Source organism: Sphingobium sp. C100 (genome assembly GCF_000508185.1).
GTDB lineage: Bacteria > Pseudomonadota > Alphaproteobacteria > Sphingomonadales > Sphingomonadaceae > Sphingobium.
In genome coordinates this window covers 1-50,115 of record NZ_AYOY01000145.1, presented here as the reverse complement: position 1 = coordinate 50,115, position 50,115 = coordinate 1, and the positions used below count along the sequence as shown (strand labels likewise).

General features: G+C 64.7%; 46 protein-coding genes and 1 tRNA gene. 21 read left to right on the top strand and 26 right to left on the bottom strand.

The window, feature by feature from the left end:
* The 6 genes from C100_RS36475 to C100_RS36450 all read left to right on the top strand — a co-directional run.
* The coding region (locus C100_RS36475; RefSeq protein ID WP_024020014.1) for a DnaJ C-terminal domain-containing protein at positions 1 to 498 on the top strand (498 nt) is incomplete at its 5' end.
* Positions 499 to 513: 15 nt separating this feature from the next.
* Positions 514 to 1,479 carry a YihY/virulence factor BrkB family protein gene (locus C100_RS36470; protein WP_024020013.1) on the top strand — a complete coding sequence of 322 codons (966 nt, stop codon included), beginning with the start codon at positions 514 to 516 and terminating at the stop codon, positions 1,477 to 1,479.
* Positions 1,476 to 2,285, top strand: a complete 810-nt coding sequence (fabI, locus tag C100_RS36465) for an enoyl-ACP reductase FabI (protein WP_031309489.1) — start codon at positions 1,476 to 1,478, stop codon at positions 2,283 to 2,285. Before C100_RS36470 ends, fabI begins: the two co-directional genes overlap by 4 nt.
* Before the next feature lie 30 nt (positions 2,286 to 2,315).
* Positions 2,316 to 3,395 (top strand): chorismate synthase, encoded by a 1,080-nt coding sequence (gene aroC, locus C100_RS36460; RefSeq protein WP_024020011.1) that lies wholly within the window; start codon positions 2,316 to 2,318, stop codon positions 3,393 to 3,395.
* A gap of 294 nt (positions 3,396 to 3,689) precedes the next feature.
* Positions 3,690 to 5,471 (top strand): SLC13 family permease, encoded by a 1,782-nt coding sequence (locus C100_RS36455; protein ID WP_024020010.1) that lies wholly within the window; start codon positions 3,690 to 3,692, stop codon positions 5,469 to 5,471.
* 80 nt (positions 5,472 to 5,551) lie between these two features.
* Positions 5,552 to 6,337, top strand: coding sequence for a PhzF family phenazine biosynthesis protein (locus C100_RS36450; protein WP_024020009.1), 786 nt, complete (start codon positions 5,552 to 5,554; stop codon positions 6,335 to 6,337).
* On the opposite strand, the gene C100_RS36445 is transcribed toward C100_RS36450, so the two are convergent.
* Positions 6,334 to 7,461, bottom strand: coding sequence for a serine hydrolase domain-containing protein (locus tag C100_RS36445; RefSeq protein WP_024020008.1), 1,128 nt, complete (start codon positions 7,459 to 7,461; stop codon positions 6,334 to 6,336). The two genes, C100_RS36450 and C100_RS36445, sit on opposite strands and share 4 nt — an antisense overlap.
* Before the next feature lie 37 nt (positions 7,462 to 7,498).
* Here C100_RS36445 and C100_RS36440 point away from each other — a divergent pair, with 37 nt between their 5' ends.
* The 3 genes from C100_RS36440 to C100_RS36430 are packed head-to-tail and all read left to right on the top strand — an operon-like array spanning position 7,499 to position 10,132.
* Entirely contained in the window at positions 7,499 to 7,819 is a 321-nt protein-coding gene (locus tag C100_RS36440) for a hypothetical protein (protein WP_024020007.1), read from the top strand.
* A gap of 51 nt (positions 7,820 to 7,870) precedes the next feature.
* A complete protein-coding gene (gene recQ, locus C100_RS36435; RefSeq protein ID WP_024020006.1) occupies positions 7,871 to 9,643 on the top strand; it encodes a DNA helicase RecQ in 1,773 nt (590 codons plus the stop codon).
* A 60-nt stretch (positions 9,644 to 9,703) separates the two neighbouring features.
* Positions 9,704 to 10,132 carry a TIGR01244 family sulfur transferase gene (locus C100_RS36430; protein ID WP_024020005.1) on the top strand — a complete coding sequence of 143 codons (429 nt, stop codon included), beginning with the start codon at positions 9,704 to 9,706 and terminating at the stop codon, positions 10,130 to 10,132.
* An 811-nt stretch (positions 10,133 to 10,943) separates the two neighbouring features.
* Here C100_RS36430 and dmeF read toward each other — a convergent pair.
* Together dmeF and C100_RS36425 are read right to left on the bottom strand one after the other, a co-directional pair.
* Positions 10,944 to 11,942 carry a CDF family Co(II)/Ni(II) efflux transporter DmeF gene (gene dmeF / locus C100_RS0124695; protein WP_031309488.1) on the bottom strand — a complete coding sequence of 333 codons (999 nt, stop codon included), beginning with the start codon at positions 11,940 to 11,942 and terminating at the stop codon, positions 10,944 to 10,946.
* Entirely contained in the window at positions 11,939 to 12,211 is a 273-nt protein-coding gene (locus C100_RS36425) for a metal/formaldehyde-sensitive transcriptional repressor (RefSeq protein ID WP_024020001.1), read from the bottom strand. Before C100_RS36425 ends, dmeF begins: the two co-directional genes overlap by 4 nt.
* 76 nt (positions 12,212 to 12,287) lie before the next feature.
* Between C100_RS36425 and crtY the strand changes: the two genes are divergently transcribed.
* Genes crtY through C100_RS36405 form a run of 4 tightly spaced genes read left to right on the top strand, consistent with a single transcriptional unit; the run spans position 12,288 to position 16,514 of the window.
* On the top strand, positions 12,288 to 13,436 hold the full coding sequence (gene crtY, locus C100_RS36420; RefSeq protein ID WP_024020000.1) for a lycopene beta-cyclase CrtY: 1,149 nt from the start codon (positions 12,288 to 12,290) through the stop codon (positions 13,434 to 13,436).
* A complete protein-coding gene (locus tag C100_RS36415) occupies positions 13,436 to 14,923 on the top strand; it encodes a phytoene desaturase (protein ID WP_031309487.1) in 1,488 nt (495 codons plus the stop codon). Before crtY ends, C100_RS36415 begins: the two co-directional genes overlap by 1 nt.
* Complete coding sequence (locus C100_RS36410; protein ID WP_024019998.1) at positions 14,924 to 15,505, top strand: TIGR00730 family Rossman fold protein; 582 nt, start codon at positions 14,924 to 14,926, stop codon at positions 15,503 to 15,505.
* A 34-nt stretch (positions 15,506 to 15,539) separates the two neighbouring features.
* A complete protein-coding gene (locus C100_RS36405; RefSeq protein WP_442800314.1) occupies positions 15,540 to 16,514 on the top strand; it encodes a phytoene/squalene synthase family protein in 975 nt (324 codons plus the stop codon).
* A 108-nt stretch (positions 16,515 to 16,622) separates the two neighbouring features.
* Here C100_RS36405 and C100_RS36400 read toward each other — a convergent pair whose 3' ends face one another.
* From C100_RS36400 to C100_RS36355, 10 genes are all read right to left on the bottom strand, one after another.
* A complete protein-coding gene (locus tag C100_RS36400; protein WP_031309485.1) occupies positions 16,623 to 17,957 on the bottom strand; it encodes an ammonium transporter in 1,335 nt (444 codons plus the stop codon).
* A 13-nt stretch (positions 17,958 to 17,970) separates the two neighbouring features.
* A complete protein-coding gene (locus C100_RS36395) occupies positions 17,971 to 18,309 on the bottom strand; it encodes a P-II family nitrogen regulator (RefSeq protein ID WP_004209785.1) in 339 nt (112 codons plus the stop codon).
* Positions 18,310 to 18,466: 157 nt separating this feature from the next.
* Positions 18,467 to 19,042: a DUF924 family protein gene (locus C100_RS36390; protein WP_024019995.1), complete on the bottom strand. Its 576-nt coding sequence runs from the start codon at positions 19,040 to 19,042 to the stop codon at positions 18,467 to 18,469.
* Positions 19,043 to 19,133: 91 nt separating this feature from the next.
* Complete coding sequence (gene tldD / locus C100_RS36385) at positions 19,134 to 20,576, bottom strand: metalloprotease TldD (protein WP_024019994.1); 1,443 nt, start codon at positions 20,574 to 20,576, stop codon at positions 19,134 to 19,136.
* Between the two features lie 44 nt (positions 20,577 to 20,620).
* A complete protein-coding gene (locus C100_RS36380; RefSeq protein ID WP_024019993.1) occupies positions 20,621 to 20,848 on the bottom strand; it encodes a zinc-finger domain-containing protein in 228 nt (75 codons plus the stop codon).
* Positions 20,849 to 20,897: 49 nt separating this feature from the next.
* Positions 20,898 to 21,065, bottom strand: a complete 168-nt coding sequence (locus tag C100_RS48620) for a hypothetical protein (RefSeq protein WP_024019992.1) — start codon at positions 21,063 to 21,065, stop codon at positions 20,898 to 20,900.
* Positions 21,066 to 21,139: 74 nt separating this feature from the next.
* Positions 21,140 to 21,215: transfer RNA gene (locus tag C100_RS36375), tRNA-Val, on the bottom strand.
* 54 nt (positions 21,216 to 21,269) lie between these two features.
* A complete protein-coding gene (locus C100_RS36370) occupies positions 21,270 to 22,304 on the bottom strand; it encodes a winged helix DNA-binding protein (RefSeq protein ID WP_024019991.1) in 1,035 nt (344 codons plus the stop codon).
* A 231-nt stretch (positions 22,305 to 22,535) separates the two neighbouring features.
* Positions 22,536 to 23,387: a D-amino-acid transaminase gene (locus tag C100_RS36365; RefSeq protein WP_024019990.1), complete on the bottom strand. Its 852-nt coding sequence runs from the start codon at positions 23,385 to 23,387 to the stop codon at positions 22,536 to 22,538.
* A 789-nt stretch (positions 23,388 to 24,176) separates the two neighbouring features.
* Complete coding sequence (locus C100_RS36355; RefSeq protein WP_024019988.1) at positions 24,177 to 24,488, bottom strand: hypothetical protein; 312 nt, start codon at positions 24,486 to 24,488, stop codon at positions 24,177 to 24,179.
* A gap of 276 nt (positions 24,489 to 24,764) precedes the next feature.
* Here C100_RS36355 and C100_RS48300 point away from each other — a divergent pair, with 276 nt between their 5' ends.
* Complete coding sequence (locus tag C100_RS48300; protein WP_152536462.1) at positions 24,765 to 25,133, top strand: hypothetical protein; 369 nt, start codon at positions 24,765 to 24,767, stop codon at positions 25,131 to 25,133.
* A gap of 370 nt (positions 25,134 to 25,503) precedes the next feature.
* Here the strand turns inward: C100_RS48300 and rpoN are convergent, their stop codons facing one another.
* The 3 genes from rpoN to C100_RS36340 form a co-directional block, all read right to left on the bottom strand.
* Complete coding sequence (gene rpoN, locus C100_RS36350) at positions 25,504 to 27,024, bottom strand: RNA polymerase factor sigma-54 (protein ID WP_024019987.1); 1,521 nt, start codon at positions 27,022 to 27,024, stop codon at positions 25,504 to 25,506.
* A gap of 72 nt (positions 27,025 to 27,096) precedes the next feature.
* Positions 27,097 to 27,882 (bottom strand): LPS export ABC transporter ATP-binding protein, encoded by a 786-nt coding sequence (gene lptB / locus C100_RS36345; RefSeq protein ID WP_031309483.1) that lies wholly within the window; start codon positions 27,880 to 27,882, stop codon positions 27,097 to 27,099.
* A gap of 143 nt (positions 27,883 to 28,025) precedes the next feature.
* On the bottom strand, positions 28,026 to 28,499 hold the full coding sequence (locus C100_RS36340) for an Lrp/AsnC family transcriptional regulator (protein ID WP_024019985.1): 474 nt from the start codon (positions 28,497 to 28,499) through the stop codon (positions 28,026 to 28,028).
* Between the two features lie 94 nt (positions 28,500 to 28,593).
* On the opposite strand from C100_RS36340, the gene phhA reads away from it, so the two are divergent.
* Positions 28,594 to 29,463, top strand: coding sequence for a phenylalanine 4-monooxygenase (gene phhA, locus C100_RS36335; protein ID WP_024019984.1), 870 nt, complete (start codon positions 28,594 to 28,596; stop codon positions 29,461 to 29,463).
* Positions 29,460 to 30,527, top strand: coding sequence for a 4-hydroxyphenylpyruvate dioxygenase (hppD, locus tag C100_RS36330; protein WP_024019983.1), 1,068 nt, complete (start codon positions 29,460 to 29,462; stop codon positions 30,525 to 30,527). Before phhA ends, hppD begins: the two co-directional genes overlap by 4 nt.
* Positions 30,528 to 30,533: 6 nt before the next feature.
* On the opposite strand, the gene C100_RS36325 is transcribed toward hppD, so the two are convergent.
* The 7 genes from C100_RS36325 to araD1 form a co-directional block, all read right to left on the bottom strand.
* A complete protein-coding gene (locus C100_RS36325) occupies positions 30,534 to 32,570 on the bottom strand; it encodes an MGH1-like glycoside hydrolase domain-containing protein (protein ID WP_024019982.1) in 2,037 nt (678 codons plus the stop codon).
* A 121-nt stretch (positions 32,571 to 32,691) separates the two neighbouring features.
* Complete coding sequence (locus C100_RS36320) at positions 32,692 to 35,532, bottom strand: TonB-dependent receptor (RefSeq protein ID WP_024019981.1); 2,841 nt, start codon at positions 35,530 to 35,532, stop codon at positions 32,692 to 32,694.
* Between the two features lie 254 nt (positions 35,533 to 35,786).
* Positions 35,787 to 37,214, bottom strand: a complete 1,428-nt coding sequence (locus C100_RS36315; protein WP_024019980.1) for a glycoside hydrolase family 43 protein — start codon at positions 37,212 to 37,214, stop codon at positions 35,787 to 35,789.
* 35 nt (positions 37,215 to 37,249) lie between these two features.
* A complete protein-coding gene (locus tag C100_RS36310) occupies positions 37,250 to 38,296 on the bottom strand; it encodes an arabinan endo-1,5-alpha-L-arabinosidase (protein WP_024019979.1) in 1,047 nt (348 codons plus the stop codon).
* 144 nt (positions 38,297 to 38,440) lie between these two features.
* On the bottom strand, positions 38,441 to 40,009 hold the full coding sequence (locus C100_RS36305; protein WP_024019978.1) for an alpha-N-arabinofuranosidase: 1,569 nt from the start codon (positions 40,007 to 40,009) through the stop codon (positions 38,441 to 38,443).
* Between the two features lie 23 nt (positions 40,010 to 40,032).
* Complete coding sequence (locus C100_RS36300) at positions 40,033 to 40,959, bottom strand: Gfo/Idh/MocA family protein (RefSeq protein ID WP_024019977.1); 927 nt, start codon at positions 40,957 to 40,959, stop codon at positions 40,033 to 40,035.
* A 5-nt stretch (positions 40,960 to 40,964) separates the two neighbouring features.
* The gene (gene araD1 / locus C100_RS36295; RefSeq protein WP_024019976.1) at positions 40,965 to 41,957 is read right to left on the bottom strand and encodes an AraD1 family protein; all 993 of its coding nucleotides are present in this window, start codon (positions 41,955 to 41,957) and stop codon (positions 40,965 to 40,967) included.
* 185 nt (positions 41,958 to 42,142) lie between these two features.
* On the opposite strand from araD1, the gene C100_RS36290 reads away from it, so the two are divergent.
* Positions 42,143 to 42,907, top strand: a complete 765-nt coding sequence (locus tag C100_RS36290) for a FadR/GntR family transcriptional regulator (protein WP_024019975.1) — start codon at positions 42,143 to 42,145, stop codon at positions 42,905 to 42,907.
* A 108-nt stretch (positions 42,908 to 43,015) separates the two neighbouring features.
* On the opposite strand, the gene C100_RS36285 is transcribed toward C100_RS36290, so the two are convergent.
* Positions 43,016 to 44,323 (bottom strand): sugar MFS transporter, encoded by a 1,308-nt coding sequence (locus tag C100_RS36285; RefSeq protein ID WP_024019974.1) that lies wholly within the window; start codon positions 44,321 to 44,323, stop codon positions 43,016 to 43,018.
* 124 nt (positions 44,324 to 44,447) lie between these two features.
* Here C100_RS36285 and C100_RS36280 point away from each other — a divergent pair, with 124 nt between their 5' ends.
* Positions 44,448 to 45,599, top strand: a complete 1,152-nt coding sequence (locus C100_RS36280; RefSeq protein WP_024019973.1) for an aldose epimerase family protein — start codon at positions 44,448 to 44,450, stop codon at positions 45,597 to 45,599.
* The gene (locus C100_RS36275) at positions 45,599 to 46,459 is read left to right on the top strand and encodes an SMP-30/gluconolactonase/LRE family protein (RefSeq protein ID WP_024019972.1); all 861 of its coding nucleotides are present in this window, start codon (positions 45,599 to 45,601) and stop codon (positions 46,457 to 46,459) included. The genes C100_RS36280 and C100_RS36275 overlap by 1 nt, the downstream gene beginning before the upstream one ends.
* Positions 46,460 to 46,704: 245 nt before the next feature.
* On the opposite strand, the gene C100_RS0124690 is transcribed toward C100_RS36275, so the two are convergent.
* Positions 46,705 to 47,616, bottom strand: coding sequence for an ROK family protein (locus C100_RS0124690; protein WP_031309478.1), 912 nt, complete (start codon positions 47,614 to 47,616; stop codon positions 46,705 to 46,707).
* 235 nt (positions 47,617 to 47,851) lie between these two features.
* Between C100_RS0124690 and C100_RS48615 the strand changes: the two genes are divergently transcribed.
* Together C100_RS48615 and C100_RS36270 are read left to right on the top strand one after the other, a co-directional pair.
* Positions 47,852 to 48,016 (top strand): hypothetical protein, encoded by a 165-nt coding sequence (locus C100_RS48615; protein WP_024019971.1) that lies wholly within the window; start codon positions 47,852 to 47,854, stop codon positions 48,014 to 48,016.
* 110 nt (positions 48,017 to 48,126) lie between these two features.
* Positions 48,127 to 48,720, top strand: a complete 594-nt coding sequence (locus tag C100_RS36270) for a nitroreductase family protein (protein ID WP_024019970.1) — start codon at positions 48,127 to 48,129, stop codon at positions 48,718 to 48,720.
* Positions 48,721 to 48,768: 48 nt separating this feature from the next.
* Here C100_RS36270 and C100_RS36265 read toward each other — a convergent pair.
* Positions 48,769 to 50,115: efflux transporter outer membrane subunit (locus tag C100_RS36265; protein WP_024019969.1), on the bottom strand; the 1,347-nt coding region annotated here is incomplete at its 5' end.

The following is a 50,115-nucleotide window of genomic DNA, read 5'->3' as shown; positions in this document are numbered from 1 at the left end:
CGGCTGGCGGTGCAATTCACCGACGCCGCCACTCTGGCGCCGCAGCGCATCACCCTTCAGGATGGCAAGGGCATCGATCTGAAGCTTCCCGCCGGGGTCGAGACGGGCACGCAGATGCGCCTTTCGGGCAAGGGACAGCCGGGGCCGGGTGGCGCGGGCGATGCGATCGTCACGATCGAGGTGCGGCCGCATCCCTTCTTCCAGCGCGATGGCGACAATGTGTTGCTGGACCTGCCCATCACGCTGGACGAAGCGGTGAAGGGCGGCAAGGTCAAGGTGCCGACGGTCGATGGTCCGGTGATGCTGGGCGTGCCCGCCGGGGCGACGTCCGGCAAGACGCTGCGCCTGCGGGGCAAGGGCTTCGTTGGAAAGGATGGGCATCGCGGCGACCAGCTTGTCACCTTGCAGATCGACATTCCGGCGCAGGATCCGGCGATCCAGGCGTTGGTGGAGGGCTGGCAGGACCAAAGGGACGTGCGCGCCCATCTGGGCGTGTGATGCGTTAGGCACGTCATGCCGATGCCGTCCCCCTATTCGCCCGAAGCACGCCGCATGGTGGCGGATCAGGCGCGGGCGCATTTCCATCGGCATATCAATCGCGTCCGCCCCGGATCGCATATTTTCGAGGTGGCGAAGCGAGTCCTGGTCGGCACCTACAGCGACGGGTTCATCCATGCCGGGAACCTCGCCTATCTCTCGCTGATGACGCTCTTTCCCTTCTTCATCGTCGCGGCGGCGGTGGCGAGCATCTTCGGCCGGACGCAGGACGGGATCGCGGCGGTCAATGCCTTTCTCTACACCGTGCCGCGCGGCGTCGCAGACGCTGTGCGTCAGCCGATCAACGATGTGCTGACCGCCCGCACCGGCCCGCTCCTCTGGCTGGGTGGCCTGGTCGGCCTGTGGACGGTGGGCAGCCTGATCGAAACGATCCGCGACATATTGCGCCGGGCCTATGGGACGACCGGCACGAAACCCTTCTGGCGCTATCGGCTGGGCGCCATCGGCATCACCTTGGTCAGCGTATTTGCGGTGATGTTCGCCTTTTCGCTCCAGGTGGCCATTACCGGCATCGACCAGTTTCTGCACCGGATACTGCCCTGGGCGGACGGGGCGATCTCGCTCGTCGCGTCCGCCCGTCTGGTGCCGATGGGGATATTATGCGTGGCGCTCTGGTCGCTTTACGTCGCCCTGACGCCGACCGCCTACAAGGATCCTTGCTTTCCCAAATGGCCGGGGGCTGCGGCGACGGCGCTCTGGTGGTATGGCACGACCATGCTGCTGCCGCCCACCTTGTCGCTGCTGGGCGGCTATGGCCGGACCTATGGCAGTCTGGCCGGCGTGATGATCACGCTCATTTTTTTCTTCCTCGTCGGGCTTGGCGTGGTAATTGGCGCGGAATTGAACGCGGCGCTGGCGGAGTTCCCTGAAGAGGAAGCCGAAGCGCCCGCGCAGGGCAAAGGGAACGGAACGACGGAATGACAGGCTTGATGACAGGGAAGCGCGGCCTCATCATGGGGCTGGCGAACGACAAGTCGCTGGCTTGGGGCATCGCCAAGGCATTGCACGTGCAGGGCGCGGAGCTGGCCTTTTCCTATCAGGGCGATGCTCTGGCGAAGCGGGTGCGTCCGTTGGCCGAACAGGTTGGATCGGATTTCCTGATCGACTGCGACGTCACGGACATGGACAAGCTGGATGCGGCCTTTGCCGAAATCGAAGCGCGCTGGGGCAGGCTCGACTTCGTCGTCCATGCGATCGGCTTTTCCGACAAGAATGAATTGCGGGGGCTTTACGTCGACACCAGCCTCGACAATTTCCTGCTGACCATGAACGTCTCGGCCTACAGCTTCGTCGCCGTCACCCGGCGCGCGCGCGCCCTGATGCCCGATGGCGGCAGCATCCTGACCTTGAGCTATTATGGCGCGGAAAAGGTCATTCCCCATTATAACGTCATGGGCGTGGCCAAGGCGGCGCTGGAAACCAGCGTCAAATATCTGGCGATGGACCTTGGCCCGGAAAATATCCGCGTCAACGCCATCTCCGCCGGCCCGATCAAAACGCTGGCCGCCAGCGGCATCGGCGATTTCCGTTATATCCTCAAATGGAACGAACTGAACTCGCCGCTGCGCCGCAACGTGACGATCGAGGATGTCGGCGGCGCGGGCCTCTATCTGCTGTCGGATCTGGCGTCGGGCGTGACCGGCGAGATTCATCATGTGGACGCGGGCTATAATGTCATCGGCATGAAGGCCGAAGACGCGCCGGACATCGCCCTCGACAAGGGCTGAAGGCACGAACGCGACCGGATCGGGAACAAGATGAGCTTCAACATATTCGGTCGTCTCTTTCGCTTCACCACTTGGGGCGAAAGCCACGGTCCGGCCATTGGCGCGGTGGTTGACGGCTGTCCGCCGGGGCTGGCGCTTTCGGAAGGCGACATCCAGCCCTGGCTCGATCTGCGCAAGCCCGGCACCTCCAAATTCACCACCCAGCGCCGCGAGCCGGATGCGGTCCACATCCTGTCGGGCGTGTTCGAAGGCAGGACCACCGGCACGCCGATCAGCCTGATGATCGAGAATACCGACCAACGCTCGAAGGATTATTCGGAAGTCGCCAAGGCCTATCGCCCCGGCCATGCCGACTATGCCTATGACGCCAAATATGGCTTTCGCGACTATCGGGGCGGTGGGCGCTCCTCCGCGCGCGAAACCGCCAGCCGTGTGGCGGCGGGCGCGGTGGCGCGGCTCGTCATCCCCGAAGTCGACATCTTCGCCTATGTCAGCGAAATCGGCGGCGACGCCATCGACATGCGCAATTTCGATGCGGAGGAGATTGGCCGCAATCTCTTTTTCTGCCCGGATGCTGAAGCGGCCGCGCGCTGGGAAGCGCTGGTCGATGGCGCGCGCAAGGATGGTTCCTCGCTCGGCGCGGTGGTCGAATGCGTCGCCAGCGGCGTGCCGGCGGGCTGGGGCGCGCCGCTCTATGCCAAGCTGGACAGCGAACTGGCCGCGGCGATGATGAGCATCAATGCGGTCAAGGGCGTGGAGATCGGCGATGGTTTCGCCGCAGCGCGCCTGCGCGGCGAACAGAATGCCGACCCGATGCGGCCGGGCAGTGATGGCCCCGTTTTCTTGGCCAATCACGCCGGCGGCATCGCCGGAGGCATCTCCACCGGCCAGCCGGTCAAGATCCGCATTGCGTTCAAGCCGACCAGTTCCATCCTGACACCGGTCGAGACCGTGACCCGCGACGGCGAAGCGTCGGACATCATCACCAAGGGGCGCCACGACCCCTGCGTCGGTATTCGCGGCGTGCCGGTGGTGGAAGCGATGATGGCGCTCGTCCTCGCCGACCAGAAACTGCTCCACCGCGCGCAATGCGGCGAGCAGCCCGGATAGAGCCGCGACGAAGAATCGCGCGGAGGGCTGACACGCCGAACCGCGCCAATCCCGCGCCGAAACCGCAATTCATGCGAGACGACTCGCTCTTATTACGATAGGATGACATTCAACGCCCGCGGGAGGGCGTGCGGCAGCGCGTAAGCCTGGGGAGCGTCACCACGCTTTGCGAGGATTGACGGTCAAAACGTCCCCTGAACGCCGCGACACGGGCCAGCCATGCAACCATGGCTGGCCCATTTCGTTCAGGGGGGCTAAAGCGCGGATTCTAGCGTTCCAGGGGGCCACCGCCAGATGCATTTCATGACCGCGCTTTTGGGTATTTATCGCGCGGAAATCGGCCTCATCATTCTGGCCCTCATGTTTGTGGAGTTCGTCCGCGAACGCTACTCCCCGACGGTCGTATCGGTCCTGGGGGCCTGCGCCTATGCGGCACTCGGCCTGTTGGACGAAAAGGGGCTTTTTTCCGTATTCTCCAACAGCGCGCCGCTGACCATCGGGGCGATGTTCGTCCTGGCGGGCGCGCTGATCCGCACCGGGACCATCAATCGTGCCGCGGACTTCGTGATGAAGCGGGCGGAAAAACATCCGCGCCTGGCGATCGTGGAGGTCATGCTGGGCGCGACGGTGGCCTCGGCCTTCCTCAACAACACGCCGGTCGTCGTCGTGCTGATCCCGATCATCTTCAAATTGTCGCAAGTGACGGGCGTGCCGCTCAAGAAGCTGATGATGCCGCTCAGCATCGTCGCGGTGTTGGGTGGCTGCATCACGCTGATCGGAACGTCGACCAATCTGATCGTCGCGGGCATTGCGGCGGATCAGGGCATGGTGCCGTTCGGCATTTTCGACATCGCCCCCTATGGCGTGGCGGGCACCGTCGCGGGATTGCTGGCGCTGGTTGGCCTGTCCTTTCTGCTGCCCAGCGACCCGCCGGCCATTTCCGGTCAGGATGGCGGCAATGCGCAGGATTATCTGACCGAACTGGTGGTGCCGCATGACAGCGAATATATCGGGCGCGAAATCGGTTCGCTCACCATATTCGGTCGGTCGGCGGCGCTGCTCGGGCTCAAACGCGCCGGCGACATCAAGCGCGGCGACCTGTCGCAGGAGGAATTGCACGCAGGCGACCGGCTGATCGTCCGGGCCGACGGCACCGCGATCATGACATTGCGCGAATCGAGCCATTTCGAACTGGGCATCGCCGCCGATTCGGAAACATCCGGGCGTGAAGGCACGGTGATCGAGGCGATGGTGGCGCCCAGCCACCCCTCGATTGGCGACCGACTGGCCGACATTCCCTTTCTCCACGCCTTGCGCGTGCGCATCATCGGCATCAACCGGGCGCGGCACCTGCCCGGTCCCAATCTGGCCGAAGCGCGTATCCGGGGCGCGGACCGGCTGCTGATCGCGGGCAGCGACGATGCGATGCGCTCGCTGCGCGACAATCCTAACCTGATGGGCGTCGACATCAGCCGCACCCGCGCTTTCCGCCGCAACAAGGCCTGGATCGCGATCCTGGCGATGGCGATGGTCATCGCGCTGTCGGCCTTCAATATCGTCGGCATCGGGCTGGCGGCGATCATCGCGGTAGGGGTGATATTGGCCACGCGCTGCATCGACGCGGAAGAGGCATGGGGGGCGATCGACGGTGACGTGCTTGTCCTGATCTTCGCGATGCTGGCGGTCGGCGTCGCGCTGGAGCAGGCGGGCAGCGTCACGATGATGGTCGGCTGGATCACCCCATTGATGCAGGTCGCGCCGCCCTGGGCTTTGGTCTTCATCATCTATTTCGCGGCGCTGATCCTGTCCGAACTGCTCAGCAACAACGCCGTCGCCGCCCTGATGACGCCGATCGTGATCGCGCTGGCGCATCAGCTGAATGTCGACGCCCGCCCGCTGGTGATTGCGCTGATGATCGGCGCATCGGCCTGTTTCGCGACGCCCATCGGTTATCAGACCAACGCATTGGTCTATGCGGCGGGTGATTATCGCTTCGCCGATTTCGTCCGCATCGGTGTGCCGCTCAACATCATCGTCGGGCTGACCGTCTGCGTGGTGCTGGCGCTGCTGGGCTGAGCGGCCAATCGAATGCCGGCGGCCCTGTTCGTGTTGCGTGCGCTGGGGCATTTCCGCGGGACATCAGGAGTATCCGCCCCATGACCAGCCTGCCTTTCACCCAGGTCGATGCCTTCGCCGACGCGCCCTTCACCGGAAATCCGGCGGCGGTGATGCCGCTCGATGCCTGGCTCGACGATGCGACGCTTCAGGCGATCGCGGCGGAGAATAATCTCTCCGAAACCGCCTTCACAGTGGCGACGCCCGATGATGCGGAGGCCGACTACGCGCTGCGCTGGTTCACGCCCACGGTCGAGGTCAAGCTGTGCGGCCATGCGACGCTGGCGAGCGGGCATGTGCTGATCGCCGGGAGCGCCGTCCGGTTCCGCACCCGCCATGCCGGCATATTGACCCTGTTGCGTCAGGGCGAGCGCTATGCCCTCTCGCTCCCCGCCTGGACGATGGCGCCGCGCGCGCTGCCCGACCTTGTCGCCGGCCTTGGCGGCCAGCCGCTGGAATCGCATTGGCGCGACGGGGGGTACAGCCTCTTCCTCTTCCCCGACGCCGCCGCCGTGCGGGCGCTTGCCCCCGATTTCGCGGCCCTGAAGGCGCAGGGCGATATAATGCTGATCGCCACCGCGCCCGGCGAAGACAGCGACATCGTCAGTCGCGTCTTTGTGCCGGGCGGCGGCGTGGATGAAGACCCGGTGACCGGCTCGGCCCATTGCCTGCTCACCCCCTTTTGGGCGGAACGGCTGGGCAAGAGGGAGATCAGCGCCGTTCAGGCTTCGGCGCGGGGCGGGCGGCTCGGCTGCACGCTGGACGGCGACCGGGTGATCCTGACCGGCGCCTGCCGCACGGTGATCGAGGGACGCTTCCTGCTCTAACCGGGGAACAGCCCGACCAGCCCGGCCAGCGCCGCGCGCACCGCGCGGCGCTGCTCCTTCTTTGGCGACATGCCGATCCGCACCACCGTCAATCGCTGCGACGGCGAAATCAGAATATATTGCCCATTATGCCCGACGCAGCCGAACAGGCTTTCGGGCGCCTGCCCCGGCACCAGCGCACTTTCGCTGCTGGCCCGGTTCAGCCACAGATGCAGGCCATAGGCCGGATTGCGCCGCGACGGCGTGGTCATCAGGTCGATCCATTTTTCCGGCAATATCTGGTGCCCCTTGGGCGTCCGGCCGCGCCGCCGCAGCAGGTCGCCGAACCGCCCATAATCGCGCGCGGTCATATGCAGGATGCTGCCGCCGATCATCGTGCCGTTGGCATCATATTCGGGCGTCAGGCTAGGCAGGTTGCCCGGCGCCTTCAGCCGCCCGTCGATGAACATCTGCATCGCCCGCCGCCGCACCGCGGGATCGTCGCTGTTGGTCAGCATCCGCGTCATCAGGTCGGACAGGATCATCGTGCCGCCGGTCGAATAGGCGAATGTTTCGCCCGGCGCATGGGCCAGCGGTTTGGCCTCGGCATAGGCCGCCATGTCCTGCGCGCCGCCCAGGAACAGCATCCGCACCGTGTCGCCCTCCGTGATCGGCTCTCCATCCTCGACATGGTCGACGCCCGAACTCATCGTCAGCAACTGGCGCAGCGTGATCTGGCCGCGCGGGTCGCCCGGCTGGCTCCACGCCGGCACCGGCACCGGCGCGTCCAGCGCCAGCCGCCCGTCCGCGACCATCAGGCCGACCAGCACCGCCGTCACGCTCTTGGCCATGGACCAGGACAATAATTTCGTGTCCGGGCCGAAACCGGGCGCATAGCGTTCGGCGATCACCTTGCCGTCGCGCATGACCAGCAGCGCGCGGGTCTGGCCCATCTGATCCTCGTCGAACAGCGGGTCGATCGCGGCGCGCAACGCGCTTTCCCCGACCACCGCGTCACTGGCGACCGCATAGAGTGGCGCGGGCGCCTGCTGCGCGGCACGGCCGGCGAAGCTTCCTGCAACCACGAGCGCGGCAATGCCCGCGCCCCACCCAAGACGCTTTACGATTCGACTTTCGATCTGCATAAGCCGGCGCCCTTACACGCAGGCAAGGAAAAGGACCATGGCGGTTCGGCGGAAATGGTGGATCGGCGCAGGATTGCTGATCCTGATCCTGGCGGGCGTGCTCGCCTGGAACTGGGCGAGCCTTAGCGCGCGGGCGCGTCTGGGGGCGGCCTATGGCGCGCGCATCGGTTGTTCCTGTCGCTATGTCGAGGGGCGGACGATGGGCAGTTGCGCCGAAGACAAGGAACCCGGCATGGCGCTGGTGCGGCTGACCGACCGGCCGGAAGAGCGTGCGGTGGAGGCCAGCGTGCCACTACTCGCCCGCCGGACCGGCCGGTTCCGGCCGGGCTGGGGCTGCCTGCTCGACCCGACGGAATGAAGCGCGACGCAGCACTGGCCCCCGTGCGCGCCAGTCGCTAAGGCCATGCCCATGGCGCGCGACATCCCCACGCTTCTTCACGACATATTCGGCTTCACCGCATTTCGCGGCGTGCAGGATGAGGTCGTCGCCCGGGTCATGGCGGGCCGGCCGACGCTGGCGATCATGCCGACCGGGGCGGGCAAGTCGCTCTGTTACCAGTTGCCCTCCGTGGCGCTCGACGGGTGCTGCGTCGTGGTGTCGCCGCTGATCGCGCTGATGCACGATCAGTTGCGCGCGGCGCAGGCGGTGGGCATCCGCGCCGCCAGTCTGACCAGCGTCGACAATGACTGGCGCGAAACGCAGGATCGCCTCCGCAACGGCGACCTCGACCTCCTCTATGTCGCGCCGGAGCGGGCGAGCGGGGAGGGGTTCCGCACCCTGTTGCGCAGCGCGAAGCTTGCGCTCTTCGCCATCGACGAAGCCCATTGCGTGTCCGAATGGGGGCACGACTTCCGCCCCGATTATCGCCTGCTGCGCCCGTTGCTGGACGAATTTCCCGATGTTCCGCGCCTCGCGCTGACCGCGACGGCGGACGCGCACACGCGCAAGGATATTCTCGTCCAGCTCGGTATTCCCGAGGATGGGCTGATTATCTCGGGCTTCGACCGGCCCAATATTCGTTACGCCGTCCATCCGCGCGACGGGCTGACGCGCCAGCTTGCCGATTTGCTGGCGAGTGAGACCGGCCCCGGCATCGTCTATGCGCCCACCCGCGCCGCGACCGAAAAGCTGGCCGAGGCGTTGGGCCGGGCCGGCCGGCCGACGCGCGCTTATCATGCCGGCATGGACCCGGCCCAGCGCGCCGCCAACCAGGCCGCCTTCATCGGCAGCGAGGATATGGTGATGGTCGCCACCGTCGCCTTCGGCATGGGTATCGACAAGCCCGACGTGCGCTTCGTCGCCCATGCCGGGCTGCCCAAATCGATCGAGGGCTATTATCAGGAATCGGGCCGTGCTGGCCGCGACGGCGAACCGGCGGTCGCGCACCTTTTCTGGGGGGCGGAGGATTTCGCCCGCGCCCGGATGCGCATCGCCGAACTGGAGGCCGCGCGCCAGCAGGGCGAGCGCGCGCGCATTGCGGCGCTGGGCGCTCTGGTTGAAACCGCGACTTGTCGCCGCGCCATATTGCTGCGCCATTTCGGCGAGAATCCGCCGCCGACCTGCGGCAATTGCGACAATTGCCTGTCGCCGCCCGCCAGCGTCGATGCGACCGAAACCGCGCGCAAATATCTCTCCGCCGTCTATCGCACCGGCCAGAGCTTCGGCGCGGGACATATTGAGGCGGTGCTCACCGCCGCGTCCAACGACAAGGTGCGCGAGCGGGGGCATGACCGCATTTCCGTCCACGGTATCGTCAGCGGGGAGGAAACGGCGCTGCTGCGCCCGGTTCAGCGCGCGCTGCTGGTCCGCGACGCGTTGGAAACGACCGAACATGGCGGGCTGATGCTCGGCCCCAATGCCCGGCCGATCCTGCGCGGCGAGGAAGAAGTGCGCATCCTGATGCCGCCCAAGCGTGAACGGCGCAAACGCAGCGGCCGCAACGGCGCTGACGCCAATCCGGTCGGCGATCCGCTGTTCGACGCCCTGCGCGCCTGCCGCCGTGAACTGGCGCAGGAACAGGGGGTGCCACCCTATGTCATCTTCCACGATTCGACCCTGCGCGAAATGGCCGAGCAGCGTCCGTCCAGCATCCGCGAGATGAGCCATATCAGCGGCATCGGCCAGAAGAAGCTCGATGCCTATGGCGATGCCTTCCTCAGCGCCATCCGCCCGTTTCTGTAGCAGCAAACTCTTGAATCCCGCGATGCCGGAGCGCATGGCTTGCGCAAAAGGAGAAGCCTCATGTTCCGCAAGCTCACCGACCGCATCCTCGTGTCCCCTCAGATCAGCGTTGATCAGGTGGAAGAAGCCAGGGCGCAGGGCGTGACGATGATCGTCAATAATCGCCCCGATGACGAGGAGCCGGGCCAGGTCAACGGGGCGCAGATCGAAGCGGCGGCGCTCAAGGCGGGGATCGACTATCTCGCCGTGCCGGTGGCGCATGGCGGCTTTGCGCCCTGGCAGCTCGACGGCATGGCGCAGGCGCTCAGCCAGATGGGTGATGGCAAGCTGCTTGCCTATTGCCGCTCGGGCACGCGCAGCACTTTGCTCTGGGCATTGACCCGCGCGCGGGCGGGTGATGATGGTGACGTGCTGGCGGCGCAGGCAGCGGCGGCCGGCTACGACATCGGCCCGGTGCGCCAGATCATGGACGCGCTCAAACCGCAATAAGCGCGACTGAGGCGTGATTTAGGCGGAGGCAAGACAGTCTTTGACCCTCCCCAAGCTTGCTTGGGGAGGGGGACCGCCGCAGGCGGTGGAGGGGAAAATGCGCTGACCTCACCTCATCGCCGCTCCACGATGCAACGCATGGCCCCTCCCCACGCCTGGGGAGCAGGGCCGATTTTCAGGGCCACAACTGGTCGCTTGCGGCTCAATCGGCGCCTTTTAGCTGGAAATTCGGGATGGAAGCTGCCAGACTCTCCCTACAAATGGGGCGGGGCTAGTGAAACTGCTTGGATTTTTTCTGGCTCCAGTGCCGGCTGCTATAGGTGGTGCTACGGTATCTTGGGCAAGCGGCGGCTTCCCTCGTCCATTGTCGTTGGCGATCTTCTATTTACTATTATTGTATGGAAGCCAGATTTTCTTTGGGGTGGCAATCCGGGCTTATCTTCTACGAACCGGCCGCAGCTCTGTAATGCAATTCGGAGCAGGCGGATTGCTTATGACGAGCGTCCCCTCAGCTCTATATCTGGTTTGGGCAACAACGAAGCATCCGGCATCTTTCGTGAACGCCTTGTTCGTGTTCGCCCTGTGGTCAGCCCTCGGTGCCCTGACAGGCCTTTGCTACTGGTTTCTGGCTCAACCGCACCAAGGCGGGGCTAAGTAAACGGCTGTTAGAGAAGATTTATTTCTGGACCGGAGCGTTCGCTAGAGCGGGGTGACTTTACCCGGGGCTGGATCAATTTTAAGTCATCCGACTCTAATGCTCGCCAACTGCCAGGACAAATAGCGCCCGAAGGGCGTCGGGCACCGCCCCCCGTCAGGCGCACTCCACCGTGACATGTTCCATCCGGGGCAGGGCGCGCACCCGCCGTCGCACCGCGTTGCCATCGCCGCCGGCGGCCAGGCTGATGATCGCGGCATGGGCGTGCGGTCCGATGCGCCAGACATGCAGGTCGCGGATGGTCGCGCCTTCCGCCTCCGCCTCCAGTCGCACCCGCGCCATCAGCGCCGGTTCGGCGGTGTCGAGCAGGATGGCGGCGGTGTCCTTCATCAGGCCCCAGGCCCAGCGCGCGATCACCACTGCGCCCAGCAGCCCGACCGCAGGGTCGAGCCACGCCCAACCCAGATAGCGTCCCGCCAGCAACGCCGCGATCGCCAGCACCGACGTCAGTGCGTCGGTCAGCACATGCACATAGGCGGCGCGCAGATTATTGTCGGCGTGACCCTGGCCGTGCCCGTGCTCATGGTCGCCATGCCCGTGATCATGGCTATGGTCGTGGCCCAGCAGGAAGGCGCTGACAATGTTGACGACCAGCCCGACCACCGCCACCAGCGTCGCCTCGCCAAAAGCGACCTCGATCGGCTGGAAGAAGCGCAGCACCGATTCGACTGCGATGAACAGGGCTGTGACGCCCAGCAACAGGGCGGAGGCGAAGCCGGACAGGTCGCCGACCTTGCCGGTGCCGAAGGTGAAGCGCGGATTGCGCGCATGGCGCCGGGCATAGCCATAAGCGGCCGCCGCGACGGCGAGCGCACCGGCATGGGTCGCCATGTGAAAACCGTCGGCCAGAAGCGCCATGGAGCCGGTCAGCCAGCCAAAGGCGATTTCGACCAGCATCGTTACCGCAGTCAACCATACGACCCACAAGGTCCGCTTGGCATTCTTGTCGTGCCCGGCGCTCAGATAGATATGGTCGAAATAATGGCTTTCCTCGGCATCGCCCGGAACGGCGGCGAGGGTGTCATGGCCTTGTTCATGCGCATGATCGTGCCCATGGTCATGAGCGTGAGGATGGTGATCGTCGTGCATCGTCATTTCCCGTAGCGGCGAATGAGCGCCAGCATTTCCTCGGCGGCGGCGGCGCGCGTCTCGTCGGACAGGCCCGGCCGCGCCACATGTTCCCGCATATGCTGGTCGATCAGCTCTTCCATAAGGCTGCCGACCGCGCCGCGCACGGAGGCGACCAGCTGCAAGGTTTCCGAACAGCCCGCGTCGCCCGCGAGCTGGCGCTCCACGGCGGCGACCTGTCCCGCGATCCGGCGCACGCGCGCCAATAATTTATGCCGGTCCTCGATGATATGCATAGGATAACCCCCTATACTATATTGATCGGCACGCCAAGGGGTGGATAGCATGAGGCGACTGCCCTAACAGGGGCTGATGGCAAGCGAACCGGAATGCGACCTGGCGATCATCGGCGGCGGCCTTGCCGGCGGGCTGATCGCGCTCGCCTTCGCCGCGCTGCGGCCGGAAATACGGCTGCTGCTGATCGAGCGCGACGCGGAGCCGGGCGGCAATCATATCTGGTCCTTCTTCGATGGCGATGTCGCCGCGCAGGATCGCTGGCTGGTGGAACCGCTCATCGCGCATCGCTGGGCGCAGGGTCACACCGTGCTGTTCCCCGGATTCCGGCGCGATCTCGATACGCCTTACAACAGCGTTACATCTGTCGCTTTCGCTGTCCATTTAAGGGCGGCGCTGGGCGATCGCCTGATGACCGGCATTGATGTCGCCGCCCCGGCGCCGGACCATGTCCGGCTGGCCGATGGCCAGATCATCCGCGCGGGCGCGGTAATCGATGCGCGCGGGCCGGGCGACCTGTCGGCGCTGCATTGCGGCTGGCAGAAATTCGTCGGTCATGCGCTGCGCTGCGACGCGCCGCACGGGATCGACCGGCCGGTCATCATGGATGCGAGCGTCGATCAGCTTGATGGCTATCGTTTCGTCTATCTGCTGCCCTGGGACGAGCGGACGATCTTTGTCGAGGACACCTATTACAGCAATTCGCCCGCGCTCGACGGACCGGGGCTGGACGCGCGAATCGCCGACTATGCCTGGGCGAAGGGGTGGCGGACGGAAAGGGTCCATCGTGAACAGGGCGTGTTGCCGGTCGTCCATGGCGGCGATTTCGACCGCTACTGGCCCGCAGGCGATCGGGTCGCCCGCGCTGGCATTCGCGCCGGCCTGTTCCAGCCGATGACCGGCTACTCCCTGCCCGATGCGGTGCGATTCGCGCTCTGGCTGACGCAACAGCCGCTTGAGAGCCTGCCGGTCGCCACGCGCGCCTATGCCAAAGCGCATTGGCAACGGGGCGGCTATTACCGGATGCTGGGCAAAATGCTGTTCGGCGCCGCGCCACCGACGGAGCGGTGGCGCATTTTCGCGCGTTTCTATCGCTTGAGCCCGGCGCTGGTCCAGCGCTTCTATGCGGGCCGATCAAGCGTCGCCGACCGCATCCGCATCTTGTGCGGACGCCCGCCTGTGCCCATAAGGAGCGCCATGCGAACATTGTGGAACCCGCCCGCCTGATGAACAGGAACGCGATCGTCATCGGCGCGGGCTTTGGCGGCCTGGCGCTTGCCATCCGCCTGCAATCGGCCGGCATTCATACCACGCTGGTGGAGGCGCGTGATCGCCCCGGCGGGCGCGCCTATATGTGGGAAAGGGACGGCTTCACCTTCGATGCCGGTCCGACCGTCATCACCGATCCTGATTGCCTGGCCGAGCTATGGCGCCTGTCGGGGCATGACATGGCGCAGGATGTCAGCCTGATGCCGGTGTCACCCTTCTACCGGCTCAACTGGCGCGACGGCACCAATTTCGACTATTCCAACAATGAACCGGCGCTGCTCGCGGAGATCGCCAAGCTCGATCCCGGCGATGTCGCGGGCTATGAACGCTTCTGCGACTATGCCGCCGGCGTCTATGAGGAAGGCTATCGCAAGCTCGGCCATGTCGCCTTTCTCGACTTCGCCTCGATGATAAAGGCGGCGCCTGCGCTGGCCAAGCGTCAGGCGTGGCGGTCGGTCTATTCGATCGTCGCTTCCTATGTGAAGAATGAGAAGCTGCGCGAGGCGCTGTCCTTCCACACATTGCTGGTCGGCGGCAATCCGATGAAGACCAGCGCGATCTATGCCCTCATCCACAAGCTGGAAAAGGACGGCGGAGTCTGGTTCGCGAAAGGCGGCACCAATCGACTGGTGCAGGGCATGGCGACCCATTTCGAACGACTCGGCGGCACCTTGCGGCTGGGCGATGCGGTCACCCGGATCGAAACCTATGGTGATAAGGCGACAGCGGTTCACACCGCATCGGGCTGGCGCGGGGAGGCGGATGCAATCGCCTCGAACGCCGACTTGATGCACAGCTATCGCGACCTGCTCGGCCATCATCCCCGCGGGCAGAAGCAGGGGGACAAGCTGGCGCAGAAGCGCTGGTCGCCCAGCCTGTTCGTGCTGCATTTCGGCATCAAGGGCAGCTGGCCCGGCATCCCGCATCACATGATTCTGTTCGGGCCGCGCTATGAAGGACTGCTCACCGACATTTACGATCATGGCGTGCTGCCGCAGGATTTCTCGCTTTATCTGCATCATCCCACCGTCACTGATCCGTCGATGGCGCCCGAAGGCCATTCGACCTTCTACGCGCTCGCCCCGGTGCCGCACATGGGCAAGCTGCCGATCGACTGGGACCAGTTCGCCGCCGCCTATGCCGACCGCATCCTGGATGAAATCCAGCACCGGTTGATCCCCGACATCCGCTCGCGCATCGTCACCCGGTTTCATTATACGCCGCGCGATTTCGGCCATGATCTCAACGCCCATCTGGGCAGCGCCTTCAGCCTGGAGCCGCTGTTGACCCAGAGCGCCTGGTTCCGGGCGCATAATCGCGATGATGTCATTCCCAACCTCTATCTGGTAGGGGCGGGCACCCATCCCGGCGCGGGCATTCCCGGCGTGGTGGGCAGCGCCAAGGCGACCGCGGCGCTGATGCTGGATGATCTGGGTAGGACGTAAATGAAGAGACTGGCGGTTTATTGCGGGTCGGCGACGCCGGCCGACCTCACTTATGTGGATGCGGCGCGGCATGTCGGCCGCACCCTGGCCCAGCGCGGTATCGGCGTCGTCTATGGTGGCGGGCGCCTTGGCCTCATGGGCGCGGTGGCGGACGCCGCGCTGGAGGCGGGCGGCGAGGTGATCGGGGTCATTCCCGAAGCGCTGGTCGGCGCGGAAGTCGCGCATCGCGGCTGCACCGATTTGCACGTCGTCCAGACCATGCACCAGCGCAAGCAGCTCTTCACCGACCTGTCCGATGGCTTCGTCACCCTCCCCGGCGGGGTCGGCACGATGGACGAGCTGTGGGAGGCGATCAGCTGGGCGCAGCTTGGCTATCATGAAAAGCCGGTCGGGCTGCTCAATGTCGCGGGCTTTTACGACCAGTTGATCGGGTTCAACCGGCAGATGGTGGAGACGGGATTCATCCGTCCGCAACATGCCGGCATCCTGGTGTATGAAGACAGGATCGAGGCGTTGATCGACGCCATGGCCGCCTATCAGCCGCATGAGACGATCTTCGCGATGCGGGCGGAACGGCTCTGATCCGCGCTGCCGCCCCCGCTTGCGGGAGGGGGCGATGCAGGGCATGTCCCGTGCTATGAGCGATACGCCAATTCCCGACCGCGCCGCCCTTGTCGCCCATGCGCGCGAAAGCATCGCGCGCGGCTCCAAATCCTTCGCCATGGCGTCCACCTTGTTCGACCGGGTGACGCGCGAACGGGCATGGCTGCTCTACGCCTGGTGCCGTAAATGCGACGACATCGCCGACGGGCAGGATCATGGCGGTACGATGACCAGCGTGTCGGACGCGCAGGCCCGCCTGTCGGAAATGCGGGTGCTGACAGACAGCGCCTTGCGTGGCGATCCGACCGGCGACCCGGCCTTTGACGGCTTTGGCGTCGTCATGCGGGAATGCGCCATCCCCGACCATTATGCCCATGATCTGATCGAGGGGTTCGCGCTAGACGCACGGGACTGGCGGCCCCGTAGCCAGGATGACATGCTGCGCTATTGCTATCATGTCGCCGGCGTCGTTGGCTGCATGATGGCGGTGCTGATGGGCGTCGATCCCGATGACCGGGCAACGCTCGACCGGGCCTGCGATCTTGGGCTGGCTTTTCAGCTCGCCAATATCGCGCGCGACATCAGCGAGGATGAGGCGGCGGATCGCTGCTACCTTCCCATCGAATGGCTGGTGGAGATGGATATTCCGCCGGGTGAACATATGAAGCCGTGGGTCAGGCCGCGCCTGACGATCCTGGTGCGGCGTCTGGTCGATATGGCGGCCGCCTATGAGGAGAGCGCCCGCCACGGCACCGGCGCGCTGCCGCCGCGCGCCGCCTGGGCGGTGCTGGCCGCGGCAGGTATTTATGGCGACATCGCCCGCGAAGTGGGGCGGCGCGGCGACCATGCCTGGGACCATAGGGTCGTGACGCCCAAGCGCGAGAAACTCGCCTGGGTGGCGCGCGCCGGGTTTCAGGTGATAGCCCGTGCGCGCCGCTGGCCGGCCATCACGCCGCGTTCTGCCAACCTCTGGACCCGTTCCACCTGACGCAAAAAAAAGAGGGCCGATGCTTTCGCACCGGCCCAAGGCATGTTCGCAGGAGGAACATCGGAAGGCGGGGCGGCGGGATTGCCGCCCGGCCAATTCAGTGAAAACTTACGGGTTGTAAGCGCGCTCGCCATGTTCGCCGAGGTCGAGGCCTTCAAATTCGACCTCCTGGCTGACCCGCAGGCCAGTGACCGCCTTGGCAACGTAGATGGCGATGGCGGTGCCGATCGCGGCCCAGATGATCGTCGCGCCGACCGCTTCGATCTGGATCACGAGCTGAGCGCCGATGCCGACCGAACCGTCGCCCGGACCGCCGAACATCGGGGCATAGACGATGCCGGTGCCGATCGCGCCGACCATGCCGCCCACGCCGTGGATGCCGAAGGCGTCCAGGCTGTCGTCATAGCCAAGCTTGGGCTTGAGGATGGTGACGGCATAGAAGCAGATGACCGAGGCGACGGCGCCCAGGATGATCGCGCCGAACGGGCCGGAATTGCCCGCAGCCGGCGTCACGGCGACGAGGCCGGCGATGATGCCCGAGCAGAAGCCCAGGGCCGAACCTTTGTGGCCGTTCAGCTTTTCGGCGAGCATCCAGAACAGGCCGGCCGATGCGGTGGCGACGAAGGTATTGATCATCGCCAGCGCGGCCGAACCATTGGCTTCCAGCGCCGAACCGGCGTTGAAGCCGAACCAGCCGACCCACAGCAGGCCGGTGCCCACACCCGTCAGCGTCAGGCTGTGCGGCGGCATGGGTTCCTTGGGGTAACCGATGCGCTTGCCCAGGATGAGGCAGGCCACCAGCGCCGATACGCCGGCATTGATGTGGACCACGGTGCCGCCGGCAAAGTCCAGCGCGCCCAGGCCAAAGAAATAGCCGTTGCCCGCCCAGACCATGTGTGCGACCGGGAAATAGACGATCGTCAGCCAGATCAGCGCGAAGACCATGACGGCGGAGAATTTCATCCGCTCGACCACCGATCCCAGCACCAGCGCGACGGTGATCGCGGCAAAGGTCATCTGGAAGCAGATGAACACATATTCGGGGATGACGACGCCATCGGTGAAGGTGGCGGCGTTGCTGTCGGGGGTTACGCCCGCCAGGAAGAGTTTGCCGAAGCCCGAAATGACCGCGTTGCCGCCGTCACCAAAGGCCATCGTATAGCCGTAGATCACCCAGATCAGCATGGCGAAAGCCGCCACGGCGCCGATCTGCGTCATGACCGACAGCATATTCTTGGTGCGGACCAGACCGCCGTAAAAGAGGGCGAGGCCTGGCAGGATCATCGCCAGGACCAGGACGGTAGCGATCATCATGAAAGCGGTGTCGCCCTTGTCCGGCACGGGCGCCGCGGCCGCGGCATCCTGCGCCCAGGCGGGCAGGGCGGCGCAGAGCGATAGGGCACCAGCCCCCGCCACGCCGCCGAATTTCTTGAAAAAGGTCATCATTCCCCCCTTTTTACAGCGCGGTTTCGCCGGTCTCGCCAGTGCGGATGCGCACGGCCTGACCGACATCGAGGACGAAGATTTTGCCATCGCCGATGGCGCCCGAATTGGCCGCCGCCTGCGTCGCTTCCACGACGCGCGGCGCGAGGTCGTCGTCACAGACCACCTCGATTTTGATCTTCGGGACCATATTGGTGGAATATTCGGCGCCGCGGTAGATTTCGGTCTGCCCCTTCTGGCGACCAAAGCCCTTCACTTCGCTGACCGTCATACCGGCGATGCCGAGCGAGGACAGTGCCTCGCGGACATCGTCAAGCTTGAACGGCTTGATGATAGCCATGACAAGTTTCATGTCGCCCCCTGTTAATGGTGTGCAGGGAACTAACAGCAAGAGGCGTGCCAAATGGTCGAGCGCCCGTTCATGCGGGCTTGGCGTCCCGTCTTTCGTGACGACACGCCAAAAAATTAGGCAGGCCCACGGCTCTGCTTAAAAATTGTGCATCAGGCGGCTACCAGCCCGCGCCTTTCTGAGCCGCCTCTGCTTCTTCTGGCAGCGTTTCACGCCCCAGCACGTCATTGCGATGCGGAAAACGGCCGAAGCGGGCGACAATGGCGTGGTGCTCGCGCGCAAAATTGATCGACCTTTCATCGCCCGCGCCCTCGAACAGGCTCAGCGACATCTCCTGATCTTCCATTGCCTCGCTATGCTGGAACGGCATGTAGAAAAAGAGGCGGCCCGCGCCGCCGATCTGAATGTCATAGCCATGGGCAATGGCCCCGCGCGCCACCTCGCGCGCCAGCGGGTCGGTGGCAAAGGCCTGTGCGGTATCGCGGAACATGTTGCGCGGCATCTGGTCGAACAGCAGGACTGCCGCCAACGCATCGTCGGCCCGGTCGAGGAAAGCTTCCGCCGACAGGCTCTGCTTTTCCCGCCACAGCGCCTCAAACGCACCGGCGCATTGCCGGTCGAGCGCAGGGTCATGGCTCCACCACCCCGCCTCGCCCACCTGGTTGAACCAGAAATCGAGCAGTGCGGCCGCCCAGTCGGCGGTGACGGCGTCATGGCTATCAGTCAGCATGTTCATGCAGGACCAATGTCGAACCGGCCGGAGGGTTCCCACCATTCATATGGGGAATCGCTCCGGTGGTCGTGGGGCCGCCCGGCATGCGGGACGGTCAGGCGGCCGTGCCGCCGACCGTCAACCCTTCCAGCAGCAGCGTCGGCTGGCCCACGCCCGCCGGCACACTCTGCCCGCCCTTACCGCACATGCCGATCCCTTCGTCCAGCGCCCAGTCATTGCCGATGCCGGCTACTTTGGTCAGTGCGGTCGGGCCATCGCCGATCAGTGTGGCGCCCTTGATCGGATCGCCGATCTTGCCATTTTCGACCCGATAAGCCTCGGTGCAGGAAAAGACGAACTTGCCCGACACGATATCGACCTGACCGCCGCCGAAGCTTTTGGCGAAGATGCCGGACTTGATGCGACCCAGCAGTTCCGTCGGATCGTCCTGGCCACCCTTGATGAAGGTATTGGTCATGCGCGGCATGGGCGCATGGGCATAGCTTTCGCGGCGGCCGTTGCCGGTGGGTGCGACCCCCATCAGCCGCGCATTGAGCCGGTCCTGCATATAGCCTTTGAGGATACCGTCCTCGATCAGGATATTTTCCTGGGTCGGCGTGCCTTCGTCGTCGATCGAAAGCGAGCCGCGCCGGTCCATCATGCTACCGTCATCCACCACGGTGACGCCAGGCGCTGCGACGCGCTCGCCGATGCGGCCGGAAAAGGCGCTGGTGCCCTTGCGGTTGAAATCGCCTTCCAGCCCATGGCCGATCGCTTCATGGACGAGCACGCCGGGCCAGCCGGGACCGAGCAGCACGGTCATTTCCCCAGCCGGCGCGGCGACCGAGCGCATGTTGACCCGCGCCTGCGCCAGCGCTTCGTCGATCGCGCGGTTCCAGACACCCTCTTCCATTACCTGATCATAGAGATAGCGGCCGCCAATGCCGAACACGCCCGTTTCGCGGCGGCCATTTTCCTCCAGGATGACGGAAACGTTCAGGCGGACGAGCGGGCGGATATCGGTCGCGGTAAAGCCGTCGGCGCGGACGATTTCCACCACCGACCAACTGCCCGCCAGGTTGACCGACACCTGCGCGACCCGCGGGTCGCGGGCGCGGGCGGCGGCGTCGATCCGGGCGCACAGCGTCACCTTTTCGGCGAAGGGCACGATTTCCAGCGGATTGACGTCGGTATAAAGATGGCGGTTGGTGTGCAGGGGCGGCGGGGCAGGCTGGTCCTTTGCAGGATCAAGCAGGGTCAGGGTTTGCGCGGCCTTGGCGATCGCCGCCTCACTGATGTCATTGGCATGGGCAAAGCCGGTCATCTCGCCCGACACGCCGCGCAGGCCAAAGCCCGCGTCGGTCGAATAATCGGCGGTCTTGAGCCGGCCGTCATCGAAGCCGAAGCTCTCGCTCGCCCGATATTGCAGATAGAGTTCGCCGTCGTCGCAGCCGGCAAGGGCTGCGGCGGTCAGACGGCGTGCGCCATCGGGGTCGAGCAGGCCGGGGCGATAGAGCAGGCCGCGGGCGTCGGTGAACAGGGGGGCATGATCGGTCATGCCGTTCGATATAGGGGCGGCCCTACCCAAGCCCAATGGAAAAATTACAAGCTGGCGCCCGAGGCGATGTCCGGCTTCGTCACGACGTCGGGCGTGTCGGCGACGCTGCCGATCAGCACGAAGCGGCGGTCGCAATAGCCGCAGTCGACATAGCCATGCTCGTCGATTTCCAGGAAGACGCGCGGATGGCCGAGGGCGGCGGGAATATCCCCCGAACCGTCGCAGGATACGCGGGGCTTGGAGACTCGGATGATTTCGGGCGGCTGGATCATGGGACGGAATTAGCAGCGGCTGCGCTGCGTCGCAATATGCTACGCGGCGCTACATTAACGGCCAGCGGCGGGGAAGGCAGCCCGTATCGCGGCTGGGCTTGGCCGCCTTGGCGGTCCATTTCCAATCGGTGCAATCCTGTGCCGCCATCACCGCCAGCGGCGAAAGCATCAGCAGGACCGGCGCGAGCGTGCCGCCAAGGATGGCTGCGAGTGACATGCAATACCGATGCCCTATCGACCCTTGCTGCAACATGAATGTTACGGAGGCGTATGGTATGGGCGGTAGTGGGGTGGTGGGCGATGACGGGCTCGAACCGCCGACATTCTCGGTGTAAACGAGACGCTCTACCAACTGAGCTAATCGCCCCCTTGGGGTCGGGCCTATCTAGGGCAATCGCGCCGGGCGTCAAGCGGGCAATCGTCATGCCAGCAGGCGGCGGCTGGCGCCGAACCAGCGCATCAGGGATTCGGCGGTGTCCTGCGCCAGGGCGATGAACACGCGGCGGCCGTCATGCGGGTCCGCCTGTCGCAGCACCAGCCCTTTTTCCGTGAGCGTGCGAATCCAGCGCAGCGCGGTCGTGGGCGGCACGGCGGCGGCGATGCACAGGCTGGATACCGACACGCGTTCCTGTTCCAGCCGCGCGGCCAGCAGATCCAGCAGCATGTCCCAGGCCGGGTCGGCGAACAGGTCGCCGGGAAGGAAATCGGCGCGGATGCGGCGCGCGCGCAGCATGTCGCGCACCTGTTGCGCCGTGACCGTTGCCATGGCCGGGGTCAGGGATGGTTCGGCCGGCTGGGCCGGAACGCCCATCGGCGTGAATATGGGCATACCGATATAGTCGCTGGCCCGGTCCGATATGCGCGGGCCAAGATCGAAGCTGGGCGTGGCCATGCCGGGCGTGGCCATTGCCTTGTTGCGCTGGGTCAGGGCGTCGATGGTGCGGGCGAGGCGGCCGACCTCTTCGCTCAACTGTTGCAGGCGTGCGCCTTCGCGATCCATTTCATGGACGCTGCCGCTGATGGGCCGATGTTCACCCGCAGCGACAAGGGCGGCGGCCAGTTCGGTGCGGTCGGGATCGCACAGCAATTGCGTATGCGGGCTGCGCACGCAGGCGAAGGCCAGTTCAACCGTGTCCCATCCGGCCACCAGAATGACCGCCATGCCGGTCTGGATCGCCTGGGTTTCGACCTGCACCAGCAGCCGTTCGAGCAGCGGCGTCATCGCCGGGCAAAAGAGAAGCAGCGAATCGCACTGGGTCTGATCGTCCAGTCGCGTCGGCGCATCCGACAGGCTGGCGAGGCCGAGCAGACGCAGATTGGCCGCGTCGGCGACCGGCTCCAGTTCCTGGGCATCGACCCCGTCGGCGATGACGAGCAGGCTGTGCCGTTCGTCCGGCCGGGCGATCGGTTCGTCATGGCCGTGATAGGGCGTGGCGTAGGAAAAATCTTCCGTCATGGTCCGGTCCCCGTTCTAGCTTCGTTCCTGAGACTAAAGCAAGAACGGATCGGATCAGCCCGATAATCGGCCGTTCCGGAGGGAAGTTGGCGCAAAGCCCGGAAAAGCGGCCCTGAGGCCCTGTCAGACCGGTCCGTTTTCAGTCCGCCATGGCGACGGTTCGGGCCGATTTCGAGGAAGTTTCCTATGCCTGGGCTGGGGGTGGGCGCTTCCTCCATTTCGGATCATTCGTCAGACGGCGGTCGCGCGGGCGAAATCGATATAGAGTTGGCGCAACCGCATCGCCACCGGGCCGGGGGCGCCGTCGCCGATCTGCTGGCCGTCGATACGGACGACGGAGAGGCAGAGGGTGGAGGCGCTGGTAATGAAGGCTTCCTGCGCGGTCAGCGCTTCGGCCACGGTGAAGGGGCGGCGGATGACCGCCAGACCGCTTTCCTGGGCCAGCGTGGTCAGCGCCGCCCCGGTGCAGCCCGCCAGCACCGACTGGCTGTAGGGGCGGGTGACGATGCCTTCGTCAGTGACGATGAAGGCGGTGGACGAAGCGCCTTCGGTGACGAAGCCGTCCTCCACCATCCAGGCCTCGGTCGCGCCAGCGTCCTTCGCCGCTTGCTTGGCCATGGCCTGGGCCAAAAGGCCCACGCTCTTGATGTCGCGCCGCGCCCAGCGCAGGTCGGCCATGGTCGCAACGGCGATGCCCGTGCGCACGGCGGGGGTATCCAGCAGGGGCTTGTCCTGCATGAACATGAAGAGAGTCGGTTGCAGGTCGGCCGGGGCGATGAAGTCGCGCGTCGCGTCCGCGCCGCGCGTGATCTGGAGATAGACGAGACCCTGGGGAAAGCCGTTGCGGACGACCAGTTCCTGCTGCGCCGCCTCGATCTGAGCCAGAGAGAGCGGCAGGGCGATGCCGATGGCGGCGGTGGAGCGCTCCAGCCGGGCCAGATGCGACGCGCTGTCGACCAGCTTGCCGTCGATCACCGCGGCGACTTCGTAAATGCCGTCGGCGAACAGGAAGCCGCGATCGAGCGGGGAAATACGGGCTTGGGCAAGCGGCAGGTAGCGGCCGTTCAGATAAGCGACGGACATGATGGCGGGCGATCCTTGTAACTGGTCTTTGCCGACTGCTTTTGCCGCTGGGCCGGTTGGGGTCAAGCAGGGCGCCGGTGATAGGCGGCGCAACTTTTGGAATAGGGTATCGATGACGCGCCAGTCCCGAAGTTCACACCGTTGCAGGCATTTTGATCGAAAAGTCACTGCAAAGTATCGGTGACGCGTCCGTGACGCGCCACCTGCGCGTCAATCGGGTCACGCCCGCGCGTCGCCGGCGCGGCACCGGTGTCACATCGACGCGCCACGGACGCGCCGGCGCGGTCATGGGCAAAGCGATCGGGAGCGAAGCGAAGGGCCTGTTTCATGCCGGAGGATAGATCAGAGAAAATCCAACATTAAAAGCGGGGTGCGCTTCTTCATGACTGGCGCGAAAAATGAAGCGGGATGCCGGGTCAAGCCCGGCATGACGAGAGATATGGCGGGACGCGAGCAGAGGCGAGATCAACAGCGTCGTGTCCGCTAACGAGCGGAAGTGGATCGTTGAGCGAGGTGCAAGATCGCTTGAACGCGGCCGTCCCCGCTTTTCACCCCAGCGAAGGCTGGGGTCTCGGGCGAAGCGGGACGGCGCTGGAAAGCTGCTACCCCTGCTGCTGTGCGTCTCCGCCTGAGATGCCAGCCTGCGCTGGCATGACGTTGAGAATATTGAGTAGCCGGTTGCGACCATTTTTGGTCGCTCCGCTAGATTATCCGCATCCCTCAAACCCGACGCTCATTCAATTGGCAGGTTGAAGGCTGGTGGAAAGCGGTCGTGCAGTTGGCGCGGGATCAAGCTCCAAATACGTGCTTATACCAGAACATGCGGCGATCACGGAACCAGTGACGATTGGTGTCACTCTCGAACTTGGCGAACTTCCGCATGTCGAGCTTATAGCGAAAAGCGAGCGCAAGAAGCTGCCGCAAGTCATCTTCGCCGGGCCTCCGCTTTAGCTTGATGACCAGCCCTCTGGAGCCTTCGCCTTTTACGCTTGCCACGCAGGGGATGCGCTCCAGCCACTCGAAGTAAGCCCGCTCGTCGGCGTGATGGTAAAAGATTACCCCGGTATCCATTTGCTCCAAGGTGAGAATTGCATCTGTCATAATCGCATTTAGCGCAAAGTTTCTAATGACAGCAACTGGAGCGATTTTTATTCGCGCAGCGTCAGCTATCGTAGATTATCTCGTCCAAACCAGACAGTCCGCCATCCACCCTCGATCGTCATCCAAAAGGTTGGTTCGGCTTCGATCGTCGCGACAGCAGTCCGTCCGGATTCGGGAAGGAAAGCGGACCGGGCAAGATCGACCATTTTTTGCCTGTAATCAGGACGCTTCGTTTGTCTGCTTGCAGACGTTGAAATGAAATGACAGGCTGGCATCATGGAGCGTCTTTGTTCACTGATCCTGCCGCTACTTCTTGCTGGCTGTTCTTTGTCGGTTGATGAACATCAGGATGGAATGAACAGGGTCGAGAATGCGATTGTGATGCCTGCGGGCGCTCGTCCGTGGCAGGAATATGCCCGATATTATTCGGTAGAGCCTGATGGTAAGATCATTGGCATATTCATTATCCCTGATAATCGAGACCGCCAAAATAAGTTCTATAACCTTTCTGCCGGTAACCGCCGCTGGGTCGGAGACTATCGAAATCTGCCATCTATAGTGGACGGTGGCTGCGGGGTGTTGACCGTGACGCTCGACCCAAAATCGCGAAAACGGGAAGGCCCATTCTGTAACGGCGAGGCCTGAAGTCTGCTATTCTGATAAATCTGCCGAAACCTGCCTGTCAGCTTCCCACCCTTCTTCGTCATCCCAGCGAAAGCTGGGATCTCGTTTCTGTCGCGAGGCAGATGAAGAAGTGGGATGCCAGCCTTCGCCGGCATGACGATGGAGGCGATGTCCGCTCTCCACCTTTTCGTCATCCTCGCGACCCGAAGGGGGCCGCAGGCCAGCGCGGCATCAATATCGGTTTGGGCGATACAGCCAACTGAGGCTCAATGGATTCGCGCGTCCGCTGGAATGACGGGTGTGGGCCGGGTTAGCGGCCGGTCGGTCCGCTGCCGCCTCCGCCCCGTGTCGTGGTTGCCGACCGGTCCACAGCTTCCGCTCGGATGCCGCTCTACGCCGCCTTGCCCTTCAACGCTTTTTGCCGTCGTCTTTGCACCGATGAGCCGATGCCCAGCGCCTCGCGATATTTGGCCACTGTCCGCCGGGCTATGTCCATGCCCTTGGCGCGGAGCAGGTCGACCAGCGTGTCGTCGGACAGGATCGCCTGCGGGTCTTCGGCGGCGATCAGCGCCTTGATGTGGCTTTTCACCGCTTCGGCCGAGACCGAGCCGCCATCCCCGCCCGAAGAGGAGACGCCGCTGGTGAAGAAATATTTGAGTTCGTACAGGCCGCGCGGGCAGGACAGATATTTGTTGGAGGTGACGCGGCTGACGGTGGATTCGTGCATCCCGATCGCGTCGGCCACGGCTTTCAGGGTCAGGGGCTTCAAATGCGCGACGCCCTGACGGAAGAAGGCTTCCTGCTGGCGCAGGATCTCGCTTGCCACCTTGATGATCGTCTTTTGCCGCTGGTCGAGCGCCTTGACCAGCCAGTTGGCGCTGGCGAGGCAGTCGGCCAGCCATGCCTTGCTGTTCTTGTCCTGCGGGCCGCTCGACAGTTCGACATAATAGCTGCGGTTGATGAGCAGGCGGGGCAGGGTGGCGCCATTGACCTCGATCGCCCAGCCTTCGGCGGTCGGGCGGATGAAGATGTCGGGCGTCACCGGGGCGGCGCGATCATTGGAAAAGCGCAGGCCAGGCTTGGGATCATAGCCGCGCAGTTCGGCGATCATGTCGGCCATATCCTCCTCATCCACGCCGCAGATGCGGCGCAACTGCGGCAGGGCGCCCTTGGCCAGCAGGTCGAGATTGGCGAGCAGGCGGGCCATGCAGGGGTCGTGGCGATCGGCTTCCTTGGCCTGAAGCGTCAGGCATTCGGCCAGCGAGCGCGCGCCAACGCCGGTGGGATCAAAGCCATGGATGACGCCGAGCACCCGCTCCACCTGCTGGAGCGGCACGCCCATGCCATGGGCGGTCGCCAGCAGGTTCGCCTCCAGATAGCCGGCCTCGTCAATCTGGCCGATCAACTGGCCGGCGATGAGCAGGTCCATGCCGGACAGGGCGGCGCGGGCCTGATCCATCAGATGTTCCTGCAAGCCCACGTCAGGCGCGGCGAAACTGTCGAAATCGGGCGCATCCTCGCCATAGCCGCCGCCCGACAGCATATCCATGCCGCCGCCCGTCCCCATGGCCGACGCCATGCGGTCCGCCGGGCCATCGTCGATGAAGATGTCGGCGCCCTGATCGACGTCGAGCGGGCTGTCCGCGCCGCCCAGCCCCTGGGCGATCAGATCGTCGCTGGACCCGGTTTCCGCGGCGAGGGTCGGTGCGTCGACATCCCGGTCGATGCCATCGGCGGCGGGTGGCGCATCGTCGCCGCCGGTTTCGAGCAGCGGGTTTTTTTCCAGCTCGCCCGCGACATAGGCCTCTATTTCCAGATTGGAGAGCGCCAGCAGCTTGATCGCCTGCTGAAGCTGCGGCGTCATCACCAGCGACTGGCTCTGGCGAATGTCGAGGCGGGGGCCGAGCGCCATCAGTCTTCGGCCATCAGTTTATATGCGGAAGCCCGCGTCATGACCGGAAGAAGAGGCTGCCCCGGTCCCATCTCAAAGCTGGAAATTCTCGCCCAGATAGAGGCGGCGGACCTCGGCATTGGCGACCAGTTCGGTCGGATTGCCGGCAAACAGCACCTGGCCATCATAGATGATGCAGGCGCGGTCGACGATTTCCAGCGTCTCGCGGACATTATGGTCGGTGATGAGCACGCCGATGCCGCGATTCCGCAAATCCTTCACCAGGTCGCGAATGTCGGCGATGGACAGCGGATCGATGCCGGCGAACGGTTCGTCGAGCAGGACGATCGAGGGATTGGCGGCCAGCGCGCGGGCGATTTCGCAGCGGCGACGCTCGCCGCCCGACAGCGCCATCGCGGAGGAATCGCGCAGGCGGGCGAGGCCGAATTCGTCGAGCAATTGTTCCAGGCGCGCGCCGCGGGCGGCCTTGTCCGGTTCGGCCAGTTCCAGCACCGCGCCGATATTCTGGGCGACGCTCAAACCCCGGAAGATCGAGGTTTCCTGCGGCAGATAGCCCAGGCCCAGGATCGCGCGGCGATACATGGGCAGGCCGGTAATATCCTGCCCGTCCAGCACGATGCGGCCGCGATCGGGGCGGACCAGACCCATGACCGAATAGAAGCAGGTCGTCTTGCCCGCGCCATTGGGGCCGAGCAGGCCGACCACTTCGCCCTTGCCCACGGTCAGCGACACGTCGGACAGCACGACGCGCTTGTCATAGCTTTTGGCGATCGAGATGACCGACAGGCCGTCGCCCACTTCCTGGGGGGCGAGGGGGTGGGCCGGGGTCGGCCGATCCGGGGCGGTTACGTCGTGCATCCTGTCATCCTTGCGGGCCATGGCGCCTCGCGGGGGTAAATTGGCAGCCGGAAGGCGATTGGCAAGCTTTGTGCATGGGATTGGCGCCGGGGCAAGGATAAAATTATCGTGTCGGCCGCCGGGCGGGACCGGGCGCGCGCCCGTCAGCGGATGGGAAGGGCGGTTTCATATTTCGTCGTGGACAGCGCGAATTGCGACGAAGCCCCCGCGACCGAGGGGTGTTTGAGCAGGGTCCGCATCAGGAAATGCTCATAATCGGCGACGTCCGACGCCACGACCCGCACCAGATAATCCCATTCGCCCGACATGGAATAGCATTCCATCACCTGTTCATGACCGCGCACGAAATCTTCGAAGGCGGCGATGCTTTCGGCGGTGAAGTCCTTCATCCGGATATGGCACAGGACCGTGACGCCCTGGCCCAGCGCGCGCGGATCGGCCAGCCAGACGGCGCGGCGCAGCAGCCCCTGTTCCTGCATGGCGCGAACCCGGCGCCAGCAGGACGGCCCGGTGCTGCCCACCCGTTCGGCCAGTTCGGCGTTGCTGAGCGTGGCGTCGCGCTGAAGCTCGCCCAGAATGCGGCGGTCGAGCGGATCAAGGGTGATAATATTGCTCATCCATTCACAATATCATGAAACATATTGTCGATCATCCCTGCATATACCGCAATTTTGAAAAGCATTTTCGGCTTTCTTTTGCGACCATGGGGGCATGGAGAAAGATGCCGATTTAGCCCCCGCCGCGGCCGCGGCCGACGGGACGATCCCGCAGGCGTGGGACCGCTACAGCGCGGCCGATCACGCCATGTGGGATCGGTTGTTCGACCGGCAGGCGGCGATGCTGCCCGGCCGGGTCGTGCCGGAATTTCTGGCGGGCCTCGATATATTGCGCATGGACAAGCCGGGTATTCCCGATTTCCGGGCGCTGTCGGAGCGGCTGATGCAGGCGACGGGATGGCAGGTGGTGGCGGTGCCGGGCCTGGTGCCCGACCGGGTCTTCTTCGAGCATCTGGCCAATCGCCGCTTCCCCGCCGGGCGTTTCATCCGTACGCCCGAGCAGGAGGATTATCTGGAGGAGCCGGACGTGTTTCACGACGTGTTCGGCCATGTGCCGCTGCTCGCCAACCCGATCTTCGCCGATTATATGCAGGCCTATGGCCGGGGCGGGCTGCGCGCCGACGGGCTGGGCGCGATCGAGAAGCTGGCGCGGCTCTATTGGTATACGGTCGAATTCGGGCTGATCGATACGGCCGACGGGCTGCGCCTCTATGGCGCGGGGATCGTGTCGTCCAACGCGGAGTCCCGCTTTGCGCTGGAAGACCCGTCGCCCAACCGGATCGGCTTCGATTTGCAGCGGCTGATGCGCACCCGCTACAAGATCGACGATTTCCAGCAATGCTATTTCGTCATCGACAGTTTCGAACAGCTGCTGGCGCAGACGGCCGGGACCGACTTCGCGCCGCTCTATCGCGCGCTCGATGGCCTGCCCGATTTCGACACCGACATGATTTCGCCCGACGACCGCGTGCTGACGCGCGGGACGCAGGCCTATGCCCGACAGAAGGAAGAGGAGCTTTCATGACCACCGCCACCCTGGAGCAGCAGACCGACATGGCATCGCAGAACCCGCTGGGCCTCAACGGTTTCGAATTTGTCGAGTTCACCTCGCCCGAGCCGGACAAGATGGCGGCGCAGTTCGAGGCGCTGGGCTTCACGCCGACCCATCGCCATCCGAGCAAGAATATCACCCGTTACAAGCAGGGGCGCATCAACCTGATGCTGAACCGCGACGATGCGGGCCGGGTGGCGGCGTTCAGGGGCGTGCATGGGCCGTCGGCGAGCGCCATGGCGTTTCGCGTGGCGGACCCCAAGGGCGCGCTGGAATGGGCGCTGTCCCATGGCGCCAAGGCGACCGAGGAAGACGACACCGTCATCGAGGGGATTGGCGGCGCCTATCTCTATTTCATCAAGGACGGCGCGGACCTGTATGCCGACTGGGCCGAATTCCCCGGCTGGCGCGAGCAGGAGGCGGCGAATAATGTCGGGCTCGACCTGCTCGATCATCTGACCCATAATGTCCGGCGCGGGCAGATGCGGGTGTGGAGCGAATTTTATCGCACCCTTTTTGGCTTTGAAGAGCAGAAATTCTTCGACATCAAAGGCAAGGCGACCGGCCTTACCAGCCAGGCGATGATCGCGCCCGACCGCGCCATCCGCATCCCGCTCAATGAAAGCCAGGACGACAAGAGCCAGATCGAGGAGTTCATTCGCGACTATCATGGCGAAGGCATCCAGCATCTGGCGCTGACCACCGCCAATATCTACGATACGGTCGAGCGGCTGCGGGCGCGCGGCGTCCGGCTTCAGGACACGATCGAGACCTATTATGAACTGGTCGACAAGCGCGTGCCGGGCCATGGCGAGGATCTGGAGCGGTTGAGGAAGAACCGCATCCTGATCGACGGCGATGTCGAGAGCGAGGGCATATTGCTCCAGATTTTCACCGAAAACATGTTCGGCCCGATCTTCTTCGAGATCATCCAGCGCAAGGGCAATGAAGGTTTCGGCAACGGCAATTTCCAGGCGCTGTTCGAAAGCATCGAGCTGGACCAGATCCGGCGCGGCGTCATCAGCGTCGAGAACTGAGCGCGATCAGTCCGGAAACAGCTTGAATTCGGCAAGGCGCACCGCCTTGCCGGGTTGCTGCGTGAAGGCGAGGCGGACCTTGCCGGTGCGCAGCGCCGTCCACCGCAGGTCGGTGACGCCATTGGCGACCGGGCTGCCAGATGGCTTCGCGATGTCGCGCCAGGCGCCGTCCATCCACGCTTGCAAGCGATAGGCGCGCGGCACGGCGAACCCCTTGCCATCAGCGAAGAAGGCGAGTTCGGCGCGTGACAGGTCGACCGGCTGGCCCAGGTCGATAGCATACCATTGTTGCGCCGGCGACGGGGCCGAGGACCAGCCATTGGGCAGTTCGGGGAAGAACCATGTCCGCCCGTCGATCGCGTCATGGACATTTTCGACATCGGCGTTGCTGGAGGCCGAACCCATGGGGAAATTGCCACGCACCAGCTGCACCGCACGGTTGATCGGGCGCGTAATGACGGGAGGGGCAGCGCGTGTCACCGGCACCTCGACGCGGCCCAGCGTGTCGCGGCGGGCGACCTCCTTGCCGTCCACCTCGATCGAAAGTCCAGCGCCGCGCCGGTAATGGCTGCCGTCCGCGTCCCATGTCACCGCGACCTTATGCCCATGATAGGGCACGTCCTGCACCCGGAACCAGGCGAGCGCCTGCGGATCGTCGCTTGCGGGGAGCAGCGGATTCACTTCCAGCACATCGTCGGCGCGCGGACGGATGCCGACCAGGCCGGACAGGATCAGGTCGTTGAAGCCGGAATGGAAATAATGGTGGCTGCGGTCGAGGCCCACGGTCGGCTTGCCGGTTTCGGGGTGATAATCCTCCTCCAGGTCGAGGCGCCGGTCCGTCCCCACGCCCTGATAATGAAGCGCGGCATATTGGCGCAGCAGGCGCATATAAATGCTGCGCGTGACCGGGCCATGCTGTTTGCGATCTTCAAGCAGATTGGCCATGGCGGTCAGCACCTGCGTCGTTTGATAGGGCCAGATCGGGCCGTTCCACTGACATTCCGGGGCGCTGCCCAGATAGCGATATTGCCGCATATAATATTCGTAATTCGCCTCGACCGTGCGCATCCCGGCCTTCCCGGCGAGCGAGGCGGGGTCGAGCAAATGGGTCCAGCCTTGCGCATATCGGGCGTCGTCGGGCACCAGGCCGAACATCCAGGGCAGATAGCCGACCAGTTCGCGGCTGCGGATCGGCTCCCAGTAATTGACGAACTCGTTCTTTTGCGACTGGTGCCGGTCGATGAAGTGGGTGAGCTTGTCGCTCCACAGCGCTTCGAGCACACGGCTTTGCAGCGCGTCGGCGCGGGCGGCATAGTCGGCCGCCATCGCCTTGTCCCCGGCCAGCGTCGCCATCTTCGACAGGGCGCGGGCATTGGCGAACATATAGCTGTTGACCGAGGGGCGGAAGGCGTCGCCGCCCCTGAAGCCGTCCTTGCCGCCCGACGCGTCGATCGAGGAGACGGTATATTCGGTGGCGTCGAGCAGCGGCTCGACGAAATACAGCCCCTTGTCGAAATCGAAATGATCGTCCCACAGGCGATAGGTCTGGTTCATCACCGGCAGATGTTCGATCGCGTCGGCGCGGTCGCCATCGACCAGATATCGGCCCCAGACCGAATCGGCCATATGATCGGTGAAATGGCGATCATTGCCGCCGCTACGATACATGAAGTTGATATAATCGTCGGTGAAGCGCCGGTCATTGAGCCAGCGCCCTTCGGCGATATGAAAGCCGCTGGCGTCGTTCAGGCTGGCATAGGGATGGCGTTGCCAGTCGACATCGTCGAAAAATTCGGTGGTGATATAGCCTTCCGCGCCCAGGTCGCGCTGATGCCCGCGGAAAATCTGCCAGCGATAATAATAGACCGCGTCCAGACTTGGATCGGCGGATTCGAAGAAGGGGATGCGCTCACGATACCAGGGCGCGTCATTGCCGAAACGCTGCGCGGCGATGGCGGCCGTGTCCATCGCGGGCGGAGGAGAGGCAGCCCCGGTCGCGGTGAGCGCGGCCCCCGCCAGCAGCAGCATCCGTATCGCGCGCATCGCGCATCCTCCCATATCGTTACAAACAGATATGGCGGCCGTTCCGGGAAGTGGAGAGGTTTCCCGAAGCGGCCGCCATGAGACAGGGCACAGTGAGGAGACACCGCGCCCTGCCGGGCACTCATTTGAAGGTATAGCGGACACCCAGCGCAAAGGTGCGCGCGATGAGGGTCGTGCCGAGGTTGAACTGCTCCGGTCCGCCGACATCTTCGAATTTATAATAGGTCTGCTGCTTCGATTTGGTGAGGTTCACCGCGTCGAAGGTCACGCCGAGCCGATCATTGAGGTTCCAGGTGAGCTGAAGATCCAGGCTCTTTTCCGGGTTGCGCCACACGCCGATCGGGTTGGCGAACAGGCGTGCTTCGTTGTTGGCGAGGAATTCCTTGCGCCAGATATAGGACAGGCGTGCACCGATCGGGCCATTATCATAGGCCAAGGTGGCGTTGTAGCTGAGGTCTGACACGCCAAAGAAGGACGAGGTCGCCTGTCCCGTGATTTCGCCGGCGGAGTTGGACTGCGGAATATTCTGCTTCGAGTCGAGCACCGTGACGCTGCCCACGAAGCCCAGGCCGTCGAGCGGACCCGGCAGATAGGAGGGGAAGTAGGTCAGTCCCAGTTCCAGCCCCTTGAGCACACCGTTGGAAGCGTTGATCGGGCGGGTGATCGCAAAGGTGTCGGTTGCGCCGGCTTCGATCCCGTTATTGGGGATATATTCCTGGATCGTCAGGGGCACCACCAGCCCCTCGATTTCGCGACGGAAGGCTGTCAGCGTGATGGCGCTGTTGCGCTCGAAATACCATTCGAGGGCAACGTCGTAATTCTTCGAGTGGGTGGGCTTGAGGTTCGCCGTTCCCGCCGTGCCGCTGCCATAACCCAGATTGGTGAGGTCGCCGGTCAGGTTATAATTGGGATTGATGTCGCCGAAGTTGGGACGGCGCAGCGTTTCGCCATAGTTGAAGCGCAGGCGCAGATTGTCGAAAATCTCGTATCGGGCGGTGAAGCTGGGCAGCCAGCGGTCAGAACCCGACGAGACGCTGGTGCGTGCGCCATTGTTGTAGCGGTCGAAGAAATTATAGTCGGTGTCGACCGTGACATAGCGCGCGCCGGCCTGAAGCTTCAGCGGACGGCCGAAGATCGACACTTCGCCATCGACCTGCAGATACATGGCGATGGTGCTTTCGTCGATGTCGAACGTCTTTTGCAGCGACAGCTGATCGGATGTGGTCAGACCGTAGAGGCCGCGCACCATGTCGGCATTGTCATAGAGCCAATAGCCATTGGCCAGCGTCCAGCTGGTCGGGACGTCGGCGCGGCCTTGATAGAAATCCGAATTGGTGAAGGCAGCGTCTTCGCCCAGGCCCGCGAGCGTCGTCGCGGTCAGCGGGGCGCCACGATCCTGCGTGCGGACATAGTTGGACGCCTTGCGCTGGTCGAGCCGGATGCCGGCCTTGACCTGGCGAATGAAGCCTTCGTCCCACGTATAATAACCGTCGAGCGTGCCGGTAATGGCGCTGCCCTTGTCGCGATTGGCGTTATCGTAGAGTTGGGCCACGTTCCAGATGCTGGTGTCGTTCAGCAGGCTGTCGTCGTCGAAATGATAGGAGGGGATGCCGCCGCCGGCGTTGAAATCCGTGGTGATCTGCTTTGCACCCCGGTCGGTGCGCATGGCGATGAAGGATGAATCAACCTGGCTGGTCTGATAGGCAATGTCGCCGATGATCTTGCCACGGTCGCCCAGATCCCATTTGCCGTTCAGCGCGTAAACGAAGCTGTCGGTCTTCGACTTGGTGAAGTCGCCGCTGTTGAACCCATAAACATTGTTGGCGACGCGCGATTTCACGATGTTGGTGCCGTCATACAGGGTCGGCGCTACCGGATTGTCCCAGAAATCGACGAAGCTGAACTGAAGGCTGTTGAAGGTCTCGCCCCGGAAACCGGCGTAAAACATTTCGGCGGTATAGACCGAACTGCTGTTGGGCGCCCATTGGAGCGCGACGTTGAGGGAGGGGCGCTCGCGCTTACCGTAGAGGTCGGAACTGAAGACCGCGTCGCGCGAGAGATAATAAGGGGTTTCAACGCCGTTTACGAGCATCGTGGAGCCTGCCGCCGTCGGCAGGCCACGGTCGAGGCCGGGTTCCCAGGCACCCAGTCCCGGCGCGACATTGAATTCGCCCGTGACCGGATCGCGGCCGGCGGGGAAGATGCGCTGGAAGCCGGTCAGTCCGGTTCCGTCGGTCGGAGAAAGATCAGCGAACGGCACCAGCGCGCCCGCCGTCACTGTCTGGTCGCGATATTTTGTGCGGGTGTAGCTACCGTTCACCAGGATGCCGATGTCGCCGATGCCGGTTTCCCAGCGATCGCTGACGAGCAGCGCGACGTTGGGATTATAGGTGTCTGCCTGCTCATTATAGATACCGCGCGCCAAGCCCGAAATGGCGAAGCCGTCAAAATCGAACGGACGGCGCGTCTGGACATCCACTTGGCCGGCGAGGCCGGTTTCGATCTGATCTGCCGAGCGAGTCTTGTAGACATCGACGCGGTTGACAAGGTTCGCCGAAATATCCTGCAGCGAGAAGGACTGGCCGGCGGCGGTGAAGATGTTGCGGCCGTTGAGCGTGGTGAGCGCGTCGGGCAGGCCGCGGATCGAGATGCCGGCCGCTTCGCCGCCGGTGCGGTTGGTGACCTGGATGCCGGTCACGCGCTGGAGGGCTTCGATGACATTATTGTCGGGCAGCTTGCCGACATCTTCCGACACGATCGAATCGACGATCTGGGTTGAATTTTTGCGGACGTTGAGGGCACCGACGATCGACGCGCGCACGCCGGTCACGACGATGTCGGCGACGTCGTCCTCCGGGGCGGCCTGGGGCGTGGCGGACGGTGCGCTCTGGGCGTGGGCGGCGCCGGCGAGCATCAGCGCCAAGATGGATGTGGAGCCAGAAATGATCGGCTTGAAAGCCATTGGTATAGTCCTCCCCTAGGGCTGGCGCATACGCCATGCCATGCCTGAATTACTCTGACTAATTATTGCTCCGACAAATGAATCGCAAGCGGAAAATGGCGGTCTGATCCCATGAAATGGGACGTGAGTGATATTTATGCCGCATAGCGGGTCTGTATGGCCCGACGGCGCGGAAATGCCGACCAAATTTAAAAAGGGGCCGGTCGCACAGCGGCGACCGGCCCCGATGGAAAAACCATTTGTCGGACTTCTGATCAGTCCGCGCGCCAATAGGCCGCCGCATCGCGCGTGCGGACCAGCCGGACCTGTCCGTCCGCCAGGCCCAATGCCTTGCCCGGCGCGGCGACGGCGGCGAAGCGGAGCGTGCCCTGCGCCTTGTCCTCCAGCCGCACAAACTGGCTGCGCAGCGCGAAATCGGCGCTGTTGCTGTCGGGTTGCAGCGTCACCGACCCGTCCTTGCCGGCGACCAGATAGTGGTCGGGCATCAGGATGGGGGAGAGCATCATGCTTTCCTTGCCCGCGCGCCCCTTGGTCTGGCGGAACTGGGTCTGGGCGAGCGAGGGGTTGCCGCCGATCAGCCGCGCGCCATCATGCGCCAGCAGCGCCATCGGGCTGGCGGCGGAAATAAAACGTTCGGGCAGCGGGCCATTGCCGACGGGGACGCCGAAATCGGGGGTGCCATCGGCGGTGTAGTAAAGCCGCTGGACGCGGGTGTGGCGGTCCGGGTTGAACAGCGGATCGCCCTCGATCGCCTCATAATCGCGGCCATGATAGACGAGTATGTCGCGGCCCTGTTCATCGACGGTGAAGCTGTTGTGGCCGGGGCCGTAGACGCTGGTGTCGCGGTTGGTGACAAACACCGGCCGGGGCGATTTGCGCCAGCTTTTGGGGTCCATCAGGTCCGCATTCTCGTCCGCTGTCAGCAGGCCCAGGCAATAGCGCGCGTCGGTGGCGCTGGCCGAATAGGTCATGAACAGGCGGCCGTTGCGGTGGAGGACCGCCGGCGCCTCGGCGACCTTGTAGCCCCGCACTTCCCAGTCGAGGGTGGGGACGGTGAGGCGGGCCGGCCTGGCCGCAAGGGTGAGCGGCGTCTTCATCGGCGCGAGGTAGAGGTTGCTGTTGGTGTCGATCCCCGGTTCGCGTTGCGCCCAGGCGAAATAGCGCACGCCCTTATGGACGAAGCTGGTCGAATCGAGGTTGAAACTGTCCCAGGGCGTCTGAAATTCGCCGAGCACGCTCCATGAGCCGGTCATGGGATCGGCGCCGTCGCAGACCACGACATAGGTGCGGATGCGGAACACATCGTCGCCGCCACCGCTGGGGCCGGCGGCGAAATAGACATACCATTTGCCGTCGATCTGATGCAGTTCGGGCGCCCAGATAAAGCCCGAGCGCGGACCGGTCTTTTCATGGCGCCACAGGATTTTTTCATCCGCCGTGGCGAGGCCCGCAATGGTCTTCGACCGGCGCAGCACCAGGCGATCATATTCGGGGACCGATCCGGTCATATAATAATGGCCGTCGTCATGGCGGAAGACCTGCGCGTCGGCGCGATTCTTGACCAGCGGGTTGACGGGGACGGGCGCAGCCGCGTCGGCCGATGCGGCGCGGGCGGCCATGGGGGCAGCCGAAAGCGCGGCGGTGCTGCCGATGAAGCCACGGCGGGACAGGGCGAAAGGCATCGGTTTCTCTCCGGTGTTAGTCAGACTAATAATGGTCAATAATCGGCTTGGGGCCAGCCGTCAGCACCCCATGTGACTGGCGCGATGCGCAGCGTGGGGGCGCCGTCCGCCTGTTTGTCATAGGCGTGGTAGACGACGTAATCCCGGCCGTCCCCATTCTTGCCATCAACGTCGTGGAGCCAGCCGGCATGGCCCGGCCCGCGCCAGCGCTGCTGTTCCTGAAGGTCGGCGCGGATGAAGATGGTGCCGCCGCCCTCCATCAGCTTGCTGCCATCCTTGCCCAGATAGGGGCCGGTAATATCCTTCGATCGGCCGATGACGGTATAATAGCTGCTGTTCACGCCCTTGCAGCAATAGTCGTAGCTGACCATCAGCCAATAATAGCCGCCATGGTCGATGATGAAGGGCGCTTCGACCGGGGCCGGGCCGCCCGCGGGCGCGGGACGGCGGGCGATGGAAAGGGGCTTCGCCTTCGGATCTTTCGGCTTGCCGGTTTTCGGGTCCAGTTCGAACAGCTTGATGCCGGTCCAGAAACTGCCCAGGGTCAGCCAGTGGCGGCCATCCCGGTCGATGATGAAATTGGGGTCGATGGCGTTATAATCGTCGTCCTTCGTGGACATGACGACCAGTCCTTCGTCGCGCCAGCCGAAATCGGGCGCCTTGGGGTCCAGCGTCGGGCTGGTGGCGAGGCCGATGGCCGACCGGTTCGATCCGAAGGTGGAGACGGAATAATAGAGGCGGTAGCGGCCGTTCACATAGCTGATGTCGGGCGCCCATATGCCGTTGCTGCCGGGGATCGCCTTGGTCGCCCAGTCCGGCAATGCGGTGAAGACCGGGTCGCCCGCCGTCCAGTGCACCAGGTCGGGCGAGGTGCGGGTTTCGATCAGCCGCTTGCCATGGCCGGTGCTGAACACATGATATATGTCGCCCTGGCGAATGATGACCGGATCATGCGTAGGGACGAGATCGCCGGTGAGGCGGCTGTTGAGCGTGCCGCGCGGCGGCTCGGCCGGCTGCTGTGCACAGGCTGCGCCGATCAACAGCGCAAGAACCGGGAACGTCGCGATGATGTGCCGCTTCATGCAGGCCTCTCCATTTTCAGCATCATGCTCCTGCGGAGGCAGGAGCCCGGCGGATAGGGCGGAACTGGGCTCCTGCCTTCGCAGGAGCGCTCGCATCAGGGGATGGAGCGGGCGGCTGTTCCACCCTCCGCCCGCTCCAAGCCTTTATTGCAGGTCGAGCACGACCACGGACTTTGGCGGCAGCGCCACCGTCAGGGTGTCGCGGCTGATCTGCGCGCCGCTGAACGGGGCGGGCTTGATCGTCTCCGGCGCGTCGAACGTGTTGTGCGCGTTCATCGCGGGCGCCGTCAGGATGCGGCCGCTGACCGTCGCGGCGTTGAGGCCGTCCAGCTTCACGCTCACCATATTCGACTGGTTCGGGTCGAGGTTCGAGAGGCCGACATGGACCTTCCCATCCTTGCCCTTCACCGCCGATCCGCTGACCGCCGGCATGGTGAACTTGCCCTTCGCATACCAGGGCGTGTCGATGTCGATCGGCAGCACTGTGGCGTCCTGCCAGGGCTTGTACATTTCGAACACATGATAGGTGGGCGTGAGCACCATCTTCTTGCCATCGGTCAGGATCATCGCCTGAAGCACGTTCACCATCTGGGCGATGGCGGTCATGCGGACGCGGTCGGCATGACGCGCGAAGATGTCGAGATGGATGGAGGCGACCAGCGCATCGCGCAGCGTATTTTGCTGACGCAGGAAGCCCGGATGGGTGCCGGGGTCTTGCGCATACCAGGTGCCCCATTCGTCGACCGCCAGGAAGACGCGCTTCTTGGGATCATATTTGTCCATGATCGCCGTATGCTTGGCGATCAGTTCCTCCATATGCGTCGCACCGGCCAGCGTGTCGGCCCACGCGGTCTCATCAAAGTCGACCGGCGACGCCTTGGGCGGCCAGCCGCCCTGCGGCAGGGTGTAATAATGGAGCGAAACGCCGTCGAGCTGGTCGCCCGCGACCCGCATCATCGTTTCGGTCCAGTTATAATCATCGACATTGGCGCCTGCCGCGATCTTCAGGATCTTGGTGCCGCGCGGCGCCTTGATGAAGGTGGCGTAGCGGCGCGTGACGTCGGCGGCATATTCGGCGCGCATGTTGCCGCCGCAGCCCCATAGTTCGTTGCCGATGCCGAAATAGGGCACGGCCCAGGGTTCCTTATGGCCGTTCTTCGCGCGCTCTTCGGCCAATGTGCCGGCGGGCGAGGTCATATATTCGACCCACTCGGCCATTTCCTGCGGCGTACCATTGCCGATATTGCCCGCCACATAGGCTTCCGCGCCGACCTGCCGCAGCAGTTCGAAAAATTCGTGCGTGCCCACCGTGTTCGGCTCGGTCACGCCGCCCCAATGGGTGTTGATCTTGACCGGGCGCTTGTTCTGGGGGCCGATCCCTTCGCGCCAATGATATTCGTCGGCGAAGCAGCCGCCGGGCCAGCGGATGACCGGCACCGACAGGTTGCGCAGCGCGGCGATCACGTCGTTGCGAAAGCCGTTGGTGTTGGGGATCGACTTGTCGTTGCCGACCCACAGGCCGCCATAGATGCCATTGCCCAGATGTTCGGCGAACTGGGTGAAGATGCGCTTGTCATACACCGGGCCGGGCGTGTCGGCGTGGATGGTCGCGCTGGTTGGTGTGCCGTCCGTATCCGCGCTGGCCGTCTGCCATGTCAGCGCGCTGGCGCAGAGCAGCAGCGCGGCGGTAGTGCGGCGCAATGTCTTGATCATGTCCGTCCTCTCCTGTTGAAAACTTAGTCGTGAAATGGGTCGGTGGCCTCGCGTCGCCCGCGCAGGAAGGCGTCGGCCACCAGCCGCAGCGGGGCGGTGTCGACGTCGCTGCGGCCGCCCCGGATCAGCGTGGCGAAACGGCTGTAGAGCCCGGCATATTCGATATCCTCGCCATGTTCCGTCCCGCTGGGCAGGGTCAGCACGGCGCCGCCCTGGGTCAGTTTCAAGGGGCCGGCGTCGGTTTCGACGATGATGTCCCAGCTTTGCGGCCCGGTCTGGCGCCAGTCGAGGTCCATATGGATCGGCGCGCCCGCCGTGTCGCGAAAGGCGAGGTCGGCGGCGATCGGCGCGGCGCGGTTTGCCGGCAGCACCAGGGTCGCCTCCTTCAGGAAGAAGGGGCGCGGCAGGATATGGGTGACGATCGACAGCGCGTTGATGCCGGGATCGAACACGCCCAGTCCGCCGGGCTGCCAGATCCACGCTTGCCCCGGATGCCAGACGCGCACATCCTCGCGCCAGATGATCGATACCTTCTCTATCTTCCGTTCGGCCAGCCAGGCGCGGGCTGGCGCGACGCCGGCGGCGAAGCGGCTGTGCCAGGCGGCGAACAGGGTCGCGCCGACCTTGTCCGCCTGGCTCTTGAGCGCTTCCACTTCGGCCAGCGTGGCGCCGGGCGGCTTTTCGAGGAAGACATGGGCGCCCCGGCTCAGCGCCTGCGCGGCCAGATCGTAGCGGACCTGCGGCGGGGTGCAGAGCGCGACGGCGTCCACCGCCGGCCCCTGCATCAGCAGTTCGTCCAGGCTGGCATGATGCGGCACGCCGTCGATGCCCGCATCATGCGGGCTGACGGTCGCCGCCAGGCTGAAGGCGCCATTGCCCCGGATCGCCGGGACATGCTGGTCGCGCGCGATCTTGCCGATGCCGACGATCGCGATACGGATCGGATCCATCGGGTTCAGAGCGTCTTGACGGCAACCTGGACGGCTTCGGCGCGCTTCAACGGGTTACGCACCGGCAGGGTGAAGGGCGCGGCGAGGATTTCGAACATGTCGCCTTCCTGCGTCTGCACCCCGTCGCTGAAGGACAGAGTGGCGGTGCCGAAGAAATGGACATGGACGTCGCCGGGGCGGCGGAACAGGTCATATTTGAAATGATGATGTTCCAGATTGGCGAAGCTGTGCGACATATTGCCTTCGCCCGACAGGAACGGCTTTTCCCAGATCACGTCGCCGTCGCGCAGGATGCGGCTGGCGCCTTCGATATGTTCGGGCGGCGCGCCGACCAGCAATTCGGGGCCGAGGGCGGCCTGGCGCAGCTTGCTGTGGGCGAGCCAGAGATAATTATGACGTTCGGTGACATGGTCGCTGAACTCGTTGGCGAGCGCGAGGCCGAGGCGATAAGGGGTGCCATCCTCGCCGATCAGGTAGATGCCGGCCAGTTCCGGTTCCTCGCCGCCATCCTGGGCGAAGGCGGGCATGACGAGCGGATCGGTCGGGCCGACCAGTTGCGAGCCGTCGCCCTTGTAGAACCATTCGGGCTGCTGGCCGACCGCGCCGGCGACAGGCTTGCCGCCTTCCAGCCCTTCCAGGAACATGCGCATCGAATCGGTCTGCTTTTCGGCGGCGGCGGCTTCGCGATGCATCTTGTCGCGACCCTCGGCCGAACCGAGATGGGTGAGGCCGGTGCCGGTCAGTTGGATATGCGCGTCATCGTCATGGTCGATCGGGGTGAGCAGGCGGTTGGCTTCAAATTCGGCGGCGATGTCGATGGCATCGCCCCGGCCGGCGGCCTCGACGGCGGCGGTCAGGCTGACCCCTTGCGCGATTGCGTGCAGCGCCAGCGCGCGGATAGTCGCGAAACCCGGCACGAAATGGGCCGCGTCGCCCTGCGCGGCGATGACCGCCCGTTCGCCGGAGTCCGAACGGTGCTGCAACAGACGCAATGTCATGAAAACTCTCCTCCCGCACGCCCTGTCGGCGCTGGTTCCTCGACAAAAAGCAAAGCGCCGCGTCGGGCGGTGCCGGCGCGACGATGATTCCCAATTACTCCGACATATTACAGGGTGATGGTAAAGGCAATGATTGTATTCTACGCTAAAACATGCCTCATAGGATGGAGGTGGGAGGAGCCCGAATGGTGAAGGAAAATCCGTCTTTGCGAACGGATGAGACGGAAAAAGGCGGCAACGGCCGAGCGGCGAGGGGGCCGGGACGACGGCTGCATGGCGCCATCGCGCACAAGCTGGGCACGGCGATCTTGTCGGGGCAATATCAGCCCGGCGACACGCTGTCGGGCGAAGTGGCCTTTGCCGAGGAACTGGAAGTGTCGCGCAGCGCCTATCGTGAGGCGATCCAGGTGCTGACCGCCAAGGGGCTGGTCGAAAGCCGGCCCAAGGCGGGCACGCGCGTGCTGCCGCGCAATCGCTGGAACCTGCTCGACCCCGATGTGCTGGCCTGGGCCTTTGCCGGCGAGCCGGACATCCAGTTCGTGCGCGACCTGTTCGAACTGCGCGCCATTGTCGAGCCGGCGGCCGCGCGGCTGGCGGCGCAGCGGCGCGACAAGGACGACATCAAGATCATGAAGGACGCGCTGGCTGCGATGCGCCGCCACACGCTGGCGACCGAAGCCGGGCGCGCGGCGGACCGCGATTTTCACAATGCTATATTGAACGCGACCCGCAATGACGCGCTGCTGGTGCTGACCGCCAGCATCGGCGCGGCGGTCAACTGGACGACTCAATATAAGCAGCGCGCCCGCGCCCTGCCGCGCAACCCCATTCCCGACCATGTCCGCGTCTATGACGCGATCGTCGCGGGCGATCCGGCGGCGGCGGCGGAGGCGATGGGGATGTTGGTCGATCTGGCGCTGGAGGATACGGCGAGCGCGATGGCGCGCTGATCCGCTCCGCTCCACGCCTGGGGGCGGGGCCATTGCGAGCAAACAAAAAGGGCCGGAGCGGACAAATTCGCTCCGGCCCTTTTGCCGTCCGAGTGCGACCCCGGCTCGTTATTGCGCGATCTGCTGATCGGGCAGCGCGTGGGTGGGCTTGGACCCCCACAGCGCATAGAAGAGGACGTAGAGTTCGCAGGCCGCAGTCAACAGGAAGCTGGTCTGGAGACCGTACATGTCGGCCATCCAGCCCTGCACCACCACCAGCGCGCCACCGGCGATCGCCATGATGAGCAGGCCCGATCCTTCCTCGGTCAGCGGCCCCAGCCCCTTGATGCCCAGGGTGAAGATGGTCGGGAACATGATCGAGTGGAACAGGCCCACCAGGATCAGCGACCACATGGCGACCGGCCCGGTCGTGAAGACCGTCACCAGCATCACGATGAACGCGCCGATCGAGAAGGCGGCCAGCACATGGCCCGCATCGAACCGCTGCATGATCGCAGACCCTGCAAAGCGGCCGACCATCATCCCGCCCCACAGGAAGGTCAGGTAATTGCCCGCCTGCTCATGGGTGAGGTTGGCGATCTGCGGCTGGCTGACGAAATTGACGAACAGGTTGGCGACGCCGATTTCCGCGATCAGGTAGATGAAGATCGCCGGGATGCCGAACACCAGGTTGCGATGGTTCCAGAGCGAATGTTTCTTGCGCTCTTCCTTGTTGTGGCGCTGCGTCGCATTGCCCATGGCGGGCAGCGGGAAGCGCGCGATGACCACGGCCAGCACGGCCAACACAATGGCGACCAGCACATAGGGCAGGATCACCGACTGCGCGTCGGCCATCCGTTCGGCCTGCGTCAGGACGATCTCGCCCTGCGCCGTGCCGCCCTTCGACCGGCCAAGGATCAGATAGGCGCCGAACATGGGCGCCAGCATCGTGCCCGCCGAATTCATCGCCTGGACCAGGTTGAGCCGCGAGGAAGCGGTTTCGGGCTTGCCGACGACCGCGACATAGGGGTTGGCCGCAACCTGGAGCAGGGTGATGCCGCTGGCGATGATGAACAGCATGACCAGGGTCACGCCATAGGAGGGGATGGACGCCGCCAGCGTCATGCCCAGCGCGCCCGCCGCCATGATGAGCAGGCCGATCACCATCGATTTCTGGTAGCCGACCCGCTCGATCAGCTTGGCCGAGGGGATGGATGCGAAGAAATAGGCGATGAACCACACCGATTCGATCAGCGTCGTCTGGGTGTAGCTGAGGTCGAACACGCTGCGCAGATGGGGCAGCAACGTGTTGTTGATGACGGTGATGAAGCCCCACATGAAGAAGAGGCTGGCGAGCAGCGCGAGCGCGGGGCCGTAGCGCGTGCCGGGGTTATGCGTTGCGACTGGCGCAGCGCCAGACGAGATCGGTCCTGCCATTCATCCTTCTCCAGTGCAGTTCCATTAAGCGAGCGACCGATCAAGGGTTGCGCACGCCGATTTTGTCGGAGTATATCCCCGACAACGGCCCGTCAATGGGCGTGCGTCATCGGGAGGAAGTCCAATGCGGAAGGTCGTCGATTTTAAAACAGCGTTGTCATACGGGCTGGCCCTCACGCTCGCAAGCGGTTCGGCGATGGCGGCGGACGCCAGCCGCGCGCCGGCGGGCAATCTGGCCGACGGGACGGCGCTCGAAACGCTGACCCTGACCAATGGCCAAGGGGTGTCGGCAAAGATCCTGACCTATGGCGCAACGCTCCAGTCGCTGATGGCGCCGGGCAGGGACGGGCAGGTCGCCGACGTCCTGCTGGGCTATGACGACGTCAAGGATTATGTCGACCATCCCAATTATTTCGGCGTGACCGTGGGCCGCTATGCCAACCGCATCGCCGCCGGTAAATTCACGCTCGACGGCAAGGCCTTTCAGCTGCCGGTCAACGACAATGACGTCAATTCGCTGCATGGCGGCGGCAAGGGCTTCGACAAGCAGGTCTGGAAGGTCGTGTCGCTGAAAAGCGGGCCAACGGCGAAGGCGGTGCTGGCGCTGACCAGCCCGGACGGCGATTCGGGCTATCCCGGCAAGCTGGACGTGACCGTCACCTACACGCTGGACGAGAGCGGCAATCTGGGCATCGCCTTCGACGCGAAGACCGACAAGCCGACCATCGTCAACATGACCAACCACGCCATCTTCAATCTTCAGGGTGAAGGATCGCCCGACGGCGCGCTGGGCCATATGCTGACGATCCCGGCGAAGGCCTATACGCCCGTCGACGCCAATCTGATCCCGACGGGCGAACTCAAGCCGGTCGAGGGCAGCGTGTTCGATTTCCGCGCCCCCCGCCGGGTGGCCGACGGCATTCGCGACGGGCGCGACCAGCAGATCGTCTATGGGCGCGGCTATGACCATAATATGGCGCTGGACAAGGGGCTGACCAAGGCACCGGAACTGGCGGCGCGGCTGGAAGACCCGGCGTCGGGTCGCGTGCTCGAAGTGCTGACGACCGAACCGGGCGTGCAATTCTACACCGGTAATTTCCTGGACGGCACGTTCATCGGCAAAAGCGGGCATCTCTACCGCATGGGCGACGGCATCGCGCTGGAGCCGCAGAAATTCCCCGACTCGCCCAATCACGACAATTTCCTGTCGGCGCGCGTCGATCCGGGCAAGCCCTATCACCATCAGATGATCTATCGTCTGTCGGTGAAGCGCTGATGCCCGATTGGCGGATGATCCCGCGCGACGGCGCGGACCGGCTGGGCGAAGGAACGCTGTGGTCGGCGCGGGACAATGCCGTCTATTGGGTTGATATCCTGGCGCCCGCGCTCAACCGCCTGTCGCTTGGCGACGGCGCGGTTGAGCGCTGGGCGATGCCCGAGCCGCTGGGCTGGGTCGCGGAGCGGGCGCGGGGCGGCTTCATCGGCGGCTTCCAGAGCGGGTTCAAGTCCCTGGCCCTGGACCCGCTGGCGATCACGCCGATCGGCGATCCCGAACCGCATCTGCCCGGCAGCCGGATGAATGATGGCAAGGTCGATGCCCATGGCCATATCTGGTGCGGCACCATGGACATGGCCGAGGAACAGGATGTCGGCGCGCTTTACCGATTGGCGCCGGACCTGACATGGGATGCGGTCGACACCGGTTATCGCGTGCCGAACGGCCCTGCTTTTTCGGCCTGCGGCAACTGGCTCTACCATAGCGACACGGCGCGGCGAACCCTCTACCGCTTCGCCCGCGACGCCGACGGCAATGTCCGCGATCGCACTGTGTTCATCCGCTTTGCGGAGGAAGACGGCTATCCCGACGGCATGACGGTGGACGCTGACAATCATCTGTGGGTCGCCCATTGGGGCGGCAGCCGGATCAGCCGCTTCACGCCCGACGGGACGCTGGACCGGGCGATCGTCATGCCTGCGCGGCAGGTGACCAATATCTGCTTCGGCGGTCCCGGCCTTGACCGCATGTTCGTCAGCTCCGCCACTGTGGGGCTGGACGATCCGACCGAGTTTGACGGCGGTTTCTTCGAGGTTGAAAGCGGCGCGCAAGGATTGCCGACGCATCTCTTTGCGGGTTGATCGCGCGATCGCGTGACGGATGGAGGGGCGGATGCGTTGGCGATGCCGGCCATCCGCCCCTTTTTCGCATGGCGGCATGAAGGCGGTTGCATCATCCGGGGAAAAGCCCTAGGGATCGGCGACAACGTTGTCATACCTCTCCAAAGTAGACGATGTTGCGCCCGGACAGCCCTTTGGCGAACTGCACGCGCCGCGGGGTTGTCCGGGTCGATTTTCCCCTCCGCTCCACTTATCGCGTCGGTGGCTCAGCAGGGGTCATGCTCCAGCGCATCCAGCGCCAGCGCCACCGCACCCAGCGGTCCCGCCTGGTCCCTCAGTGCAGGCGGACGGACGATCTGCGCGATCGTTTCAGCAGTGACGAAGGGCAAATAGCCGTTGAGCTGCGCCAGCACCCGGTCGCGAACCCGGTCTAGCAGCCCGGCCCGGCCCATGCCGACGCCCCCGCCGATCAGTACCTGCCGCGCGGCGGTGGTGAGCAGGATCGTGCCGACAAGCTGCGCGATGTCGTGGGCGACATGATCCCACCGTGGATCGTCCGCGGCGATCGCGTCCCCCGCCACACCGAAGCGTGCCGCCAGGGCGGGACCGCTGACCAGCCCTTCGATACAGTCGCCATGAAAACGGCAGGCGCCCGCAAAGGGGTCGTCCGGCGCACGGCGCACCAATATATGGCCCAGCTCCGGGTGCATCGCGCCATGAAGCGGTCGCCCATGAATGGCGAAGCCGCCGCCAAGGCCCGTGCCGATGGTGAGATAGCAAAGGCAGTCGGAATGACCCTGCGCGCCCGCGCCCCAGCGCGCCTCCGCCAGGGCCGCGCCATTGACGTCGGTGTCGATCGCCGCCGGACAGGCGAGGGCGGCGGTCAGCGCCCCCCAAATGTCCGCGCCGGTCCAATGCGGCTTTGGCGTGGGCAGCATATGGCCGAAATCCGTTGCCGCCCGGTCGAGCCGCAGCGGTCCGAAGGAGGCGATGCCCAGCGCGGCGAAGCCATGGTCCGCCTGCCATCCGGCCAGAAGTTGACGCGCCTGTCCCAATGTGTCGCCGGGCGTCGTCGTCGGGATCGTGACCCGGTCCACAATGTCCCGTCCCCGCGCGCGCAGCACGACGACCTTCGTCCCGCCCAGCTCCACGCCGGCCACCAGCGGCCCGGCGGTCATCCGCGCTGGCGCCGGCACGATGGAGCGAAGCGGAAAGGGCGGGAAACGGGCATGGCGGCACCTTGACGGGAGGGGGCATGGGGATAGGCGGTCCCTTCCTAAAACAGGATCGCCCCATGCTCCAGTCGCCCGGCCCATCGTCCCAAGCATTTCTGTCGGCGGGTCGAGCATTGCTTGGGCGCCGATTGTCTATCATATTGATAGTAAGCTGCACGAGTCGGCGAGAAGGAGAGCCATGAACGAATCACAACTGGACGAGACGCAAAATGCGTCCTGGTGGAGCCGCCTGACACAGGCGATGTTCCGCGAACCCGCTATCATCCTGCTGGAACAGGCTGGCGACGACCGATCCTGTGAAGAGGATGCGCCGCGTATCGTGGCGTGCGAAGGCGCCCGTTAGGCGATCCTGCCCAATAAAGCCCGACTAAACGAAGCGTTGCTTTTTTTTGATCTTCGCAGCGGATGAACCGCGGTGCATGAAGCGCCGGGTCCACCCTTGCGAGGAATATCATGGCTACAAACCCCCGCGCCGTCACACGCGCCGTCGATCCCCTGTTCCTGGAGCGCTGGTCGCCCCGCGCCTTCGATTCCTCGGTGATGCCGCAGGAAGATCTCGACACGATGCTGGATGCGGCACGCTGGGCGCCGTCGGCGTTCAATTATCAGCCCTGGCGCTTTCTCTACGCGCGGCGCGACGGTGCTGACTGGAGCCGCTTTCTCGACCTGCTGGTGCCGGGCAACCAGGGCTGGGCGCAAAATGCGTCGGTGCTGATGTTCATTCTGTCCGACACGCTGATCGCTGCGCCCGGTTCGCAGGAATTCAAGCCGGCGCACAGCCACAGCTTCGATGCGGGTGCGGCGTGGATGACGCTGGCGTTGCAGGCGACACGCATGGGCTATCATAGCCATGGCATGGTCGGGGTCGATTTCGACCGGGCGCGGACCGAACTGGCGGTGCCCGACCGCTTTCACTTCGAGGCGGGAGTTGCGATCGGGCGGCAGGGCGACAAGGCGATGCTGCCCGAAATGTTGCAGGCGCGCGAAGCGCCGAGCGGTCGCAATCCGATCGAATCCTTCGCCTTTGCCGGTAATTTCCCCGGCTGATCCAACCGGGGGAGGCGTTGGCCGTGCGGCCTCGCCTCCCCCGGAACGTCAGGTCGTCGTCCAGCCGCCGCCCAGCGCGCGGAACAGATCGACCTGCGCGAACGCCACCGCGCGGTCGGCGCCGGCAAGGTCTGCCTCGGCCGCCGCCTGGGTGCGCAGCGCGTCCAGCACGACCAGGAAATCAATCTGCCCTTCACGCTGGCGCGCGGTGCTGATGCGGGCGGCGCGCGCCGCTTCGTCCCGCGCGGTCTGGAGCGCGGCGCGACGTTGAAGCGCATTGGCATAGGTGGAGAGCGCCGTTTCCGTCTCCTCCAGCGCGCGCAGCACGGTGCCATCGAAGCTGGCGAGCGCCGCGTCGCCATCGGCCCGTGCGACGGCGATCCTGGCGCGGTTCGCTTCCTGGTTGGGGAAGGCCCAGTTGATGAGCGGCCCCAGCAGCCAGTTGAGCGGTCCCCCGCCGAACAGATTGCCGCCGCCCACCGCCGTCGTGCCGATCGACCCGCCCAGCGTGATGCGGGGATAAAGGTCCGCCGTCGCCACGCCGATCCGCGCCGTGTCGGCCGCCAGTCGCCGTTCCGCCGCGCGCACGTCGGGGCGTCGGGCGAGCAGGGCGCGGCCGTCGCCGACCGGGATGGGCTGGTTCAGGTCCGGCGTCTCATGCGCTGCCCGCACGGTTTCGGGCAAATCCTGCGGCGTGCGGCCAGTCAGGGTGGCGAGGCGGAACAGCGCGGCGTTGCGATCCGCCAGCAGCGCGGGAATCTGCGCCTGCTGCTGGTCGCGCAATGACGTGACGCGGATCACGTCGAGCCGGTCGGACCGGCCGACGTCGAAGCGCGCCTGGGTGATGCGCAGCGACTTGTCGAGCAGGTCGACCGTCCGTTGCGCCACGGCGATGCGCTCGGCCGAAGCGGTGGCGTCGACATAGGCGCGCACCGTGTCGGCGACGACCGCGACCCGAACCGCGTCGGCATCCGCCGCCGCCGCGCCGGCGTCGCCCCGCGCGGCTTCGACCCCGCGCTTCACCCGGCCGAACAGATCGACCTCATAGGCGACGTCCAGCCCCATATCGATGGTCCAGTTTTCCCGGTCGAAGCCGGGCAGCGTCTGGGCCTGGCTGGCGCGGCCATAGGTTGGCGATCCGCTGAGCGTGGTGCTGGGCAGCCGGTCCGATCGGGCGCCGCGCAACTGGGCGCGGGCGCGCTCCAGCCGGGCGACGGCGACGCGGATGTCTGTGTTGGCCGCCAGCGCGTCGCGCACCAGGCCGTCGAGCAGCGGATCGCTGTAGAGCCGCCACCAACGATCGTCGGCGGGGCTTTGGGCGACCGCCGGGCTCGCCGCCCCGATGAAGGGGGTGGCGGCGCTGGTCGGGGTGGCGGGCGGCCGATAGTCCGGCCC

What these genes read in the sequence shown, in the direction of transcription:
- hppD (WP_024019983.1), top strand. Translation starts at nt 29,460, where the DNA reads ATGACCACCGCCACCCTGGAGCAGCAGACCGACATGGCATCGCAGAAC.
- C100_RS36365 (WP_024019990.1), bottom strand. Translation starts at nt 23,387, where the DNA reads ATGTCCGTCGCTTATCTGAACGGCCGCTACCTGCCGCTTGCCCAAGCC.
- C100_RS36280 (WP_024019973.1), top strand. Translation starts at nt 44,448, where the DNA reads ATGCGGAAGGTCGTCGATTTTAAAACAGCGTTGTCATACGGGCTGGCC.
- C100_RS36400 (WP_031309485.1), bottom strand. Translation starts at nt 17,957, where the DNA reads ATGACCTTTTTCAAGAAATTCGGCGGCGTGGCGGGGGCTGGTGCCCTA.
- dmeF (WP_031309488.1), bottom strand. Translation starts at nt 11,942, where the DNA reads ATGACGATGCACGACGATCACCATCCTCACGCTCATGACCATGGGCAC.
- C100_RS36410 (WP_024019998.1), top strand. Translation starts at nt 14,924, where the DNA reads ATGAAGAGACTGGCGGTTTATTGCGGGTCGGCGACGCCGGCCGACCTC.
- crtY (WP_024020000.1), top strand. Translation starts at nt 12,288, where the DNA reads ATGGCAAGCGAACCGGAATGCGACCTGGCGATCATCGGCGGCGGCCTT.
- rpoN (WP_024019987.1), bottom strand. Translation starts at nt 27,024, where the DNA reads ATGGCGCTCGGCCCCCGCCTCGACATTCGCCAGAGCCAGTCGCTGGTG.
- C100_RS36310 (WP_024019979.1), bottom strand. Translation starts at nt 38,296, where the DNA reads ATGAAGCGGCACATCATCGCGACGTTCCCGGTTCTTGCGCTGTTGATC.
- C100_RS36275 (WP_024019972.1), top strand. Translation starts at nt 45,599, where the DNA reads ATGCCCGATTGGCGGATGATCCCGCGCGACGGCGCGGACCGGCTGGGC.
- C100_RS36270 (WP_024019970.1), top strand. Translation starts at nt 48,127, where the DNA reads ATGGCTACAAACCCCCGCGCCGTCACACGCGCCGTCGATCCCCTGTTC.
- C100_RS0124690 (WP_031309478.1), bottom strand. Translation starts at nt 47,616, where the DNA reads ATGACCGCCGGGCCGCTGGTGGCCGGCGTGGAGCTGGGCGGGACGAAG.
- lptB (WP_031309483.1), bottom strand. Translation starts at nt 27,882, where the DNA reads ATGCACGACGTAACCGCCCCGGATCGGCCGACCCCGGCCCACCCCCTC.
- C100_RS36370 (WP_024019991.1), bottom strand. Translation starts at nt 22,304, where the DNA reads ATGACGGAAGATTTTTCCTACGCCACGCCCTATCACGGCCATGACGAA.
- C100_RS36390 (WP_024019995.1), bottom strand. Translation starts at nt 19,042, where the DNA reads ATGAACATGCTGACTGATAGCCATGACGCCGTCACCGCCGACTGGGCG.
- C100_RS48615 (WP_024019971.1), top strand. Translation starts at nt 47,852, where the DNA reads ATGAACGAATCACAACTGGACGAGACGCAAAATGCGTCCTGGTGGAGC.
- C100_RS36455 (WP_024020010.1), top strand. Translation starts at nt 3,690, where the DNA reads ATGCATTTCATGACCGCGCTTTTGGGTATTTATCGCGCGGAAATCGGC.
- C100_RS36300 (WP_024019977.1), bottom strand. Translation starts at nt 40,959, where the DNA reads ATGGATCCGATCCGTATCGCGATCGTCGGCATCGGCAAGATCGCGCGC.
- C100_RS36440 (WP_024020007.1), top strand. Translation starts at nt 7,499, where the DNA reads ATGGCGGTTCGGCGGAAATGGTGGATCGGCGCAGGATTGCTGATCCTG.
- C100_RS36355 (WP_024019988.1), bottom strand. Translation starts at nt 24,488, where the DNA reads ATGACAGATGCAATTCTCACCTTGGAGCAAATGGATACCGGGGTAATC.
- fabI (WP_031309489.1), top strand. Translation starts at nt 1,476, where the DNA reads ATGACAGGCTTGATGACAGGGAAGCGCGGCCTCATCATGGGGCTGGCG.
- C100_RS36415 (WP_031309487.1), top strand. Translation starts at nt 13,436, where the DNA reads ATGAACAGGAACGCGATCGTCATCGGCGCGGGCTTTGGCGGCCTGGCG.
- C100_RS36285 (WP_024019974.1), bottom strand. Translation starts at nt 44,323, where the DNA reads ATGGCAGGACCGATCTCGTCTGGCGCTGCGCCAGTCGCAACGCATAAC.
- C100_RS48300 (WP_152536462.1), top strand. Translation starts at nt 24,765, where the DNA reads ATGGAGCGTCTTTGTTCACTGATCCTGCCGCTACTTCTTGCTGGCTGT.
- C100_RS36445 (WP_024020008.1), bottom strand. Translation starts at nt 7,461, where the DNA reads ATGCAGATCGAAAGTCGAATCGTAAAGCGTCTTGGGTGGGGCGCGGGC.
- C100_RS36430 (WP_024020005.1), top strand. Translation starts at nt 9,704, where the DNA reads ATGTTCCGCAAGCTCACCGACCGCATCCTCGTGTCCCCTCAGATCAGC.
- C100_RS36325 (WP_024019982.1), bottom strand. Translation starts at nt 32,570, where the DNA reads ATGCGCGCGATACGGATGCTGCTGCTGGCGGGGGCCGCGCTCACCGCG.
- C100_RS36320 (WP_024019981.1), bottom strand. Translation starts at nt 35,532, where the DNA reads ATGGCTTTCAAGCCGATCATTTCTGGCTCCACATCCATCTTGGCGCTG.
- phhA (WP_024019984.1), top strand. Translation starts at nt 28,594, where the DNA reads ATGGAGAAAGATGCCGATTTAGCCCCCGCCGCGGCCGCGGCCGACGGG.
- C100_RS48620 (WP_024019992.1), bottom strand. Translation starts at nt 21,065, where the DNA reads ATGTCACTCGCAGCCATCCTTGGCGGCACGCTCGCGCCGGTCCTGCTG.
- C100_RS36425 (WP_024020001.1), bottom strand. Translation starts at nt 12,211, where the DNA reads ATGCATATCATCGAGGACCGGCATAAATTATTGGCGCGCGTGCGCCGG.
- C100_RS36305 (WP_024019978.1), bottom strand. Translation starts at nt 40,009, where the DNA reads ATGATCAAGACATTGCGCCGCACTACCGCCGCGCTGCTGCTCTGCGCC.
- C100_RS36405 (WP_442800314.1), top strand. Translation starts at nt 15,540, where the DNA reads ATGCAGGGCATGTCCCGTGCTATGAGCGATACGCCAATTCCCGACCGC.
- C100_RS36450 (WP_024020009.1), top strand. Translation starts at nt 5,552, where the DNA reads ATGACCAGCCTGCCTTTCACCCAGGTCGATGCCTTCGCCGACGCGCCC.
- aroC (WP_024020011.1), top strand. Translation starts at nt 2,316, where the DNA reads ATGAGCTTCAACATATTCGGTCGTCTCTTTCGCTTCACCACTTGGGGC.
- C100_RS36290 (WP_024019975.1), top strand. Translation starts at nt 42,143, where the DNA reads ATGGTGAAGGAAAATCCGTCTTTGCGAACGGATGAGACGGAAAAAGGC.
- recQ (WP_024020006.1), top strand. Translation starts at nt 7,871, where the DNA reads ATGGCGCGCGACATCCCCACGCTTCTTCACGACATATTCGGCTTCACC.
- C100_RS36395 (WP_004209785.1), bottom strand. Translation starts at nt 18,309, where the DNA reads ATGAAACTTGTCATGGCTATCATCAAGCCGTTCAAGCTTGACGATGTC.
- C100_RS36315 (WP_024019980.1), bottom strand. Translation starts at nt 37,214, where the DNA reads ATGCCTTTCGCCCTGTCCCGCCGTGGCTTCATCGGCAGCACCGCCGCG.
- C100_RS36340 (WP_024019985.1), bottom strand. Translation starts at nt 28,499, where the DNA reads ATGAGCAATATTATCACCCTTGATCCGCTCGACCGCCGCATTCTGGGC.
- araD1 (WP_024019976.1), bottom strand. Translation starts at nt 41,957, where the DNA reads ATGACATTGCGTCTGTTGCAGCACCGTTCGGACTCCGGCGAACGGGCG.
- C100_RS36470 (WP_024020013.1), top strand. Translation starts at nt 514, where the DNA reads ATGCCGATGCCGTCCCCCTATTCGCCCGAAGCACGCCGCATGGTGGCG.
- tldD (WP_024019994.1), bottom strand. Translation starts at nt 20,576, where the DNA reads ATGACCGATCATGCCCCCCTGTTCACCGACGCCCGCGGCCTGCTCTAT.
- C100_RS36380 (WP_024019993.1), bottom strand. Translation starts at nt 20,848, where the DNA reads ATGATCCAGCCGCCCGAAATCATCCGAGTCTCCAAGCCCCGCGTATCC.